The 57269-nt window shown below is 69.6% G+C and carries 50 protein-coding genes, 6 tRNA genes, 1 pseudogene and 1 riboswitch (2 of these 58 running past the window's edge); of the genes and pseudogenes, 26 read left to right on the top strand and 31 right to left on the bottom strand.

What is annotated here, in order from left to right; all coding sequences use genetic code 11:
* Window positions 1-658: the 5' portion of a zinc-dependent alcohol dehydrogenase family protein gene (locus tag ACFLIM_RS26120; RefSeq protein WP_393169731.1), read on the bottom strand. It extends 389 nt beyond the left edge of the window; 658 of the gene's 1047 nt are visible here — the first part of the coding sequence; its start codon is at window positions 656-658; the stop codon falls past the left edge of the window.
* Window positions 659-826: 168 nt separating this feature from the next.
* Here ACFLIM_RS26120 and ACFLIM_RS26115 point away from each other — a divergent pair, with 168 nt between their 5' ends.
* From ACFLIM_RS26115 to ACFLIM_RS26105, 3 genes are all read left to right on the top strand, one after another.
* Entirely contained in the window at window positions 827-1537 is a 711-nt protein-coding gene (locus tag ACFLIM_RS26115) for an SDR family oxidoreductase (protein WP_393169729.1), read from the top strand.
* 35 nt (window positions 1538-1572) lie between these two features.
* Window positions 1573-2970, top strand: coding sequence for a glutamate--cysteine ligase (locus ACFLIM_RS26110; RefSeq protein WP_393169727.1), 1398 nt, complete (start codon window positions 1573-1575; stop codon window positions 2968-2970).
* A 76-nt stretch (window positions 2971-3046) separates the two neighbouring features.
* On the top strand, window positions 3047-4060 hold the full coding sequence (locus ACFLIM_RS26105) for a hypothetical protein (RefSeq protein WP_393169725.1): 1014 nt from the start codon (window positions 3047-3049) through the stop codon (window positions 4058-4060).
* On the opposite strand, the gene ACFLIM_RS26100 is transcribed toward ACFLIM_RS26105, so the two are convergent.
* Window positions 4050-4766: a PaaX family transcriptional regulator C-terminal domain-containing protein gene (locus tag ACFLIM_RS26100; protein WP_393169723.1), complete on the bottom strand. Its 717-nt coding sequence runs from the start codon at window positions 4764-4766 to the stop codon at window positions 4050-4052. The genes ACFLIM_RS26105 and ACFLIM_RS26100 overlap by 11 nt on opposite strands.
* A gap of 31 nt (window positions 4767-4797) precedes the next feature.
* Here ACFLIM_RS26100 and ACFLIM_RS26095 point away from each other — a divergent pair, with 31 nt between their 5' ends.
* The 3 genes from ACFLIM_RS26095 (at window position 4798) to ligD (ending at window position 8603) form a co-directional block, all read left to right on the top strand.
* Window positions 4798-6495, top strand: a complete 1698-nt coding sequence (locus ACFLIM_RS26095) for an acyl-CoA dehydrogenase family protein (RefSeq protein WP_393169721.1) — start codon at window positions 4798-4800, stop codon at window positions 6493-6495.
* A gap of 117 nt (window positions 6496-6612) precedes the next feature.
* Window positions 6613-7362: a crotonase/enoyl-CoA hydratase family protein gene (locus ACFLIM_RS26090; RefSeq protein ID WP_393169719.1), complete on the top strand. Its 750-nt coding sequence runs from the start codon at window positions 6613-6615 to the stop codon at window positions 7360-7362.
* Between the two features lie 44 nt (window positions 7363-7406).
* On the top strand, window positions 7407-8603 hold the full coding sequence (gene ligD, locus ACFLIM_RS26085; protein WP_393169718.1) for a non-homologous end-joining DNA ligase: 1197 nt from the start codon (window positions 7407-7409) through the stop codon (window positions 8601-8603).
* Window positions 8604-8607: 4 nt separating this feature from the next.
* On the opposite strand, the gene ACFLIM_RS26080 is transcribed toward ligD, so the two are convergent.
* Together ACFLIM_RS26080 and ACFLIM_RS26075 are read right to left on the bottom strand one after the other, a co-directional pair.
* Window positions 8608-10038 (bottom strand): NAD(P)/FAD-dependent oxidoreductase, encoded by a 1431-nt coding sequence (locus ACFLIM_RS26080; protein ID WP_393169716.1) that lies wholly within the window; start codon window positions 10036-10038, stop codon window positions 8608-8610.
* 60 nt (window positions 10039-10098) lie between these two features.
* Window positions 10099-10992, bottom strand: a complete 894-nt coding sequence (locus ACFLIM_RS26075) for an SDR family oxidoreductase (RefSeq protein WP_393169714.1) — start codon at window positions 10990-10992, stop codon at window positions 10099-10101.
* An 87-nt stretch (window positions 10993-11079) separates the two neighbouring features.
* On the opposite strand from ACFLIM_RS26075, the gene ACFLIM_RS26070 reads away from it, so the two are divergent.
* Entirely contained in the window at window positions 11080-12846 is a 1767-nt protein-coding gene (locus ACFLIM_RS26070; RefSeq protein ID WP_393169713.1) for a thiamine pyrophosphate-dependent enzyme, read from the top strand.
* Here ACFLIM_RS26070 and ACFLIM_RS26065 read toward each other — a convergent pair.
* Entirely contained in the window at window positions 12815-13588 is a 774-nt protein-coding gene (locus ACFLIM_RS26065) for an IclR family transcriptional regulator (RefSeq protein ID WP_393169711.1), read from the bottom strand. The genes ACFLIM_RS26070 and ACFLIM_RS26065 overlap by 32 nt on opposite strands.
* Before the next feature lie 80 nt (window positions 13589-13668).
* Between ACFLIM_RS26065 and pobA the strand changes: the two genes are divergently transcribed.
* From pobA to ACFLIM_RS26045, 4 genes are read left to right on the top strand one after another with little or no spacing between them, the layout of a single operon-like run.
* Complete coding sequence (pobA, locus tag ACFLIM_RS26060; RefSeq protein ID WP_393169709.1) at window positions 13669-14835, top strand: 4-hydroxybenzoate 3-monooxygenase; 1167 nt, start codon at window positions 13669-13671, stop codon at window positions 14833-14835.
* The gene (locus tag ACFLIM_RS26055) at window positions 14832-16121 is read left to right on the top strand and encodes a lyase family protein (RefSeq protein ID WP_393169707.1); all 1290 of its coding nucleotides are present in this window, start codon (window positions 14832-14834) and stop codon (window positions 16119-16121) included. Before pobA ends, ACFLIM_RS26055 begins: the two co-directional genes overlap by 4 nt.
* The gene (gene pcaDC / locus ACFLIM_RS26050) at window positions 16118-17263 is read left to right on the top strand and encodes a bifunctional 3-oxoadipate enol-lactonase/4-carboxymuconolactone decarboxylase PcaDC (RefSeq protein ID WP_393169705.1); all 1146 of its coding nucleotides are present in this window, start codon (window positions 16118-16120) and stop codon (window positions 17261-17263) included. The genes ACFLIM_RS26055 and pcaDC overlap by 4 nt, the downstream gene beginning before the upstream one ends.
* Before the next feature lie 27 nt (window positions 17264-17290).
* Window positions 17291-17602 carry a DUF6401 family natural product biosynthesis protein gene (locus tag ACFLIM_RS26045; RefSeq protein ID WP_393169703.1) on the top strand — a complete coding sequence of 104 codons (312 nt, stop codon included), beginning with the start codon at window positions 17291-17293 and terminating at the stop codon, window positions 17600-17602.
* 89 nt (window positions 17603-17691) lie between these two features.
* Here ACFLIM_RS26045 and ACFLIM_RS26040 read toward each other — a convergent pair whose 3' ends face one another.
* Entirely contained in the window at window positions 17692-18477 is a 786-nt protein-coding gene (locus ACFLIM_RS26040; protein ID WP_393169777.1) for a mechanosensitive ion channel family protein, read from the bottom strand.
* 124 nt (window positions 18478-18601) lie between these two features.
* Here ACFLIM_RS26040 and ACFLIM_RS26035 point away from each other — a divergent pair, with 124 nt between their 5' ends.
* The gene (locus ACFLIM_RS26035) at window positions 18602-18982 is read left to right on the top strand and encodes a VOC family protein (protein ID WP_393169702.1); all 381 of its coding nucleotides are present in this window, start codon (window positions 18602-18604) and stop codon (window positions 18980-18982) included.
* 22 nt (window positions 18983-19004) lie between these two features.
* On the opposite strand, the gene ACFLIM_RS26030 is transcribed toward ACFLIM_RS26035, so the two are convergent.
* The 5 genes and pseudogenes from ACFLIM_RS26030 to ACFLIM_RS26010 form a co-directional block, all read right to left on the bottom strand.
* Complete coding sequence (locus ACFLIM_RS26030) at window positions 19005-19199, bottom strand: hypothetical protein (RefSeq protein WP_393169700.1); 195 nt, start codon at window positions 19197-19199, stop codon at window positions 19005-19007.
* Between the two features lie 53 nt (window positions 19200-19252).
* A pseudogene (locus tag ACFLIM_RS26025) lies at window positions 19253-19369 on the bottom strand (response regulator transcription factor); the annotation flags it as partial.
* Between the two features lie 52 nt (window positions 19370-19421).
* Window positions 19422-20240, bottom strand: coding sequence for a carbohydrate ABC transporter permease (locus ACFLIM_RS26020; RefSeq protein WP_393169698.1), 819 nt, complete (start codon window positions 20238-20240; stop codon window positions 19422-19424).
* On the bottom strand, window positions 20240-21172 hold the full coding sequence (locus ACFLIM_RS26015; RefSeq protein WP_393169696.1) for a carbohydrate ABC transporter permease: 933 nt from the start codon (window positions 21170-21172) through the stop codon (window positions 20240-20242). Before ACFLIM_RS26015 ends, ACFLIM_RS26020 begins: the two co-directional genes overlap by 1 nt.
* Window positions 21173-21174: 2 nt before the next feature.
* Window positions 21175-22473 carry an ABC transporter substrate-binding protein gene (locus ACFLIM_RS26010; RefSeq protein ID WP_393169694.1) on the bottom strand — a complete coding sequence of 433 codons (1299 nt, stop codon included), beginning with the start codon at window positions 22471-22473 and terminating at the stop codon, window positions 21175-21177.
* A 115-nt stretch (window positions 22474-22588) separates the two neighbouring features.
* Here ACFLIM_RS26010 and ACFLIM_RS26005 point away from each other — a divergent pair, with 115 nt between their 5' ends.
* Window positions 22589-23506, top strand: a complete 918-nt coding sequence (locus tag ACFLIM_RS26005) for a carbohydrate kinase family protein (RefSeq protein WP_393169693.1) — start codon at window positions 22589-22591, stop codon at window positions 23504-23506.
* The gene (gene melA, locus ACFLIM_RS26000; protein ID WP_393169691.1) at window positions 23503-24771 is read left to right on the top strand and encodes an alpha-glucosidase/alpha-galactosidase; all 1269 of its coding nucleotides are present in this window, start codon (window positions 23503-23505) and stop codon (window positions 24769-24771) included. The genes ACFLIM_RS26005 and melA overlap by 4 nt, the downstream gene beginning before the upstream one ends.
* Here the strand turns inward: melA and ACFLIM_RS25995 are convergent.
* The 4 genes from ACFLIM_RS25995 to ACFLIM_RS25980 form a co-directional block, all read right to left on the bottom strand.
* On the bottom strand, window positions 24768-25547 hold the full coding sequence (locus ACFLIM_RS25995) for a DeoR/GlpR family DNA-binding transcription regulator (protein ID WP_393169689.1): 780 nt from the start codon (window positions 25545-25547) through the stop codon (window positions 24768-24770). The genes melA and ACFLIM_RS25995 overlap by 4 nt on opposite strands.
* 8 nt (window positions 25548-25555) lie before the next feature.
* Window positions 25556-26854 carry a family 4 glycosyl hydrolase gene (locus ACFLIM_RS25990; protein WP_393169687.1) on the bottom strand — a complete coding sequence of 433 codons (1299 nt, stop codon included), beginning with the start codon at window positions 26852-26854 and terminating at the stop codon, window positions 25556-25558.
* A gap of 124 nt (window positions 26855-26978) precedes the next feature.
* On the bottom strand, window positions 26979-27644 hold the full coding sequence (locus tag ACFLIM_RS25985) for an SDR family oxidoreductase (RefSeq protein ID WP_393169686.1): 666 nt from the start codon (window positions 27642-27644) through the stop codon (window positions 26979-26981).
* A 178-nt stretch (window positions 27645-27822) separates the two neighbouring features.
* Complete coding sequence (locus tag ACFLIM_RS25980; protein WP_393169684.1) at window positions 27823-31395, bottom strand: S8 family serine peptidase; 3573 nt, start codon at window positions 31393-31395, stop codon at window positions 27823-27825.
* Between the two features lie 226 nt (window positions 31396-31621).
* Here ACFLIM_RS25980 and ACFLIM_RS25975 point away from each other — a divergent pair, with 226 nt between their 5' ends.
* Both ACFLIM_RS25975 and ACFLIM_RS25970 read left to right on the top strand, forming a co-directional pair.
* Window positions 31622-31819, top strand: coding sequence for an alpha/beta fold hydrolase (locus ACFLIM_RS25975; protein WP_393169682.1), 198 nt, complete (start codon window positions 31622-31624; stop codon window positions 31817-31819).
* A gap of 51 nt (window positions 31820-31870) precedes the next feature.
* Window positions 31871-32833 (top strand): helix-turn-helix domain-containing protein, encoded by a 963-nt coding sequence (locus ACFLIM_RS25970; RefSeq protein ID WP_393169680.1) that lies wholly within the window; start codon window positions 31871-31873, stop codon window positions 32831-32833.
* A gap of 48 nt (window positions 32834-32881) precedes the next feature.
* Here the strand turns inward: ACFLIM_RS25970 and ACFLIM_RS25965 are convergent, their stop codons facing one another.
* The 10 genes from ACFLIM_RS25965 to ACFLIM_RS25920 all read right to left on the bottom strand — a co-directional run bounded on the left by ACFLIM_RS25965 (window position 32882) and on the right by ACFLIM_RS25920 (window position 39460).
* Window positions 32882-33193, bottom strand: a complete 312-nt coding sequence (locus ACFLIM_RS25965; RefSeq protein WP_393169678.1) for a hypothetical protein — start codon at window positions 33191-33193, stop codon at window positions 32882-32884.
* Window positions 33194-33726: 533 nt separating this feature from the next.
* Window positions 33727-34056 carry a hypothetical protein gene (locus tag ACFLIM_RS25960; RefSeq protein WP_393169676.1) on the bottom strand — a complete coding sequence of 110 codons (330 nt, stop codon included), beginning with the start codon at window positions 34054-34056 and terminating at the stop codon, window positions 33727-33729.
* A 16-nt stretch (window positions 34057-34072) separates the two neighbouring features.
* Window positions 34073-34471 carry a hypothetical protein gene (locus ACFLIM_RS25955; RefSeq protein WP_393169674.1) on the bottom strand — a complete coding sequence of 133 codons (399 nt, stop codon included), beginning with the start codon at window positions 34469-34471 and terminating at the stop codon, window positions 34073-34075.
* Window positions 34472-34813: 342 nt separating this feature from the next.
* Window positions 34814-35695, bottom strand: coding sequence for a helix-turn-helix domain-containing protein (locus ACFLIM_RS25950; RefSeq protein WP_393169673.1), 882 nt, complete (start codon window positions 35693-35695; stop codon window positions 34814-34816).
* Window positions 35696-35723: 28 nt separating this feature from the next.
* Complete coding sequence (locus tag ACFLIM_RS25945; protein ID WP_393169671.1) at window positions 35724-36473, bottom strand: DUF6879 family protein; 750 nt, start codon at window positions 36471-36473, stop codon at window positions 35724-35726.
* A gap of 224 nt (window positions 36474-36697) precedes the next feature.
* Window positions 36698-36769 (bottom strand) — tRNA-Val (locus tag ACFLIM_RS25940).
* A 21-nt stretch (window positions 36770-36790) separates the two neighbouring features.
* Window positions 36791-36862 (bottom strand) — tRNA-Gly (locus tag ACFLIM_RS25935).
* A 49-nt stretch (window positions 36863-36911) separates the two neighbouring features.
* Window positions 36912-36982: transfer RNA gene (locus ACFLIM_RS25930), tRNA-Cys, on the bottom strand.
* A gap of 15 nt (window positions 36983-36997) precedes the next feature.
* A tRNA-Gly gene (locus tag ACFLIM_RS25925) sits at window positions 36998-37069 on the bottom strand.
* Between the two features lie 93 nt (window positions 37070-37162).
* On the bottom strand, window positions 37163-39460 hold the full coding sequence (locus ACFLIM_RS25920) for an N-acetylmuramoyl-L-alanine amidase (RefSeq protein WP_393169669.1): 2298 nt from the start codon (window positions 39458-39460) through the stop codon (window positions 37163-37165).
* Between the two features lie 341 nt (window positions 39461-39801).
* Between ACFLIM_RS25920 and ACFLIM_RS25915 the strand changes: the two genes are divergently transcribed.
* The 9 genes from ACFLIM_RS25915 (at window position 39802) to ACFLIM_RS25875 (ending at window position 48791) form a co-directional block, all read left to right on the top strand.
* Window positions 39802-40074, top strand: coding sequence for a hypothetical protein (locus ACFLIM_RS25915; RefSeq protein WP_393169667.1), 273 nt, complete (start codon window positions 39802-39804; stop codon window positions 40072-40074).
* Window positions 40075-40096: 22 nt separating this feature from the next.
* Entirely contained in the window at window positions 40097-41917 is a 1821-nt protein-coding gene (gene glmS / locus ACFLIM_RS25910; RefSeq protein WP_393169665.1) for a glutamine--fructose-6-phosphate transaminase (isomerizing), read from the top strand.
* Window positions 41918-41951: 34 nt separating this feature from the next.
* Window positions 41952-42755, top strand: a complete 804-nt coding sequence (locus ACFLIM_RS25905; RefSeq protein ID WP_393169662.1) for an SAM-dependent methyltransferase — start codon at window positions 41952-41954, stop codon at window positions 42753-42755.
* 113 nt (window positions 42756-42868) lie between these two features.
* Window positions 42869-43810 carry a tripartite tricarboxylate transporter substrate-binding protein gene (locus ACFLIM_RS25900; RefSeq protein WP_393169660.1) on the top strand — a complete coding sequence of 314 codons (942 nt, stop codon included), beginning with the start codon at window positions 42869-42871 and terminating at the stop codon, window positions 43808-43810.
* Between the two features lie 4 nt (window positions 43811-43814).
* A riboswitch (cobalamin riboswitch) is annotated at window positions 43815-44010 on the top strand.
* A gap of 109 nt (window positions 44011-44119) precedes the next feature.
* Window positions 44120-46276 (top strand): ribonucleoside-diphosphate reductase subunit alpha, encoded by a 2157-nt coding sequence (locus ACFLIM_RS25895; protein WP_393169658.1) that lies wholly within the window; start codon window positions 44120-44122, stop codon window positions 46274-46276.
* A 12-nt stretch (window positions 46277-46288) separates the two neighbouring features.
* Window positions 46289-47284, top strand: a complete 996-nt coding sequence (locus tag ACFLIM_RS25890; protein ID WP_393169656.1) for a ribonucleotide-diphosphate reductase subunit beta — start codon at window positions 46289-46291, stop codon at window positions 47282-47284.
* A gap of 17 nt (window positions 47285-47301) precedes the next feature.
* Entirely contained in the window at window positions 47302-48348 is a 1047-nt protein-coding gene (locus ACFLIM_RS25885) for a mechanosensitive ion channel family protein (protein WP_393169654.1), read from the top strand.
* Between the two features lie 175 nt (window positions 48349-48523).
* Window positions 48524-48600, top strand: a tRNA-Pro gene (locus tag ACFLIM_RS25880).
* A 117-nt stretch (window positions 48601-48717) separates the two neighbouring features.
* Window positions 48718-48791 (top strand) — tRNA-Leu (locus ACFLIM_RS25875).
* 315 nt (window positions 48792-49106) lie between these two features.
* Here the strand turns inward: ACFLIM_RS25875 and ACFLIM_RS25870 are convergent.
* From ACFLIM_RS25870 to ACFLIM_RS25850, 5 genes are all read right to left on the bottom strand, one after another.
* Window positions 49107-50000, bottom strand: a complete 894-nt coding sequence (locus ACFLIM_RS25870) for a metal ABC transporter permease (protein WP_393169652.1) — start codon at window positions 49998-50000, stop codon at window positions 49107-49109.
* Complete coding sequence (locus tag ACFLIM_RS25865) at window positions 49997-50842, bottom strand: metal ABC transporter ATP-binding protein (RefSeq protein ID WP_393169650.1); 846 nt, start codon at window positions 50840-50842, stop codon at window positions 49997-49999. Before ACFLIM_RS25865 ends, ACFLIM_RS25870 begins: the two co-directional genes overlap by 4 nt.
* Window positions 50839-51636 carry a metal ABC transporter solute-binding protein, Zn/Mn family gene (locus tag ACFLIM_RS25860; RefSeq protein WP_393169648.1) on the bottom strand — a complete coding sequence of 266 codons (798 nt, stop codon included), beginning with the start codon at window positions 51634-51636 and terminating at the stop codon, window positions 50839-50841. Before ACFLIM_RS25860 ends, ACFLIM_RS25865 begins: the two co-directional genes overlap by 4 nt.
* A 267-nt stretch (window positions 51637-51903) precedes the next feature.
* The gene (locus tag ACFLIM_RS25855; protein WP_393169646.1) at window positions 51904-52395 is read right to left on the bottom strand and encodes a TIGR03943 family putative permease subunit; all 492 of its coding nucleotides are present in this window, start codon (window positions 52393-52395) and stop codon (window positions 51904-51906) included.
* Window positions 52380-53456 carry a permease gene (locus ACFLIM_RS25850; protein WP_393169644.1) on the bottom strand — a complete coding sequence of 359 codons (1077 nt, stop codon included), beginning with the start codon at window positions 53454-53456 and terminating at the stop codon, window positions 52380-52382. Before ACFLIM_RS25850 ends, ACFLIM_RS25855 begins: the two co-directional genes overlap by 16 nt.
* A gap of 164 nt (window positions 53457-53620) precedes the next feature.
* Between ACFLIM_RS25850 and ACFLIM_RS25845 the strand changes: the two genes are divergently transcribed.
* Complete coding sequence (locus tag ACFLIM_RS25845) at window positions 53621-54763, top strand: CobW family GTP-binding protein (protein WP_393169642.1); 1143 nt, start codon at window positions 53621-53623, stop codon at window positions 54761-54763.
* A 107-nt stretch (window positions 54764-54870) separates the two neighbouring features.
* On the opposite strand, the gene ACFLIM_RS25840 is transcribed toward ACFLIM_RS25845, so the two are convergent.
* Window positions 54871-57269, bottom strand: partial view of a S8 family peptidase gene (locus ACFLIM_RS25840; protein ID WP_393169640.1) — the 3' portion only. 784 nt of this gene lie beyond the right edge of the window; only the last 2399 of its 3183 coding nucleotides appear in the window; the start codon falls outside the window, past its right edge; it ends in the stop codon at window positions 54871-54873.

Raw genomic sequence — 57269 nt, 5'->3', positions numbered from 1 at the left:
CGGCCGAGCCGTTGACGAAATGGGTGGCCCCCGCCTGCTCGGCCAGGTGCAGCGCGTCGGTGCTGATGTCCACGGCCACCACCCGGGCGCCGGCCGCCGTGGCGATCATCACGGCGGACAGGCCCACGCCGCCGCAGCCGTGCACCGCCACCCACTCGCCGGGGCGCACCTCGCCCACCTCGGACACGGCACGGAACGCGGTCGCGAACCGGCAGCCGAGCCCGGCCGCGGTGGCGTAGGCCATGTCCTCGGGGATCGCGATCAGGTTGACGTCGGCGTGGTCGATGGCCACGAATTCGGCGAACGACCCCCAATGGGTGAAGCCCGGCTGGGTCTGCCGCTCGCACACCTGCTGGTCGCCGGTGGCGCAGGACGTACAGGAGCCGCAGGCGCAGATGAACGGGACGGTCACGCGCGCTCCCGGCCGCCAGCCTCTCACGTCGGAGCCGACCGATTCGACCACGCCCGCCAGCTCGTGCCCGGGCACGTGGGGCAGGAGCTTGATGTCGGGGTCGTGCCCCTGCCAGCCGTGCCAGTCGGAACGGCACAGCCCCGTCGCCTCGACCCTGATCACCGCTCCGTGCGTGGCCGGGGAGGGGTCGGGCAGCTCTCGTACGTCGAGCTCGCCCCCGAAGATGTCAAACGCAACCGCTCGCATCTCATGAGCTTAGAGTCAATTGCCGCAGGTCGCGCAAGGCTTGGTGTGAGCGTGACCCGGGCTCGGTGGTGTACAGGACGATGACCGGCTCCGCGTGGGTGGTACCGCTGATCCCAGCCTTTCCAGGTCTCTCCCGAACCCCCTCGGACCTGCGCGAACGTTGCAGGTATGACGAAGACTGCCCTCATCACGGGCGCGAACAAGGGAATCGGCTACGAGATCGCCCGGCTGCTGGCCGAGCAGGGCGTCGCCACGATCGTGGGGGCGCGGGACGAGGAGCGCGGCCGGGCCGCCGGCGAGCGGCTCGGGCAGCCGTACGTGCGGATCGACGTGACCGACGAGGACAGCGTTGCTGCCGCCGCGAAGTGGGTCGAGCAGGAGTACGGCACGCTGGACATCCTGGTCAACAACGCGGGGATCGCGGGCGACCTGGCCCAGGCCGTGCCCAGCGCCACCCCGGCGCGGGCGCTCAGGGAGGTCTACGAGACGAACGTGTTCGGCGTCGTCACCGTGACCAACGCGATGTTGCCGCTGCTGCGCAGGTCGCCGGCCGGGCGGATCGTGAACATGTCGAGCGAGCTGGGCTCGCTGGGCATGGCGACGGACCCGGAGAGTCCCTTCGCCGACGCCAACTTCATCGCCTACAACTCCTCCAAGACCGCGCTCAACATGATCACCGTCTGCTACGCCAGGGAGTTGGCGGACACCGCGATCAAGATCAACGCCGCCAACCCCGGCTACTGCGCCACCGACCTCAACGGGCACTCCGGGTTCCGCACCGCCGAGCAGGGGGCGGCCATCGCGGTACGGCTGGCGAACCTGGACGCCGACGGCCCCACCGGCGCCTATCTGGAGGATGCCGGTGTCGTCCGCTGGTGATGTATCAAAGCTGGCGAATCGGACAGAAGGTGGTGATGGGACGAGATCTGGATAAAGAGCGATTTACCGAGGCGGAGTACGTCCGCTTCGGTGAGCGCCTCCACGAGCAGCTCGCCGTGCTGCGCGAGCTGCTCGATACCCCCGGCTTCGGCCAGGGCGCGGCCACGATCGGGGCCGAGCTGGAGCTGTTCCTGATCGACGGGCGGGGCAGGCCGCTGCCGCGCAACGACCAGGTGCGGGAGGCGCTGGACGACCCGCGAGTGGTGCTGGAGCTGGGCCGTTACAACATCGAGGTGAACCTCACCCCGACGCCGCTGGCGGGCCGGCCCTTCGAGCGGCTGAGCGGGGAGGTCCAGGAGACGATCATCAAGGTGGACGACGCGGTGGAGGGCGGGGGCGCGTTGCCCATCGGCATCCTGCCCACGCTCGACGCCGGGGACTTCACGGTGGGCGCGATGAGCGACCAGAACCGCTACCGGGCCATGAGCAGGGGCATCAGGCGGCTGCGGCTCGAACCGTTCCTGGTCAAGATCGAGGATCTGGAGTTGTCCGTGGAGGACGTGATCCTCGAGAGCGCCAACACCTCCTGGCAGGTGCACCTCCGAACGCCGCCCGAGCGGTTCGCCCGGTTGTTCAACGCCGCTCAGCTCGCCATCGGCCCCGTGCTGGCCGCGTGCGGGAACTCGCCGTTCTTCCTGGGCAGGCAGTTGTGGGAGGAGACGCGCATCGCGCTGATGGAGGAGGCCGTCGACGACCGGGACGTGCAGCGGCGCGAGCGCAGGGACGGGCGGGTCACGTTCGGCTCGGACTGGGTGCATGAGGGGGCGTACGAGCTGTTCGAGCGGTACGTGCGGGACTACGACCCCGTGGTGCCCGACCTGGCCGAGGGGGCGGAGCCGTACGAGCTGCCCGAGCTGCGGCTGCACCAGGGCACGATCTGGCAGTGGAACCGGCCCGTCTACGACCCGGCCGACGGCGGCCACCTGCGGATCGAGCTGCGGGCGCTGCCGGCCGGGCCCTCGTGCGCGGACATGGCGGCGAACACGGCGTTCCTGCTCGGGCTGACGTTGTCGCAGGCCGAGCGGGATCTGACCGGCTACCGGTTCGCGCAGGCGTACCAGAACTTCTACCGCGCGGCCATGCACGGGCTGGACGCCAAGTTGTCGTGGCCCGGCAGGGACGGCGAGTTCGAGGCCGCCGAGCTGGTGCTGGAGTTGCTGCCCGAGGCGCGGGAAGGGCTGCTGGGCGCCGGGGTGACGCCGAGCGACGCCGACCGGGCGCTGGGCGTGATCGGGCAGCGGACCCGGCTGCGCCGTACCGGGGCGGTGTGGCAGCGCGAGGCGCTGGCGCGGTTCGGCGGGGACAGGGGGCGGCTCGTGCGGCGCTACCGCGAGCTGGCGCTGTCGGGGACGCCGGTGCATTTGTGGCGCTGAATGCCAACCTGAGCTCTCCATGGTCCGTCAGACTGTAAAGGGACCGGAAAGTGAGGGAGATATGGCGGCAACGGGGATGGCTCCCACGGAAAAGGCGCGTTTCGCCTTGAGGCGGGCGACGGGTGGCCTGGCCGAAGGGGCGGCCAAACTGGCGGGGGAGATCGGCAGCACGGCCGTCGAAGCGCTGCTGGCGCAGGCCAACAGGGTCGCGGTGCGCAGGGGGGCGGCGGGCGCGCTGGGCTCGATGAAGCCGAAGCCCGCCGAGTGGTACGCCTTCGACGAGAAGGACGAGGACACCGCCGACTGGTATCCGCAGGGGCTGACCTGCGGGGAGGAGTCGGGCTCCATCGGGGTGCCGGCGTTCGTGGTGAGCTGGTATTTCAAGCCGGAAGCGGGCGAGCGGGGCGTCAGGGTGTCCTTTCTAAGCCCGCAAACTCTGAAATATCAGCATGCGCTGCTGGTCGAGGCGAAGCCGGATGGTTCGTACGGGCCGATCGACATCCACGCGGGCGGCATCGCCTGCCACGGCGACCTGCTGTACGTGGCCGACACCACCAGGGGCCTGCGGGTCTTCGACCTGAACAACCTGCTCGACCTGCGCACGGCCCAGAACGACCTGGGCGACGCCAAGCGGATCGGGCGGCACGAGGGCAAGTTCCACGCGTTCGGCTACCGGTACATGGTCCCGCAGACCGACTTCTGGCGGGTGGCGCAGGCGGGGCCGCGGTTCTCGTTCGTGTCGATCGACCGCAGCGGCGACACGCCTCGGCTGGTCACGGGCGAATACCGGGAGAACGACGCCGATGGCTGGGTGGCGCGCTGGGGGCTGGACCTGTCCGGGGGCGAGCCCGAGGACGCCTTCGTGACGGGGCACCCCAAGATCCAGGGGGCGATCTCGTGGGGCGGCAAGTGGTACCTGAGCCAGGCGGTCAACTCGACTGCCAACGGCAAGCTGCTCGTCTACACCGACGGCAAGCTGCAGACCAGGCCGTACCCGATCGGGCCGGAGGATCTTACGGTGCAGGGCGGCAAGTTGTGGAGCGTCACCGAGTTCAAGAACAAGCGGGTGATCTTCGGAGTCAGTCTTTGAGGTGCTGGTAGAGAACCTCGCGGTAGTGGCGGTCGAAGTCGTCGTAGCGGGCCCGCAACTCGGCGCCCGGCCAGTCGGCCGGTAGCAGTTCCGCCGGGAGCAGCGGGTCGGCCAGCAGGTGGCGCAGCACGGCCGCGGACACGAGGAAGCCCTCGGCCAGGCCGTTCGCGTGGTCGAGGGCCCGCTCCAGCCAGCGTGTCTCGGCCGCCCAGCGGTCGAGGTCCCACAGCAGGGGAGTGGGGTCGCCGTGCGGGCGGCCGTCGATCAGCGTGCACTGCGCGGTGACGATCTCCGGCCACGCGCGCACCAGGTTGGCCGGGCGCAGCCAGGTGCCCTCGCGCAGCTCGGCCAGGCGCAACGCGGTCATCGTGTGCCTGAGCGCGGCCCGGTCGGCGGGCGCGCGCCGCTCCGCGGTGACGACGGCCACCTCCCAGGTGCCGTCCCAGGGCTTGGTGTGCGGGTCGCGGCTCTCGTCCTGCCTGGCCTGGCGCTCGATGAGCCGCTCGGACAGCGCGTAGAAGCGGTCGCCCTGAACGAGGTCGCCCGCCGCCACCATGCGGGACAGGGCCACCCGGACCGTGCCCTCGGCGATGCCGAACAACGCGCCGATGCGCACCAGGTGGCGGGCCGACAGGCGCGGCGGGTGGCTGCCCAGCAGCGCGCTCAGCACGGCCGATCTGGCGCTGAGGTTGTTACGCTCTTCCATCGCGTGTCGAGTATATGTAACACTCGCGAGTATGGGGCGTTATCTCATCGAACCTTTCGACCACAGCGACCGTTACGCCACCGAGCGCTACCGGGGCGCGGCCGGGCGCAACTGGTGGAGCTGCGATCCCACGCTGCGCCTGCTCATGCGGCGCCACCTGGGCGCGGGATTCGCCTGGGCGGTGCCGTACCTGGACAAGCTGGGTGCGCTGATGGGCGGGCTCGTCGCCGAGTGCGCCGAGGAGACCGACCGTAACCCGCCGCGACTGGAGAAGTACGACAAGTGGGGCAGGGACGTCAGCGAGGTCGTCATGCCGGCGTCGTTCCAGGCCGCCAGGCGGGCGCTCATGGAGAACAACTTCACCTCGCCGTCGTTCGCGGAGGAGGCCCGTGCTCATGGGGCGAATCCGGCCGCGCTCGCCGCGGCCTGGACGTACCTGCTCGACCAGGCCGACATCGGGATGGGCTGCGCGCTCGGCACCGGCGGGGACATGGTGGTCTCCCTGGCGGAGAAGTACGCGCCGGAGGACGTACGCGAACGGGTGCGGGAGATCTTCGCCAACGGGTTCTACTCGGGTGAGGCCGCTCAGCTGTTCACCGAGCGGACGGGCGGGTCCGACCTGGCCGCGCTCGAAGCCGCGGCGGTCCCCGCTGGGGATTCGTGGTTGTTGTCGGGCTTCAAGTGGTTCGCGTCCAACGCCAACGGGTCGGCCTTCGTGGTGCTGGCCCGGCTGCCCGAGGGGGCCGTGGCGCCGTTCCTGGTGTTGTGGGAGCGGCGGGACGGCTCGCGCAACGGGGTGCGGATCAGGCGGCTCAAGGACAAGCTCGGCACCAGGTCCGTGGCGTCGGCCGAGGTCGAGTTCACCGAGGCGGAGGCGTTCCTGCTGGCCGGACAGGGATCCGGCTCCGGACTCGGGACGATGATGAAGCTCACCAACGCCTCCAGGCTCGGCGTGGCCATGATGGGCCTCGGCGTGGCCAGGCGGGCGCTGGTGGAGTCGATCTGCTACGCACTCGTACGCGAGTCGTTCGGGCGGCCGCTCATCGAGCAGCCGTTGATGCGCCGCAAGCTGAGCGAGCTGATCGTCGAGGTCGAGGCGACGCAGGCGATGGTGTTCGACGGGCTCGTGGGGACGCGGCTGCGGCTCGCGCCCGCCCTGGTCAAGCTGCGGGCCGCCAGGCTCGGCGTCACGGCGGCCAGCGACGCGATCGAGGTGCACGGTGGCAACGGCTACATCGAGCAGTGGCCGGTGGCCCGGCTGCTGCGCGACGCCCAGGTCAACCCGATCTGGGAGGGCGGGGACAACATCCTCTGCCTCGACGTGCGCCGGGCCATGCTCCGCGAGAACGCCCACGAGCCCTTCCTCGACCGCCTGACGGCCGCCGTCGACCAAGCTCCGTCCGGCGACGGGGCGACCGCGGATCTCGTACGCGGCCGGATCGACGACCTCCGCAAGGCGATCACCGCCTGGACGTCGCTGGACCCCGTGGTGGCGGAGGCGCGACTGTTCCCGCTGTCCCAGCTCATGGCCGACGTCTATGCGGCTGCCTTGCTGCTGGAGCAGGCGGGCTGGGAGCAGCGTGAACTCGGCACCGACCGCAAGGCCCTGGTGGCCCGGCTCTACGCCGACGCCCACCTCGTCGATCACGGTCCGCTCCGCGGAATCGACCGCCCGGCCGAGGACCTGGACCGCTTCGACGATCTCCTCGCGGGAGCTGTCACGCTCTGACCCCGTCTCGGCGTCCGTCGCTTCACCAGAGCGACAAGCTGGCCGGGCTCAGCGCATGAGCGTACGCTCGGCACGTTTCCCCGAGGAACACCCGCACGTTTCCCCGAGGAGGGCCGTATGACCGTACGCGTGGAGCGCGAGGGACCCGTCACCACCGTGGTGATCAGCAGGCCGGAGGTGCGCAACGCCGTCGATCGCAAGACCGCCGACGCGCTCACGGATGCGTTCCGTGACTTCGAGGGCTCCGACGCCGCCGTGGCGGTGTTGTGGGGCGAGGGCGGCACGTTCTGTGCCGGAGCCGACCTCAAGACGCTCGACAACCACGTCGGCGAGGAGGGCGACGGGCCGATGGGACCGACCAGGATTCGCCTGACCAAGCCGGTCGTCGCCGCCGTCGCCGGGCACGCCGTCGCGGGCGGGCTGGAGCTCGCCCTCTGGTGCGACCTGCGGGTGGCCGAGGAGGGAGCGGTGTTCGGGGTGTTCTGCCGCCGGTGGGGCGTGCCGCTCATCGACGGCGGCACGGTGCGGCTGCCCCGGCTCATCGGGGCGTCCAGGGCGATGGACATGATCCTCACCGGGCGGCCGGTCGGCGGGCGGGAGGCGTACAAGATGGGGCTGGCCAACCGGCTCGTCCCCACGGGCACCTCCCGGCAGCACGCCGAGGCGCTGGCCGGGGAGATCGCCCGATTCCCGCAGGCCTGCCTGCGCGGGGACCGGCTGTCCCTGCTGGAGCAGGACGGGTTGCCGGAGGAGGACGCGATGCGCAACGAGCTGCGCCACGGGCTCGTCTCGCTGCCGGACGCGGTCGGGGGCGCCGCGAGGTTCGCGGCCGGTGCCGGGCGGCACGGCGACTTCGGGCAGCCGTAGCCCGGTTTCGGAGGGCTGTCGGTGCCGCCGCGTATCGTGACCGTATGCCTGACATCGAGGTCGCCGGGCGCGAGGTGCGCGTCACGAGCCCGGACAAGGTGGTCTTCCCGCAGTCCGGGCACACCAAGCTCGACTTGATCCGGTTCTACCAGGCCGTGGGCGAAGGGGCGCTGCGGGGCGTGCACGGGCGGCCGATGGTGCTCAAGCGGTTCGTGCACGGCATCGAGCAGGAGGCGTTCTTCCAGAAGCGGGCCCCGGCCAAGCGGCCCGGCTGGATCGAGGTGGCCGAGCTGAAATACCGGTCCGGGCTCAGCGCGGAAGAGGTGGTGTGCACCGACCTGGCCCAGCTGCTCTGGGTGGTCAACCTCGGGTGCGTCGACCTCAACCCGCATCCGGTGCGCTCCGACGACCTCGCCAAGCCCGACGAGCTGCGCATCGACCTCGACCCGGTGCCGGGCGTCGAGTGGGCCGACGTGCTGAGGACGGCGCAGGTGGCGCGCGAGGTGCTGGCCGATCACGGGTTGGTCGCGTGGCCGAAGACGTCCGGGTCGCGCGGATTCCACGTGTACGCCCGGATCGAGCGGCGCTGGCCGTTCGCGAAGGTGCGCAAGGCGGCCGAGACGGTGGCCCGGGAGGTCGAGCGGCGGGCTCCCGAGCTGGCCACCAGCCGGTGGTGGAAGGAGGAGCGGCACGGGGTGTTCGTCGACTTCAACCAGAACGCCTACGACCGCACGGTGGCCTCCGCCTACTCCGTCCGCGCCGTGCCCGATGCCCGCGTGTCCACGCCGCTGATCTGGGACGAGGTGCCGGGTTGCCGGCCGGAGACGTTCACGATCGACACCGTGCCCAAGCGGCTGGCCGAGATCGGCGACCCGTGGGAGGACATGGACCTGCACGCGGGCTCGCTCGACGGGCTGCTGGCGCTGGCCGAGGAGCTCGGGCCGGCGCCCAAGCCGCCGAAGGGCAGCGGGCGCAGGCAGCAGACCATGCCCGTCATCGAGATCGCCAGGGCGGAGCACAAGGACGAGGCGATGGCGGGGTTCGAGCGGTGGAAGGCCCGCCATCCGGAGGTCGCGGCCAAGCTGGAGCCCGCTGACGTGCTGGTGGACGGGATGCGGGGGCGCAGCAGTGTGTGGTATCGCATCCGGGTCAACCTCCAGCACGTTCCGGAGGGGGAGCGGCCGGGGCAGGAGCCGCTGGAGGTCGACTACGACCCCTGGCACGGCGCCTCCCCCGGGTGAGTCGCTACCGGCCCGAGATCAGGTTCGCCAGGCGGGCGTAGGGCGACGTCGTGGTGCCGTGGTCGTTCTCGTGGCGGTCGGCGGCGCGGAACAGCGCGTAGATGAGCTGCACGCCGGCCCACCGCAACGGCTCCGGCTCCCACTGGCGCACCTGCCGGCCCACCCAGGGCAGCGCGGTCAGCTCGGTGTCCCGGCGCAGCACCAGGTCGCGCAGGGTACGCCCGGCCAGGTTCGTCGTGGTCACGCCGCTGCCCACGTAACCGCCCGCCCAGCCGAGGCCCGTCGTGTGATCCAGATGGACCGTCGAGCACCAGTCGCGCGGCACCCCCAGCACGCCGCACCACGCGTGCTTGATCCGCGCGTCCGCCGCGGCGGGGAACAACTTGACCAACATCCGCCACAGCAGCGCCACGGTCTGCGGCTGCGTGGCGCCCTGGACGTCGGTACGCGAGCCGTACCGGTAGGGAACCCCCCGCCCCCCGATCGCGATCCGGTCGTCGGCGGTGCGCTGCGCGTAGATGTACGCGTGCGCCTCGTCCCCGAGCAGCTCGTTGCCCGGCCACCCGATGTGCTTCCACACCTCAGGAGGCAGCGGCTCGGTGACGATCATGGAGCTGTTCATCGGCAGCCACTGGCGCTGCTGCCCGGCCAGCGAGGCGGTGAAGCCCTCGGTGGCGCGGATGACGTAGTCCGCCGAGACCGCCCCCCGCGGGGTGAGCGCCTTCGCCTGGCCGACGTCCCGCCGCGGCAGGATCGCGGTCACCGGCGTGTTCTCGAAGATGTCCACCCCCAGCCGGACCACCGCGGCGGCCAGGCCGACGGCCAGCTTGGCGGGCTGGATGCGGGCGCAGTGCGGCGAGTACGTGGCCTCCAGCGCCCCCGCCACCTGCACCCGCTCGCGCTGCTCGTCGCGGTCCATCAGCCGCAGGTCGGCCTCGCCGTACCCCCACGTACGCAGCTCCGCGAGCTCCGCGCGCAACCGCCGCCGCTGGGCCGGGCTGGTCGCGACGTGGATCAGGCCGCCTTTGTGGATGTCGGCGTCGATGGCCTCCTCGCGGGTCACCGCGATGACCTCGTCCACCGAGCGGAACATCGTGTGCTGCAGGTCGATCATCGCCTGCCGCCCGCGCGCCTTCGCGTGCCGCTGGCGCGACCCGGCGAACTCCGCGGACAACCACCCGCCGTTGCGCCCCGACGCCCCGAACCCGGCGAACTCCTTCTCCAGGATCGCGATCCGCAGCCCCGGTTCGGCCTTCTTCAGGTAGTACGCGGTCCACAGGCCGGTGTAGCCGCCGCCGACGATGGCCACGTCGTACGAGCGCGGCCCCGGCAGCGCCGCCCGCCGCTCGGGCTGGCCGATCTGCCGGTACCAGAAGGAGACGCCGCCATTGGCGAAGTCCTTGGTCAGCGGGATGCCGTTCTTCACTGAAGACATTCTGATGTAACCGACATAAGCCCATCAAGTGGGCTAAGTGTAATGAATGTGGTCACCGAGCTAGCTTCGTGTCGGGCGTTCGTAGCCCTCGTCGCCCCCGTATACGTGCAGGTCAGGGTCCAGCTCCGGCTGGTTGGCCGGGCTGGTGGGCGAGGCGGTGTGCTCGGTGGCGAAGTCGTCGGACGGCTCGGGCGGCGGCGGGAACAGGTAGTCGTGCCAGGTGATCTCGCCCTTCGGGGTGGCGTCCGTGAGGAGGTCCCCGGCGCGCTGGGCCGCGTACAGCCTGCCGGGGAAACGTACCGACACGCAGGGTCGGCGCAGGCCCCTGGCGCGCAGCCAGGTCTTGACCAGTTCCTCGGTGTCGATCACCTGCGGGCCGCCGAACTCGATGTCCGTGCCTGCGGGGCCGGCGGCGAGCAGCCCGGCGATCCTCGCGGCGACCTCCCTCGTGTGGACCGGCTGCCAGGGCACCGAGCGGTCCACGGGCAGCACCGGAAGGGACTCGAAGTCGCGCAGCCGCTGGTCGAGCCACTGGTGGAACGGGGTGGCGCGGAGGACCGTCCAGCCCGGGCCGCTCTCCGCGATCAGGCGCTCGGCCTCCAGCTTGTACTTGAGGTAGCCGGTCGCGGCACGGTCCGCCCCGACGACCGAGGTGAACAGCAGGTGCGGGACCCCCGCCTCGCGCAGGGCGGTGAGCAGCATGCGGGTCCCCGGCAGATCCACGGCGCCGCGCCCCTTGCGGCCGCTGGTGGCGAGGTGCACGACCGCGTCGGCGCCGCGCACGGCGTCCGGGACGCCACTGCCCGAGATGAGGTCGCCCCACATCCACTCGACCTCCCCGCCGCTCTCCCGCCTGGTACGGCTGAGCGCCCGCACTTCGAAACCCTCCCTGACCAGTACGGGCACCACGGCCCGGCCCAGCGTCCCCGTGGCTCCAGTGACCAGAATGCGCATGCCGGTCCCCTACCCTCGAATCCCCAGAAATGACAACGGATCTCGCGAACGTGTCTGCGGACGGCAGAGCGGGGTAGTGCGGCTCCTATGGCTCGAATCGCAGCGGAATCCCTGGTAGAACGGCTCGCGGAGTGGGGCGTCGACACCGTCTTCGGCCTGCCCGGCGACGGCATCAACGGCATCATGGAAGGGCTGCGGCGCCATCGTGACAGGGTGCGCTTCGTCCTCGTCCACCACGAGGAGGCGGCCGCCTTCATGGCCACCGGCTACGCCAAGGCCACCGGGCGGATCGGCGTGTGCCTGGCCACGTCGGGGCCCGGCGGCATCCACCTGCTCAACGGGCTCTACGACGCCAAGCTGGACCACGCGCCCGTGCTGGCGATCACGGGCATGCAGGAGACGTCCGTGCTCGGCACCGGCTACCAGCAGGAGGTCCACCTTGACCGGCTGTTCGCGGACGTGGCCGAGTACAACATGATGATCACCAACCCGTCGCAGCTGCCCTCACTGGTGGACCTGGCGATCAGGACCGCGTACGCGCGGCGCGGGGTCGCCCATCTCACGGTGCCCAACGACATCCAGGTGGCGGAGGCGGGGGCGGACCCGTACCAGCACGTGGCTCCGGCCAGGGTGCCCCAGACCATGCCCGTCTACCTGCAGCCGTCCGGGATCCCGCGGCAGGAGGACGTCGAATGGGCCGCCGAGGTGCTCAACCACGCCGAGCGCCCGGCCATGCTCGTCGGGCAGGGGGCGCTGCACGCCAGGCGGGAGGTGCTGGCCGTGGCCGAGGCCCTCGGCGCGCCCGTGGTCAAGACGCTGCCCGGAAAGGCGGTCGTGCCGGACGACTCGCCGTACACGACCGGGGGGATCGGGCTGCTCGGCACGCGGCCGAGCGAGGAGTTGATGGACGATACCGACGTGCTATTCATGGTGGGCACGAACTTCCCGTACTCCAAGTTCCTGCCGGAGCCGCGGGCGGCGCGGGTGGTGCAGTTCGAGGCGGAGCCGACCAGGGCGGGGGCGCGGATCGCGACCGACGTGCCGGTGGTGTGCGACGCGAAGGAGGGGCTGGAGGCGCTGCTGCCGCTGCTCTCCCGCCGGGACGGGAGCGCTCATCTGGCGAAATATCAGAAGATGATGGCGAAGTGGCGCTCCGATATGGAGGCACTGGAGAATCCGGACCGGGATCCCATCGCGCCGCAGTACGCGATGTCCGTCATCGATGATCTCGCGGCCGACGACGCCATCCTGACCTGCGACAGCGGCACCATCGCCACCTGGGCGGCCAGGCACTGGACGATCCGCGGCGGGCGCGAGTTCTACCTGTCGGGCACGCTGGCCTCGATGGCGCCGGGGCTCCCGTACGCCGTCGCCATGCAGCACGCCTTCCCCGAGCGCCAGGTCATCGCGTACGTCGGGGACGGCGGCTTCTCGATGCTGATGGCCGAGTTCCTGACGGCGGCCCAGCACCGGCTGCCGATCAAGGTGTTCGTCAACAACAACAACTCGCTCGGGCAGATCCTGTGGGAGCAGATGGTGCTCGGCTACCCGGAGCACGGGGTGCGCTACAACACTCCCGAACCCGACTACTCGGTCTGGGCCAGGGCATGCGGCGGGTTCGGGGCGAAGGTCACCAAGTCGGGCGACGTGGCCCCGGCGATCAGGCAGGCGCTCGCCCACGACGGGCCGGCGCTGGTGGACGTGGACGTGAACCCGAACGAGCCGCCCATGCCGGGCAAGGTCTCCTACGACCAGGCCAAGAGCTTCGCCCAGGCGTTCCTCAGGGGGCAGCCGCACAAGGTCGCGATCGCCACGACGCTGTTCAAGGACCGTATCCAGCGGCTGGGGGATTAGCGCACACCTTGGAGATCCCGGCCGTGGCGGTCAGCAGCGGCTCCACCAGCCGGGGCAGCTCGCGGGCGCGCCGGTAGGACACCACGACGCCCAGCGCCGCCACGGCCCGCCCGTCCACCAGGATCGGGGCCGCCGCCGAGCACGTGCCCAGCGTCATCTCCTCGTACGTCAGCGCGTACCCCTGTGCCCGCACCGCCGCCAGCTCCCTGGCCAGCCGGCCCGGCTCGGTGATCGTGTGGCCGGTCGGGCGTTCGAGCTTGCGGGCCAGGTACGACTTGACGAACCAGTCGGGCTCGTACGCCAGCAGTGCCTTGCCCACGCCCGTCGGGTGCATCGGCAGCCGGCCGCCGGTCCTGGACACGATCGGGACCGCCCGCCTGCTGTTCACCTTGTCCACGTACAGGACCTCGAGCCCGTCGCGGACCGCCAGATGCACGTTCTCACCCGTGGTGACGAACAGCTCCTGCAGCCACGGATGCGCCAGCTCCCGCAGCCTGCCGGGCGCGAGCTGGCCCAGCTCCCACAGCCGCAACCCCACCCGCAGGCGCCCGTCCGGCGCGCGGCTCAGCGCCTGCCACTCCTCCAGCTCGCCGACCAGCCGGTGCGCCGTGCTCAGCGGCAACCCGCTGCGCCTGGCCAGATCGGTCAGGGTCAGTTGCGGATGAGCCGCGTCGAACGCGCCCAGGATGGACAGCACCTTGGACGTCACCGAGCGTCCGGGTTCGCGAGATCCGCCTGCCATGGGGCCAATCCTGCACAGTTCTTCCGCTCAGTGGAAGGGACCTATCGGCTAATTCCCGCTTGAGGCAGGATGCTGCCCTCATGCGAACTCAAGTCGGGATCATCGGGGCGGGACCCGCCGGCCTGCTCCTGTCCCACTTGCTCCACCTGCGCGGCATCTCCTCCGTGGTGCTGGAAAAGCGCAGCCGCGACTACGTCGAGCGGCGGGTGCGGGCCGGGGTGCTGGAGCAGGGCACGGTGGACACGCTGGTCGAAGCGGGCGTCGGCGAGCGGATGCGGCGCGAGGGGCTGCCGCACCACGGCATCGAGCTCAGGTACGGCGGCGCGGGCCACCGCATCCCGTTCGAGAAGCTCGTCCCGGGCAGGTCCATCACCGTGTACGGCCAGCAGGAAGTGGTCAAGGACCTGATCGCGGCCCGGCTCGCGGCGGGCGGCGACGTGCGGTTCGAGGTCGAGGACGTGGCCGTCCACGGGCTGGAGTCTGGGCTCGAGTCTGGGCCGTACCTGACGTTCGGGGGCGAGCGGCTCGACTGCGACGTGATCGCCGGGTGCGACGGCTTCCACGGTGTGTCCAGGCCATCCATCCCCGAGGGCGTTCTGAGCGTCTTCGAGCGGGAGTATCCCTTCGCCTGGCTGGGCATCCTGGCCAAGGTGGCGCCGTCGTCGGAAGAGCTGATCTACACCAGGACCGAGCGCGGCTTCGCGCTGCACAGCATGCGCTCGCCCACCGTCAGCCGCTTCTACCTGCAGGTTCCGGCCGACGCCCGGGTGGAGGAGTGGCCGGACGAGCGGATCTGGGCCGAGCTCAAGGCCAGGCTGGAGAGCGTGCCCGGCTTCACGCTGGCCACCGGCGAGATCATCGAGAAGGGCGTCACGCCGATGCGGGCGTTCGTCGCGGAGCCCATGCAGTACGGCCGGCTCTACCTGGCCGGGGACGCCGCCCACATCGTGCCGCCCACCGGCGCCAAGGGGCTCAACCTGGCCGTGGCCGACGTCCGCGTCCTCACCGAGGCGCTGGCCGCCTTCTTCGAGCGCGGCTCGACCGAGCTGCTCGAGGGCTACTCCGAGGCGTGCCTGAAGCGGGTGTGGCGGGCGCAGCACTTCTCGTGGTGGATGACGACGCTGCTGCACACGTTCGAGGACGACGACCCGTACGCGCGCCGGCTGCAGCTGTCCTACCTGGACTACGTGACCTCCTCGGAGGCGGCGGCGACCACGCTGGCGGAGAACTACGTGGGTCTCCCGTGAGCGGTGACGGAGGGCTGCTCGCGCCGGTCTGGGCGGGCACCAGGGCGGAGGAGATCACCTCGGACGCGGCGTGGTTGCGGGCCATGCTGGAGGCCGAGGCGGCGCTCGCCCGCGCGCAGGCCCGCCTGGGGTTCATCCCGTCAGAGGCCGCCGTGGCCATCGACCGGACGGCCGCCGCGCTCGTCCTCGACCCCGCCGACCTGGCGAAACGGGCCAGGCAGTCGGCCAACCCGGTCGTCCCGCTGGTGTCGGACCTGCGGCGGGCCGTGCCCGGCGCGGCGGCGTCGGTGCACCGGGGGGCCACCAGCCAGGACATCCTTGACAGCGCCGCCATGCTCGTCGCCACCCGGGCGGTACGCGGCATCGTGGGCGATCTGAGCGGGATCATGCGGGATCTGGGCGAGCTGGCCGAGCGGCACCGGGGCACGGTGATGGCGGCGCGGACGCTGGGGCAGCAGGCGGTGCCGACCACGTTCGGGCTGAAGGCGGCGGGGTGGCTGGCGGGCCTCATGCGGGCCCGCGACCGGCTGCGCGAGCTGCGGCTGCCCGCCCAGCTCGGCGGCGCGGCCGGCACCCTGGCCGCCTTCGCCGAGCAGGACGCCGCTTCCGCCCTGCCGCTGGTGGAGCTGTTCGCCGAGGAGATCGGGCTGGCCGTGCCGGTGGCGCCGTGGCACGCGGAGCGCTCCGCCGTCACCGAGCTGGGCGCCGCGCTCGTAGGTACGGCCCGCGCGCTCGGCAAACCGGCCACCGACATCGTCCTGATGGCCCAGACCGAGGTCGGCGAGGTGGCCGAGTCGTCGGCCGGCGGTTCGTCCGCCATGCCGCAGAAACGGAACCCCGCCCTGTCCGTCCTGGTCCGGTCGGCCGCGCTCCAGGTGCCCGCGTACGCGCAGGTGCTCGGGCAGGTGGGGGAGCACGAGCGGGCGGCCGGGGCGTGGCAGGCGGAGTGGCTGCCCCTGCGCGAGGCGCTGCGCCTCACGGGCGGCGCGGCCGAGACCGCCGCCGAGCTGGTGACCGGGTTGCAGGTGTTCCCCGAGCGGATGCGGGCCAATGCCGAGCTGACCGGCGGCCGCCTGGTCGCCGAACGCCTCGCCGCCCACCTCGGACGCGAGGCACTGGCGCAGGCCCTGGCCGGAGACCGCCCGCTTCGGGAGGTTCTGGAGCAGACCGCGGCTGCGGAAGGACCGCTCAGAGCTCCCGGCGAGTTGCTCGATCCCGGGGCGTACCTGGGCGCGGCTCCGGAGCTCGTCGATCGCATTCTCGCCATCTACAGGGAGCAACCGTGAAACTCCACCACCGCATCGACGGCCCGGCCGACGCGCCGCTGCTGGTGCTCGGGCCCTCGCTCGGCACCACGATGGAGATCTGGCAGCCCCAGCTCCCCACCCTCACCGACTCCTGGCGTGTCCTCAGGTACGACCTGCCGGGCCACGGCGGTTCCGCACCCGCCGCGGCCGGGTTCACGATCGACGATCTGGCGCGGGCCGTACTGGATCTGGTCGAGACCGAGCGGTTCGCGGTCGGCGGGATCTCGCTCGGCGGCGCGATCGCCACCACGATCGCCACCCGCGCCCGCCACCGGGTCCGCAAACTGGTGTTGTGCTGCACGTCGGCCAAGTTCGGCGAGCCGGGACCCTGGCTGGGGCGGGCGGCGCTGGTGCGCGGCAAGGGGGTGGCGGCGCTGGTCCCGACGTTGAAGGCCCGCTGGTTCACCCCCGACTTCGACGGCCAGTGGGTGATGGACATGCTGGCGGAGGTGGACGCCAAGTCGTACGCCGCCTGTTGCGAGGCCATCGCCGCCTTCGACCTGACCCGCCGTCTGGGGGAGATCACCGCGCCCACCCTGGTGGTGGCCGGCTCCGAGGACCCGGCCACGCCGCTCGACCAGGCGCTCACGCTGGCCAACAACATCCCGGGGGCGTTCCTCACGGTGGTGCCGCGCGCCTCGCACCTGGCCAACGTGGAACGCCCGGACGCCGTGACCACCGCGATCGCCGGCCACCTGCTGAGCGACGACACCTCCGAGGGGTCTGGTGCGCCGAACGCGGACGAGCGGCTGGCGGCCGGGATGCGTACCAGGCGGGAGGTGCTCGGCGACGCGCACGTCGATCGGGCCGTCGCCGCCACCACCGACCTCACCCGCGACTTCCAGGAGTTCATCACCCGCTACGCCTGGGACGAGATCTGGAACCGGCCAGGGCTGGACCGGCGCACCCGCAGCTGCATCACCCTCACCGCACTCGTGGCCGGGGGGCACCTGGAGGAGCTCGCGATGCACGTGCGTGCGGCTTTACGCAACGGGCTCACGCGGGACGAGATCAAGGAGGTGCTGCTCCAGACGGCCGTCTACTGCGGGGTTCCGGCCGCCAACGCCGCCTTCGCGGTGGCCCGGCGCACGCTCGCCGACATCGATGCCGAAGGGCGCTGACCTTGGAGAATGCTTTAAGGTTGGCTGGTGGTCTTTGAGGAGGGATGGGCGGCTTCGCCCCTGCGGTGGCTGATGAACACGCTGGGCGACGCCCAGCTCGCCAGGATGGACCGCGACCCCGCGCTGGTGGCGGCGGTCGACCAGCACGCGGCGGTGCTGCGTGACGCGATCCCGTTAGACCGGGAGACGCTGGTCGACTACCTGCTGGGGTTCCTCGACGAGCTGCGGCACCGCGGCTGGGTCTTCAGCGGTGAGCCCGACCCGCCCGCGTTGCGGCTGACGGCGGTGTGCTGGCTGGCCCGCGAGCAGGGCTTCCTCGAAGACGGCCTCCCCGCCTGACGGCATGGGCTGAGCCGCACACCCGAGGCCGGGGCGGCCGCGTGACAGGGCCGGGAGGTCCGGCCCTGGTCACGGCGCTGAGCGCGAGGTCAGTCGGGTGGCAGGTCCGAGCGGTGCGCGCCGCCGCCCTCAGGGGTGGTGCGGATGGGCGCCGTCTCCTCGGCCATCGACCGGGCGTCCTCGCGCCCCCGCTGGTACGCCTCCGCATGTGCCCTGGCCTGCGGCGCCTCCTCCTCGATGCGTCCCAGCCAGCGTTCCCAGCGCTGCTGCATCGGCCGTACGAGCCCGCCGCCGAAGCCGATCGCCGCGATCGCCCCGAGGGTGGCGAGCACCGTGATCAGCACCGGAGTCGTGACGGTGGTGGCCACGCCGATCTGGTTGAGCGCGGCGATGATGCCCAGCGCCCAGATGAACACCGCCGCGGCGGCCGCCAGCCAGCGACCGTAGGACAACCCGCCGAGCATGCCGGCGAGGATGTCCCGGACGGCCTTGGCGATGGCGCCGGCCACCACGATGATCACGATGGCGACGATCGCCTTGGGCAGCCATTCCACCACGCCGTTCAGCAGCGTCGAGATCGGGTTCGGCCCGAAGACGCTGAAGGCTATCTGCAGGGTGACCAGCAAGATCGCATAGAAGACGATCCTGGCGAGCAGGCTGCTGGCGGTGTACCTGCTGTGTTCCAGCCAGCGCCGCACGCCGCTGCGCTCCACGACCCGTTCGAAGCCGACCCGGTCGAGCAACTTGTTGACGATCTTCTCCAGCGCCTTGGCCACGATCCAGCCGATGATGAGTATCACCAGCATCGCGATCAGCTTTGGAACGAACGTCGCTATCTGCCGCCAGGCGTCAGTTATGCCCTGGCCTATGTTGATGTCCACGGTTTCCTCCTCCGAGGAGCCAATGCAACGGCGCTACCCGTACTGAATCGGTATATGCACGCAGCGCCACCAAAAGCTCGCACATGGCGACATTTCACCGCGAGGTAGGGTGATCTTCGTGCATCGCAGCCGCGTCTACGCTCTCCTGATCGACACGCCCGCACCCGAGGCCGACCAGGCGGCGACCTTCTGGGCGGCGGCACTTGGAGCCACCGCGCGGCCGCTCCCGTCGGAGGAGCAGTTCATCTCGCTGCACGGAGCTCTTCCCGGGGTCATCGCGGCCGTTCAGGCGGTCGACGACAGCCCCCGGTTCCATCTCGACATCGAGACCGACGACGTGGAGGCCGAGGTCGCCCGGCTGGTCGCACTCGGCGCGGTCCAGGTGTCGCAGTGGCAGGAGTGCCGCACCCTGCGTGCTCCCGGCGGGCACCTGCTGTGCGTGTTGCCCGTGGAGACCGACCGGGAGACGTTCGAGGACGAGGCGAAGACCTGGCCATGATGCGTCCGCCTCCGTGGGACCCTTATGCCTCCTTCGCGGCCTTCAGGTGGGTGGCCGCGGCCTGTTCCAGGTGGGTGAGGTCGGAGGAGACGGTGGCGAAGGTGTAGCCCTCGGCCAGGCGCCGGGCGGCCTGCTCGCCCGACGCGTTGTGGATCCCGGCCGCGATCCCCGCGTTCGCGGCCGCCGTGCGGATCTTCTCCAGTGCCGCCTCGAACACGTCGGCGACCTCGGGGTCGTCCGGGAACCTGCCGCCCCGTTGTCGTGTAGGGCTCAGCCGCCCGGCTCGATCAGGCCCGACTCGTAGGCGACGATGACCGCCTGCACCCGGTCCCTCACCATCAGCTTGGCGAACACGTTGCTGACGTGCGTCTTCACCGTGTGCTCGCTCTGGCGGGGCTGGCCCCGCTGGGCCGGGTCGCCAGAACGAGGTCTCCCAGCGTCAGCCCTTGAGCCCGCTGAACGTCATGGTCGCCACGAACTGCCGCTGCGCCACCACGAAGGCGATGATGAGCGGCATCGTCGCCACCACGTTCCCCGCCATGAGCAGCGACCACTGCGTGTGCCTGGTGCCCTGGAAGTTGGCCAGCCCGAGCTGGATCGTGTACAGCTTGTCGTCGCTGATCGCGATCAGCGGCCAGATCAGGTCGTTCCACGAGCCCAGCAGGGTGAACACGGTGAGCGTCGCCAGGGCGGGCCTGGCCAGCGGCAACACCACCCGCCAGAACACCCCGAACGTCGAGCAGCCGTCGATGCGGGCCGCGTCCTCGAGTTCGGCGGGCAGCGACAGGAAGAACTGCCGCATCAGGAAGATCCCGAACGCCGACGCCAGCCACGGCACGAACGCCGCGGCCAGCGTGTCCACCAGACCGAGCCGGCTGAACATGATGTACGTCGGGATCATCAGCAACTGGGTCGGGATCATGATGGTCGCCAGGATCACCATGAACCCGGCCCCCCTGCCGAAGAACTTCAGCCGGGCGAAGCCGTACCCGGCCATCGAGCAGAGCAGCAGGTGCGAGACCACCGCGATCGCGGCCACGATGACCGTGTTCAGCAGCCAGCGCAGCGCCGACGACTCGGTGAACAGGCCGATGAAGCCGTCCAGCTGCAGCCGGCTCGGGATGAACCTGGGCGGGAACCTGTTGATGTCGCTGTCCGGCATGAACGCGGTCAGCACCATCTGCACCAGCGGCAGCGCGAACAGCAGGGCCACCGGCATCAGCAGCAGATGCCACGGGCTGAACGGCAGGCGTCTCATCAGAAGGCCTCGATCCTGCTGCGCCGGGAGTAGACGATCATCCCGACGGTGATGAGCATGGTCACGGCGAACAGCCCGTAGGCGACGGCCGAGCCGTAGCCGAACTTGGTGAGCTGGAAGGCCTGGGCGTAGACGTAGTACACGATCGTCTGGGTCGCGCCCAGCGGGCCGCCCCTGGTCGTGGTGAAGACCAGGTCGAACAGCTGCAACGCGGTGATCGTCTGCCAGATGGAGGTGAACACCGTGACGGGACCCAGCTGGGGCAGCGTGACGTGCCGGAACACCTGCCAGCGGTTCGCGCCGTCCATCCGCGCCGCCTCGACGACGTCCTTGGGGATGTCCTGCAGGGCGGCGAGGTACACGACCGTGGTGAACCCGACCTGGCCCCACAGCGCGATCAGGCAGATCACCAGCAGCGCCTGCGACTGGCTCTCCAGGAACTGCTGCTGCGGCAGGCCGAGCCCGCGCAGCGCGCTGTTGGCCGCGCCGTACTGGGGGTTGAAGACGAAGTTGGCGAGGATGCCGGTGGCCGCCGCCGACGACACGAACGGGATGAAGATGCACGTACGGTAGAAGCCGACCAGCCGGATCGGCCGGTTCAGCGCGACCGCGATGAGCATTCCGAGGAAGATCGACGACGGCACGAACACCACCGTGAAGAACAGCGTGTGCTCGACCGCCGAGATCAGGTCCGGGTCCTGGACCATGAGCTGGTAGTTCAGCCAGCCGATCGGTTTGGCCGGCGAGATCCCGTTCCACTTCTGCTGCGAGATGAGGAACGCCCAGACCGCCGGGAAGATCGACAGGCCGATGACGAGTGCGGTGGCCGGGCCCGCGAATCCCCAGCCGGTCAGGGTGCGGTTCAGCCACCGCACCCTGCCGGTCGGGAGTGCCACATGGCGCGGGCGCCGTCCGGCGAAGAGCAGCGACATCGTCAGCCGCCGGCCAGCGCCTGGGCCGACTTGGCGGCTGCCTGGTCCAGGGCGTCCTTGGGCGTGGCCGCACCCTGCAGCGCCTTGGCGATGGCCTCGCCGACGTGGGTGGACATCTCCACGTATCCGCTGACCGTGGGCCTGGCCTGCTTGGCGTTCGCCAGGTTGGCGACCAGCTTCTCCACACCGGGATAGGTCTTCACGTACTCCTGGTACGCGGGCAGCGACGTCTCCGAGGGGCGCAACGGCAGGTTGCCCTGGGCCAGGTTCCACTGGGCGTCGCCCTCGGCGGACGTCAGCCACTTGATCAGCTCGTACGACCAGTAGGCCTTGTTCGCGTCGCCGTTGTCGAACATGGCCCACAGGTCGGGCCCCGACACGGTCTGGTGGTCGCCGTTGGTGCCGGGCAGCATGGCCACCCCGTACTTGGTCTTCTTCTGCTTCAGTTGGAGCAGCTCCCACGGGCCCGAGATGATCATCCCGATCCGGCCGTCCTCGAACAGCGCCGGGTACCGCGCGTCGGTCTGGTCGAGGTAGACGCTCTTGTCGTCGATCGTCATCGCCCGCAGGAACTCCAGCGCGTCCACCCCCTGCTGGGAGTTGAACGCGGCCTTCTTCTGGTCGGGCGACAGGATCGCGCCGCCGCGCTGCCAGAGCAGCGGCCACAGGTGCCAGGTGGTGTCCTCCGTGCCGCTCACCGAGTAGGCGGTGCCGTAGACCTTCGCCGCCGGGTCAGTCAGCTTCTTCGCCGCAGCCCTGAAGTCGTCCCAGGACCACTCGTCGGTCGGGTACGGCACCTTCCTGGCGTCGAAGACCGACTTGTTGTAGAGCAGCGCGAGGTTATCCACGATCGCGGGGAAGCCGATGACCTGGCCGTTCGGCGTGACGGTGGCGCGGGCGGCGGCGGGGAACTCCTCCCACTTGACGGCCGGGTCCTTCACCTTGGCGGTGAGGTCCAGGGCCTTCCCCGACTCCTGGAGTTGCGACGCCCAACTCCCGAAAGCATAGGAAATATCGGGATAAACGCCGCTGGCGAAGCCCGCGGACAGCTTCTGCAAGAGATCGTCGGTGGTGGACGCGCCCGAGGAGACGTCAATGGTGACGTTGGGATGGGCCTGGGTGAACTTGGCCGCCAGCCCCTCCAGGATCTTCTCGGCGTCGGTGGTCTGGCCGGTCCACCAGGTGAGCGTCACCTTCGCCTGCGGGTCTGCCGTCCTGGCGCCCTGTTCCGGCGATCCTCCGCAGCCCGCGGCCGCCAGGACGATCGCCACGACCAGTGCTGTCGCGGTTCTTCTTCGCACGTGGATGCTCCTCCCGGATGTTGGAGCCAATCATGGTTACTTTCGAAGTCTTGTCAATAGCTTCGGAGAAACGCAAGGGTTGACAACCTTTCACAAATCCTGGGACTGTGCCGTGGTGTCCAGAACGACCTTCGATCTTCTTGTCGTGGGCGATGCCAACCCGGATGTGATCGTGTCGGGTTCGCCTCGCCATCCCGCCTTCGGCCAGCGTGAGCAGCTCGTGCCCGCGGCCGGCCTGGTGCTGGGCGGCTCGGGCGCGATCACCGCGTACGGCGCCGCCCGGCTGGGCCTGCGCACGGCGTTCGTGGGGCGGGTGGGGGACGATCCCGCGGGAGCCTTCGTCCTGGACTCTCTGCGGAGCGGGGGTGTGGACGTGTCCGGCTGCGCTGTCGATCCCGGCGATCCCACCGCGATGACGGTGGTGCTGGTGGACGGCGACGACCGGGCCATACTAACCGCCCCAGGCTGCCTGGACCGCCTCGGACCTGCGGATGTGCCGCCCGGGCTGATCGAGCGCGCCGCGCACGTGCACGTCTCGTCGTACTTCCTGCAGCCGCAGCTGGCCGCGGGCCTGCCCGGCCTGTTCGGCATGGCGCGGGCCGCGGGCGCCTCCACCTCGCTCGACACCAACGACGACCCGGCCGGCCGGTGGGCGGGGCTCGATGAGGTGCTCCCGGTCACCGACGTGCTGCTGCCCAACGAGGCCGAGGCCCTGGCCATCTCGGGGACCGCCGACCTGGGCCAGGCACTACGAGAGCTGGCCGCCAGAGGGCCGCTACCGGTCGTCAAGCGCGGTGAGCGCGGCGCGCTCGCCTTCGCCGACGGCGAGTTGGTCGAGGCGCCCGCCTGGCCCGCGACCGTGGTCGACGCCGTCGGCGCCGGCGACAGCTTCAACGCGGGCCTGCTCGCCGCGCTCCTGCGCGGCCTCCCGCTCCGGCGCAGCCTGGCCGTGGCCGTGGCCTGCGGCACCCTTTCCACCCGCGCCGCCGGGGGCACCGCGGCCCAGCCCACCTGGGAGGAAGCAATTTCATGAAGAAGATCGTGTTCGTCGGGGCGGGAAGCGTCGTCTTCACCCAAGGGCTGCTCGCCGACCTCGTCAAATTCCCGGAGCTGCGGGGCTCGCACATCGCCCTGCACGACATCGACGCCGAACGCCTCCAGGTGGCCGAGGCCGTCGCCCGCCGCATCACGGCCGGCGCGGTCACCGTCACCGCCCACCTCGACCGGCGCGAGGCGCTCGACGGGGCCGACTTCGTGATCAACATGATCCAGGTCGGCGGCTACGACGCCACGGTCACCGACTTCGAGATCCCCGCCAGGTACGGGCTGCGCCAGACGATCGCCGACACGATCGGCGTGGGGGGCGTGTTCCGCGCGCTGCGCACGTTCCCCGTGCTCGACGCGCTGGCCGCCGACATCGCCGCGGTGTGCCCCGACACGCTGCTGCTCAACTACACCAACCCGATGGCGATGAACGTCTGGTACCTGTCCGGCAAGGTCAGGAACGTGGTCGGGCTCTGCCACTCGGTCTACTGGACCATGCGCGGGCTGGCCGAGCTGGTGTCCGTGCCGTACGAGGAGATCTCGTACGTGGCGGCCGGCGTGAACCACCAGGCGTGGGTGCTGCGTTTCGAGCGCGACGGGGAAGACCTGTACCCGCGCCTCGACGCCGACGATCCCGAGTTGCGGCGGCGGGTGCGGGTGGACATGTACCGGCGGCTCGGCTACTACCCGACGGAGACGAGCGAGCACTCGGCCGAGTACGTCCCCTGGCTGATGCACCACGACGCCGAGCTCGACCGGCTGCGCATCCCGGTCGGGGAGTACCTCCGGGTCAGCGAGGAGAACCTGAACGAGTACAAGCGCACCCGCGACCTCGTACGGCACGGCGGCGAGCTCGACATCGCCGGGACCGACGAGTACGCCCCGCAGATCATCCACAGCATCGTCACCGGCACCCCGCGCGTCGTCTACGGCAACGTCGTCAACGACGGGCTGATCTCGAACCTGCCGCACGGCTGCGTGGTCGAGGTCCCCTGCGCGGTCGACGCCACCGGCGTCCGGCCCACCGCGGTCGGCGCCCTGCCCCCGCAGCTCGCGGCGCTGAACCGCAGCTACGTGAGCGTCAACGAGCTGACGGTACGCGCCGCGCTCGAAGGCAGGCCCGAGCACGTCAGGCACGCCCTGATGATCGACCCGAACACCGCCGCGTCGCTCCCGCTCGAGGACATCTGGCGGCTGGCCGACGACCTGACGCGCGCCCACGGCGACCTGCTCCCGGAGGCCCTGCGGCTCTAGCGGGCGATCTCGACCTCCAGCCCCTTGTCACGCAGCGAGGTGACGCATTCCGGATCGGCCGACTCGCCGGTGATCAGCAGGTCGATCTCGCCGATCGCGCAGATCGGCGCCATCTCCACCACGCCCAGCTTCGACGCGTCCGCGACCAGGATCTTCCTGGTCGCGGCCCGGAGCATGCGCTGCTTCATCTCCGCGTCGGGCAGGCTCACGTTGGTCACGCCGCCCACGGGGTCGACCCCGCCGCAGCCCAGGATGACGGTGTGGGCCCGGATGCCCTCCAGCAGCTTGCCGCCCAGCGGGTCGACCAGCGAGTGCTGCTGGCGCCGCAGGCTGCCGCCGGTCACCACGACCGACAGCCGGGGCAGCGCCGGCTCCAGCTCCAGCGCCGTACGCAGCCCGTTGGTGAACACGGTCACCTCGGTCAGGTCGGAGCGCGCGACCAGCTCCCTGGCCACGTAGGCGGTCGTCGTGCCCGCCCCCATCAGCACGCTCTCACCCGAGCTGACCAGGCGCGCCGCGACCTTCGCGATGAGCGACTTCTCCACCGCCGCCGTGCCCAGCGACAACTCGAATGACGGCTCGACGTGCTGCGCGGGCGCGGCCGACACCGCCCCGCCGCGCACCCGGCGTACCTTGCCCTGCTCCTCCAGCGCGTCCAGGTCCGCGCGGACCGTCACGCTGGACACCCCGAACGCCTCCGCCAGCTCCGCGACCCGCGCGAACTCCTGCTCGGTCAGCAGGGCCAGCATCCGGTCGCGCCGCACCTCGGTCGGCATCGACTCGATCATGTACGGACCGCCTGCGGCAGCAGGTCGCCGTGCGCCTCGATCAGCTCGTCGCAGAGTGCCTCGATGGCGGGCAGCGGCAACGTGGCCGCCGTGTTCGGGTCGAGCATCGCCGCGTGGTACACGTGCCCGCGGTCGCCGTCGAGCACCGCGCGCACGGTCAGCTCGACCACGTTCAGGAACGTCCGGTTGAGGGCGACCAGCTGGACGGGCAGGTCGCCGACGGCCCGCGGGCGCATCCCGTCGGCCCCGAACAGGGCCGGCACCTCCACGCAGCACCCTTCGGGCAGGTTGCCGATCAGGCCGTGGTTGGCCACGTTGACGTAGACCTCGTTCTCCTCGCCGGTCAGCAGCGCGAGGATCACCGCGGCCGCCGGCTCCTGGTGCTGCCATCTGATGAGCAGCGGGTGGCCCGCGGACAACGCGCGCCGGGTCTCCTCGTACAGGTGCAGGCTCTTGCCGACGCGGCGCAGGTATTCCTCGACCGGCACGCCCAGCCTGCTGGTCTCCTCGGCGTGCCGCATGATCCAGGGCACGTATTCCGCGGCGTGCTCGCTCGACTGCGTGGGGAAGTAGCCGAACTTCCGGTAGAGCTCCGCGCGTACGTGCCGCCTGAGCTGCGGATCGGACGCCAGCACGGCGTCGAGGTCGGGGTAGAGCGAGCGGCCCTCGGCCTCGAACCGCAACACGAACGACTGGTGGTTGAGCCCGGCGCTGAGGAAGGTCACCTCGTCCTGCCCGCGCCCGACCAGATCCGCCAGGTAGGCGTGCGTGTCGCAGACCGAGTGACACAGCCCGGCGAACCGCTCGAAACCCGTGGCCTCGTGCACCGCCCAGCCGGTCATCGCCATCGGGTCGCTGGTGCTCAGCAGCCAGGCGTCCGGGCATTCGACGGCCATCTCGGCGGCCAGCCGCACCAGCACCGGGATCGTGCGCAGGCCGCGGAAGACGCCGCCGATGCCGATCGTGTCGCCGATGGTCTGGCGCAGGCCGTACCTGTGGGGGATCTCGAAGTCGCGCAGGGTCGCCTCGAACCCGCCGACGTCGAGGTGGCTGACCACGAAGTCGGCGTTCCTGAGCGCCTGCCGCCGGTCGAAGACGCTGCGGATCTTCGCGTCCGCGCCCGCCTCGGCGTCGAGCGCGCGCACCAGCGTCTCCGTCGTCGCGAGCCGGCCGGGGTCGTCGTCGTTCAGCACGATCTCCAGCTCGCCGCGGAGCGGGGGCGCCAGCACGAGGGTGGACACGACGCGGCGCGTCAGCTCCACATCACCGACCCCGATGAAGACGATCCGCGCCATCCACGAAGTATTACACGCCCATGCGGTGCTCAGAGTTATCGGTTTCCAGAAGTTTCCCGGCAAGTATGAGCGTGGCCGGCACATGAGGCGACACCGTCCGCTGATTGCGCGGGAGCTCGTCCGCCTACCAGGGGAGCGGCCGGCCGTCGCGGAAGAAGCCGCCGGTCGGACCGTGGTCGGGGAGGGTGGCGGCCCAGACGATGCCCGACGCGCCCTCAGCGACCGGACGGCCGCCGGGGCCGCCCATGTCGGTGGCCACCCACCCGGGGCAGATGGCGTTGACCAGGATCCCGTCGCCGCGCAGTTCGGCGGCGAGCATCCGGGTCAGGGCGTTGAGCGCGACCTTGGTGGTGTTGTACGCCGGGGTGCCGCCCCCCATGCCGGCCAGCGAGGCGGCCTCGCTGGAGACGTTGACGATCCGCGGGTGCTCGCTGTTGCGCAGGAGCGGGAGCAGCGCCTGGATCAGGCGCCACGGGCCGTACAGGTTCGTCTCGGCGGCCTCGCGCACGACGTCCAGGTCGGCCGAGGAGGCCCGCTGCCAGGAGTCGTAGGCGATGGCCGCGTTGTTGACCAGGACGTCCAGCCGGCCGTAACGCTCACTGACGGCGGCGGCCACGCCGGCGATGTCGTCGCCGGAGGTGACGTCGAGCCGCAGCGACTCGACCCCGAGCTCCTTGGCCGCGGCCTCCGGGGAGCGGGCGGTGAGCAGGACGGTGTGGCCGAGCGCCGCCAGTTGCCGGCAGACCTCCCGGCCGATCCCGCGGTTGCCGCCGGTCACCAGCACGATCACGGAACTCATTCTGGCGCGGGGCTGCGGTTCACGTCCAATTGGACAAAATCTTCAAGACCGGGGCCGCCTTCACCGCAGGCGCCTCGTCGGCGGCACCAGATCGCAGCGGCCTTTCCGGATTCTGTCAATACGCCACTCAGGATGGGCCTCCGCGATACGGTGGAGGCCCATCTCAGGCTCAGCGCAGGCCGACGGCCCTGATCACCGTCTGGGTGACGGTGTTGCCGGCCGAGTCACCCGCACTTGCCCTCAGGGACACGAACGACGCCTTCTTCGGGGCGTCCAGCCGGCACCGCCCGTCGTGGCCGCACGTGGACCGCTGCCAGGTCTTCCCGTCGTCGTAGGACAGTTCCAGCGTGATCGGGCCGATCCGGCCGGCCCCGACGGCGTCGGGCAACGACGTGGCGGAGACGGTCAGTGCGGCGTTCCTCGCCACCTTGCCCGCGTCGTCGGTGGTGATGCCGTACTCGAGTTGCGGCAGCGGGAGGACCGCCTGGGCGTCGTCCGCCGGGGCCTTCGAGCTGAAGGCCCATTCCGTACGGGTGGTGGAGGAGTACGGGCTGACCGACGCGTCCCGGCTGTTCTGCACGACCAGCCGGTAGGGCAGCTTGCCGGTGCCCGGCGCGGTCCCGCCGACCACGGTGCCCGTCCCCTGCGCCAGTCGCGTCTCGCCCTGGTACAGGGTGAGGGTCTGCTGAGTGCGCTGGTAGTCCATGGACATGCCGACGTGGTCGGAGCCACCGTAGCCGGGGACGTCGAAACTCAGCCGGCTCCCGCTCCGGCTGGGCAGCTTGTAGTTGTCGTTCAGGTGGGGACGCTCGATCGGCTTGAACCACTCCTGGGACTGGGTGCTGCCGGGCCGGTAGGAGACCCTGGGCTCGATCTCGTAGATCAGCCCGTCGACGTAAGCCTCCTGTCCCCAGGTGTAGTCGCCGCCGGTGGAGACCCAGTCGACGCGTTGCCCGTTCACCGGCTCCCGCATCGTGGTGCCGATGCCCCAGTTGGAGTAGGAGGGCCAGTCGAAGCGGTACTCGCCGCCTCCCAGCGTCGGGTCCGGGCTGTCGAAGGTGACGTCCACCCGCGCCAGGTTCTTCGGGCCGCCCTGCACGACCAGGTCGGACGGGATCTCGTTGTGCCAGGTCCGCATGAGGTCGTAGACGTACGGGCTGACCGGCTGCGAGTCGACCCTGAGCGTGCTCCTGCCGTCGCGGACCTGCTGGATGAGCTTCTCGCCTTCGTCGGTGCTGAGCAGCGCGACGTCGATCGGGGCGGGAGTGAACGGATCGAGGCTGTACGGGCGGATCTGCCGTCCCGCCTGATCGTTCTCGACCAGCAGGAGCTTGGCGCCCGCCTGCGCGGCGGCCGTCGCCTGGTCGGCGTCGCCGACCGCGCTGTTGCGGCGTACCACCACGACCTTGCCCCGCGCGTCGAGCCCGGCGTAGTCCGCGCTCGCGCCGTCGCCCGCGAAGACGGCGGGCAGGTCGTAGTGGCCCTGGGGCAGCGGCGTGAGCCAGTCCTGCCGCAGCACGTCGGTGAAGTCGGTCGTGCGGGTGGAGACGCTCAGCGCGGGAAGTTCCTTGCGCCACCGGGCGGCCAGATAGAAGTCGCCGTGGGTCACCTTGGCCGCCGTGGGCTGGGCCCAGAGGCTGTCGTAGCTGGTCTGGGTCTCCATGTAGTCGCGCCAGGACGCGCCGCCCATCGAGCGGTCGTACTCCAGGCGCTGGTACGTCACCTCGGTCTTCTGCGGCGTGGTCATGTCGACCCGGCGGATCTTCGCGGCGTCGAGTGTGACGGTCGTGTCCCGGTCCATGTTGACGTCGGGGTCGCCGAGCAGCGCCATGCCCAGCGAATGCGGGCCGTGCACGCCTCGCACGTCCTTGAAGGACATCACCGAGTACACGTCGCCGGGCAGGTACACCTGGCCCGTGCCTGATTCGTCGATGATGAAGAACTGGGGGTCGTACTCACCCGACTTGAGGACCTCGACGACACCCCGCATGGGCTTGCCCTGTGCGTCCTTGAGGATCATGGTCAGCTTGTGCGCCACGTCGCCCAGTGACACGGCGGTGTGCGCCGCCAGGTTTCCGGCCGGGTCGGTCGCCAGGAGCTGGCCGCTGTAGCGGGCGTTCCCGGTCGCCGGGGAGCCGTCGATCGTGACGGTGACCTGGGCGGTGCCGTGCGCCGGCACGACGACCCGGTCCGCGGACAGCCGGAACACGCCCGCGGGCGCGTTCGGCGCCTCGACGGCCAAGCTGAGGGTGACCTCGGAGCCGGTGGTGTTGGTGTAGGTCACCGGGCGCTGGACCGCGCCGGAGCCGTCCGCCGTCACCTGTCCGGCGTAGGCGGTCGCCGAGGCGAAGACGCCCGCGTGCGCGGCCGCCGCGACGTCCAGCCGGCCGCTGCCGCCCTGGAACGCGTCGTACGCAGGGGTGCGCAGGGAACTACTGGTCAGCAGGTCCTTGAGCTGGCCGCCGGTCAGCTCCGGGTGGACGGCGGCCAGCAGGGCCGCGGCGCCCGCCACGTGCGGGGTGGCCATGGAGGTGCCGCTGAGCGTCTGGTAGGCGCCCTCGCCCTCGGGGGCGTACTGGGAACGCGCCGCGAGGACGTCGACGCCGGGGGCGGTGATCTCCGGCTTCAGCGCGCCGTCGCCGACCCGCGGGCCCTGGTTCGAGAAGAACGCCACGGAGTCCGTGGAGTCGACCGCGCCCACGGTCAGCGCCGCGTCCGCCGCTCCGGGGCCGCTGATGCTGTAAGGGGAGCCGGTGTTGCCCGCGGCGACCACGAACAGCGCCCCGGTCTGGGCACTGAGGCGGTTGACCGCCTCGCTCTGCGGGTCGGTGCCGTCCGACGGGGTGTCGGAGCCGAGGCTCATGTTGATGACCTTGGCGTGCTGGTCGATCGCCGCCCACTCCATTCCGGCCAGCACCCAGGAGTCCAGCCCGGAACCGGTGTCGGACAGCACCTTGCCGATGTGGAGTTCGGCGCCGGGTGCGACGCCCTTCTCCCGGCCGTCGGAGGCCGCACCGGTGCCCGCGATGGTGGACGCGACGTGCGTACCGTGGCCGTTGTGGTCCTCCACGTCCTCCTCCGGCACGAAGCTTTTCGTGGTGGCTAAGCGGCCGGCGAGGTCCGGGTGCCCGGTGTCCACGCCGGTGTCGAGCACGGCGACGGCCACGCCCTGCCCGGTGTCGCCGCCCGCCCACACCTGGGGGGCGCCGATCTGGGCCGTGGTGTCGGCGAGGTCGGCCTTGACGGTGCCATCCAGCCAGATCCGCGCGATGCCGCCGCCGAAGGCCGGCTTCGCACTCGCCCGGGCGGCCGGCGGGGCGGCGGTGACCGCGCTCCAGAAGTCCGCGGACCGGGCCCGGTCCTCGGTGACTGCGGCGCCCTGGATGCTGCTGAGGTCCCGTACCCGGGTGGCGCCCGGGGGCGGAGCGCTCGCGCGCAGGCCGTTCTGGGCGTACGAGACGATCAGCGGCAGCCGGTCGCGGTGCGCGTCGTCGTACCCGTCGGCGACGAGGTCACTGATGTTGAACAGCCGCCGGTCCAGGATGCCTTGGGCCACGTACGGGAGGACGGAGTCGGGGTAGACGTAGAGATCGCCCGCCGTCTCCATGACGCGGGCCTGGGCCGGCGATCCGCCGGGGCCGCTGACGACGACCGTGCCGCCGGACTGTCCCGGTTCGGGGGACTGGCGGGTGGTGACGACGTCCCCGGTGATCAGCGTGACCGAGTGACTGCCCGGGGGCACATCTGGGGAGGGGGTGTCTGCCAGAGCGGTGAGTGGACTGGACAGTGCGAGCACTAAAGCGCCGGCGATCGCCGGCACGCTCCAGCGTCGGTGTAGTTGCTTCAACGGTTTCCCTGCAATTGATCGACAGTTCGCGAGGATTGTCGCGAAACAGCCTTGCGGCACACCCGATGGGGGGCATGCCGGATTCTCGCAGCGAAGCCTGTCCTCGTGACCCGTCTTCATAGTGATCTTCGCCACGCCGCCGACGCCCTCGACGTTCGTCCTGCCTCGGCACGATCGCACGCTGCGACCGGACTGGATGCGCAAGATCGCAGGTGAACGGCTTGGCGTCGAGCCGGTCGAGGTCGACTGCGGCCATTTCCCGCATGTCTCGCGCCCCCATCGGCTGGCCGACATCCTTGAGCAATACCCGGTGGATTGACCTCATTCGCGACGGGCCACCGGCAACCCGCTGCCCGACGTCCAGGTGACCGTGACCGCGGCGGACACCGGCCTGCGGATCCCGCAGGGTGACCGTCCCGCCCCAACCGAAGGGCTCCCCTCCGTGCACGGTGACCGTCTCTTCGACGGCGGCGTCGAGCAGGAGGCCACGCAGGAGTCCGACGCCTGGCCCCAGCAGAACTGCCGGGCCGCGGCGGAGAAACAGCTCGGGTTCCGTAACGGAACCGGCGAAGCCACGTACAGGTCCCCGGTCGAGCCGGTGTCCGGTTGCTCCAGGAACGTGTCATCGCCGGGCCTGCGCCGAGGCGTGCAAGGCCATGGCGGCCATGCGGGCCTGAGAGCCCGCCCAGCCGGGTCCCGGCCGGCGCCTTTCCCGATCACCGCGAAAGGCGCCGGCCGGCTGCTCCGCCGCGATGTTCGCCTGGCGGGCGGCGACGACGGTGGGCGCTGCGCCCGGCTCTCCACGCATTATCAACAGATTCTCAACAACCGCGCGGTTAACGTCGCTGAATGGGAGGTACCGGAACGGAGGGACGAGATGAGCTCCTGGCGGCCACTGCGTGACAACGTGGGCTCGGAAATGCGGTTGCTCACCGTTGAATTGCGTACCCTAAAAGACCGGACGGGGTTGAGTCTCGAAGCCCTGGCGAAGAAAACTTCCTGCAGCACATCGTCGTGGAGTCGCTATTTGAACGGCCAGACACTTGCCCCGCGTGATCTGGTCGCCGCGCTCGGTGTATTTGCTGATGCGGATCAGCCGCGGCTAATGGCGCTGTGGGAACTGGCGGACTCCTGCTGGTATCAGCAGACCCCAGGCGAACAGAAGTGTGCTGATACCAACCCCGGCGTTTCTGATGGCGGCAGTTGGCGTCTTGTCGTGGTCGCCGGCGCGGTAGCGGCGGTGTTCATCGGGATAGCGGCATATTTCTGCCTACGGGGCAGGCACAGAGCAGGCATGACGCCGCATCACCCCCGAGTGCGACGCCATGCCTGATCCTTCACCGACAGGTCCCTCGGTCGGCGTCTGCCAAGGCACCCGGGGTCAGCAACTCACGGTCTTCTGGTAGAACCCGGTGTACCTGTGGGTGAAACTCCTGCCTGGCGACAAGCTCTTGCACGAGGAGTCGCGGCCGGCGCGGATGATCACCTTGGCGCGTACGTAATAGCGGCAGTTGTTGGTGACCTTGACCATCTTGGTGTATGAGATGATCCCCGTCTTGGTGTGCACGCAGCCAGGAAGGGCGGCCTGCGTGCTGATGGCCTCGACCGCGGCGGCCTGCGCAGGCGAGGCCGCGAGCAAGCCGATGCCTGCGACGGCGGCCGTGGCCAGCGCGGCGCGGATTCTGAATGACATATTCAGCCTTTCGTTCGGTGCTGACCCGCAAATCGTCACCGCGCGCCGACACCCTCCGCCAGAGGCCGCCGCCGATGCGGGACGTTCTGGGATGACCTGGCCGGCTACCTGCGCGGACACGAGCCTGCCCGGGACATTCCGGGTCGTGAATCGAAGAGAGCATGGAAAGCCGCCGAGGCTCATCGATGCGATCGGCCCTGCCCGGCAGTGGCTGGACATCCCCGTACCCACCCCGCCGAAGCGGGCAGGAACGGGTCTCGGCGTTCCTCGCTCCTGCGAGTTCGATGCCGTGGGCGTGTCTCATCCGTACGTCACCTTCGCAGGCCCGTACGTGAAATCGGAGATACGCGAGCACCGGGCCGCGCGGTCATGAAAGTGGCCCCCGCCAGTTGCCCAGTTTGGCGGGGGCCGGTTCCCTGGCGTCGGCGGCAGGGCCGTCATCCGGAACGGCATCACCAGGGACGGAAACGACCAGCCAGGGTGTGACCCTGCGGGGAAGGCGCACGGCCGGCCGTATACGGTTCGTGGGACGTCTAGGACGCCCGTCTCTCCTGCGCGCCTCTGGGCGTGGCGAGGTCGAGCAGGTATGCGCGCCATACCTCCTGTGCGCGGGCGCGCGCCTTTTCCTGTGCCTGCTCGCGCGGTTGTTCGCAGGAGACGCCGAACACCTCGCTCGGCAGGGTGATGCCGTTCCGGCCCACAAGGTGGATGTGCAAGCCGAACTCGTGCTTGCGGTCAACGAGGGAGAAGATTTGGCGCAGCCCGACCCAGCCGATCTCCCGGAAAAGGGACCCGGGTGAGCGCGCCCATTCGATCTCGGGCAGGTTGTCAGTGCGCTGCTGCGCACCCTTTTTCGTCGTCATGAGAGCTCCGGGGACCTCACACGACGCTCTCAGTGGAGAGCCATTTGCCGTGACTTCCCCCGATCTCGACAGGTGGCAACTTGTCGAAATGGCCCTTGCCTACCGCGTAGGTGAAGAGTTGCCAGTTGACCAGCGTCGTGATGATCGGCTTTGGCTGCTTGCGCGGCTCGTCGATGGTGAACATCACGAGGTTGCCGAATGTCTTCGGCTGGTATTCGTTGGTGCGCAACGCGTTCAGGAACCGCGCCCATGCCTCCGGGGACACTTCGGCAAAGTGTTCCGGGTTGGACAGCTCGCACACGTGGACGCTCTTGAAGCAGGCGAGTTGGCGCGCGGCGACGCAGTTGCCTTGGCTGTTGCCGGCGATGATCCATGGGCCGGTCTCGCGGACCTCTGACGCTGCGGTGTTCACCATGAGGGTGCCTCTCCGGCTGGGATGCGGCTTGTGTTGGGCCGCAGCTCCAGCACTCCGTTCGCTTCGGCTAGTTCGAGGTAGCGCGCAAACCCCAAGCCGCCGCCCGTGCGCTCGGCGCCGCCGCGTGCGAGCATCTGACCGAGGTACCCGGCACGCGTCCAGGTCCACGCCGGTGGCGGCTGGATGGGCGGACCGATCTCGTCAAGCTCTGCGGGCGTTGGGGGGATGTCTGACCATGCGGCACTGTCGTGCCGATGCGCGGGGGCCGTCTGTCCTGCGGGCATGCTTCGACCGTAGAAGCGAACGCTTACACAGCTCGAAAAGTTGCCCAAGTTTGCCCACTCACGGGGGCAAAGCCTCAGTCGCTTGGAGGATCAACCTCTCTGCCGACTGGCCGACAACGGCGAGAGGGAACAACCTCTCCCACGCGGACACGTACATGGCGATCTCGTCGGGCTGCACTATCGTCAGGTAGCCAGACACCAGTTCCACGTTCACCTGAGCAAACTCGGTCATCGTGAACGATTCCTCAGGCCACACGCCCCACCCGCTGACTGTACGGTCAGCGGTCCGAGGGATAACCGCGATCAACACCGAGGGCATCAACATCACCGCCAGCAGATGCCGGAGCTGCTCCGCATGAACGGCCGGAGGTGTGGTCCGATACCACAGCACGCTCTCTTCCAGCAGGAACACGAAGCGGGCGTCCGACCGGTGCAAGACGCGACGGCGCTCCATCCGCTCCGCAACCGCCCCGGCAACGTCGTCGACCTCGATGGCCTGCTCATGCTGGACGGCCTCCAAGGCCGCCATGGTGTAACCCTCCGTCTGGAGAAGGCCAGGGATGACCTTGTTCGAGTACACCCGCATCAGGCGCGCACGCTCGTACCGCTCCCTGACCGACTCCTGCGCACCCTTCAGTCCGCGTCGGTGGAGCTGCTTGTACGTGACCCACATTCCGGCCGCCGCGCGTAGCTCGGCCAGCAACTCCTCGGTGCGCCCCGGTGACACGTTGCAGGCTCGGCACCAGGCGCGCAGATCCTCGGGCGAGATCGGACGGGCGGCATGTTCGATCTTGGAGACCTTCGAGACGCCATGCCACCCCGCCAGCTCGGCCAGCTTGCGGCCGGTCAGACCAGCGTCCTCACGGATCTCGCGAAGTTGGTCGGCCAGGCGTTGCCGCGCGGCTTGGGCGCTGGAGGAGGGAGAGGGGGATGACGCCATGGTGGAGGATCTTGATATCCGATCTGAGCTACGTCGGTTGGTACTGCTGATGCGGGGTCGCCCGTTCCCAGATCTGCTCGAATATGGCGATGCACCGATTGACCAGGTCCGGATCATTGGTGAACTGATCTTCGTCGGTGTCTATTCCCGCGCCAGAGTTGAAATTGAAGCAGATCACTTTCCCGTCGAACATCCAGAAGTCCGTGCCGGGCAGCATCAGGTCGAACGCCTGGCGGCGCGGAAGCCAGCGTACTTCCTCCCCGGCTTCTACGTTTTCGTCGGTGATCATGTGTTCCCAGCGGATGTAGTCGCTGATCGGCTCGGACACTACCCGTGCGCGGCGTATGCGGACCCCGCGCCCCACTGCCTCGTGGACCGTGTCCGTCCAGCCATGTCGGTCGTAGCGGCCTGAACCGCCAGCGAGAAAGTCTTGGAACGCCGGATGGCTGGGGTCGTAGGTGTCGCGCGTCTCCAGGTGGACAGCCGAGTGACGGGCTCCGCGAATCATGTCTCTGATCGTCGTCGGCCCGTGTCCAACACGACCGGCCTCGAAGGTGCCCGCCACTGCTTCGGCGATGATCGGCCTCATTCTGCCCGGCTGCCGGACAACTGCCTCATCTGCTCCGATGGGACTGTGCTTCGCGATCTTGGCCAGCAGTGTCGGATCGGTGACGAGCTTTCCCTGAAAGAAGATCCTTTCCGTCTCGTCATCGACGAACACGGCACAGCACTTGTCGTCCGGCGAGTTGGGGTCCATGCCGACGAAGTGGAATGCCATCGCTTCACTCCTCGCTCGGGTTTGCCCGATGTTGCCCCGCAACTGCTGAGCCTGAACGCTGGCGGAGGGACAGTCAAGGGATGGTGTCCAGGATCGGATTCGAGGGGGTCAGCACAACGCCGGCACCGCTGACAACAGCCGTGATCGGCCCGGGAGAACAAGAAGCCCCAGGCTCTCGGCAGGTGCCGTGAGCTGGGGCTTGACTCCTGTTGACCAGGTCGGAGTGGACGATACTGGGATTGAACCAGTGACCTCTTCCGTGTCAGGGAAGCGCTCTCCCGCTGAGCTAATCGTCCGTATTGAGTTGGAGAACTCAGAGCGGAAGACGGGATTCGAACCCGCGACCCTCACCTTGGCAAGGTGATGCTCTACCACTGAGCCACTTCCGCATGGCGCCGCACTTACTGTAGCGGATCCCGAAGGGTCCACCGATCATCGAGGTGGAGACGGGATTTGAACCCGTGTAGACGGCTTTGCAGGCCGCTGCCTCGCCTCTCGGCCACTCCACCAGGAGTCTTGCTCCGAGCGGAAGACGGGATTCGAACCCGCGACCCTCACCTTGGCAAGGTGATGCTCTACCACTGAGCCACTTCCGCGTGAATCCCGGGCGCGACGTGCGCCGAGGCCACGGGAAAACCATATCGTCTCCGCGGAGTGCCCGTGCGCAGGGAGAGGTCCGTGGGGTTGATTCACCGGATCACGCGTACGTCCTTGGCCATCACGAACATCACCCGGTGCCCGAGCTGGATCTGGTGATAGTGAATCCGGCCGGTCGTGGTGACGTGTCTGGCGGGGTTGAAGGCTTTCGCGGAGTAGTAGGAGGCGGTGACCGTACCGCCCAGGGCGTAGGACTGGCCGGGGGCGATCTTGTACTTGAGCGGGGTCAAGGGCTGGGAGGAGGCGCTCGTGTACGCGGACTTCTCGGGGTACGCGCGGCCGTACACCTTGACCTTGGACGTCAGGGGAGTGACCAGCGGGCCTTTGGCCGGGATGGCGGTGGGGGCGGAGGCCGGGTTGTGGAACCAGGCCTTCTGGCCCAGATACCAGATGGCCGTCCAGTCGCCCTGTCTGGCCGCGACGGCGTAGCGCTGGCCGGTGGAGGCGCGGGCGCTGTGGTCGTACACGCTGTACGTGCTGGGTTTGCCCGGGTGTTTGCCCAGGTCGGTGACCAGGGGGGAGGTCTCGCTCGGCTCCTTGTGCAGCCAGACGGTGGCGGCGCCGTGCTCAGGGCAGGGCTGGGCGGGCTTGGTGGTCACGCAGCCGGTGAAGCGGGGGCGGTGGGTGTTGTACGGCGGGCGGATGATGATGGAATCACCGTTCTTGGCGGGCTTGAACGGCTTGCCCATGAGGTCGAAATAGTGGGCCCAGTCCCAGTACGGGCCGGGGTCCTCGTGCATTCCGGCGACCGTTTGGGGACTGGTGCCGGGTACGTTGTCGTGACCGAGGATGTGGGCGCGGTTAAGAGGGATGTCGTATTTGTCGGCCAGATATTTCACAAGTTTGGCTGATGAACGGTACATCGCCTCCGTGTACCAGGTGCCCCCTTTGGCCAGGTAGCCCTCGTGCTCGATGCCGATTGAACGCGTATTGATGTCCCAGTTGCCCGCATGCCAGGCGATGTCTCTCGTCGGTACGTGCTGGGCGACATGTCCGTCACGTGAGCGGATCGTGTAGTGCCAGCTCACGTATTTCGGGTTGCGGATCATGGCTGGGATGCCCTGGTAGGTGCCCTCGGTGTCGTGGATGACGATGTAGTCGACGGATCGGTCCCTGCTCAGACGGTCGTGGTTGCCGTAGTCCCGGTGCTTCTTCTTGCCGAAACGTTCGTGGGCGGCGGGCATCCATTCGCAGGCCAGGGAGTCGGGGCACTCCGCCTGCCCGCCGGGCGGCGATCCGAGTTCGCCGGTCGCTTCGAGTTGCCCCGCCTGCCCGCCCTCTCCGATGACGGAAAGCGGAGACTGCCCGTCGGTGTCTGTCTGGTCGTCCGTATGGGTCTCCTCGCCTGTGGCGGTCTGCGGGTCGTCGTTGGTCTGCTCATTGGTGGCGGGTGGTGCGTCGGTGTCGGTCTGCTCGTTCGGGATGGGCTGCGGGTCGGTGTCGGTCTGCTCGTTGGGGACCGGCTGTGCGTCGGTGTCGGTTTGCGTGTCGGTTTCGGCCCGCTCGCCGGCGGCGGTCCGCGAATCGGCCCGCGCCTGCTCGTCGGAGGCGCTCTCCGTGGGGGTGCCGGCGGCCGGCAGGTCTGGTACGGGGTCGAGCCGTACCAGGTGACCGTCGTCGGTACGGTGCTCCGCCCCTTCCCGCATCACCGAGAACACCTCGTCGGCGAACTCCCGCGAGGCGGCCGGGTCCTCGGTGCCCGAATAGCGGGCGATGGCCTCGTACCAGTCGGCGGGCTTGGCGCTGGGATGTTCCTGGTAGGAGGCGAGCAGGGCGGCGCCGGCTCTGATGTTCGCGGCGGGATCCTCCCGCAGCCGGGCGGGCGCGACGCCGATGAGGCGTCCGGCCTGGGGGAGCGTCGTCTGCTGGGGTGGCTGCGACATCCGCAGCGCCGAGGAGGGGGAGGGTGCGGTGAGCGGGCGGCGCATCGGGCGGGCGTCGTCGCCTCGCGCATCCCCCAGCGCGTCGCCGAGCACGACGCCGGTGGCCTCGCCTGCCATGTGGCCGGGCGTCGCTGCCTCGGCGGGGAACGCGTCCACCAGGTGCATCGGCCCGTAGCCCCCCGCCGTGCTCGGCTGCCCCGCGTTCGCGTCCCAGCGGGACTCCAGGTACGCGACCCCGAGCAGCACGCTCTCCGGCACCCCGTACTCACGAGCGGCGGCGGCGAAGTCGGCCTGACGTCCGGAAGCGCGCAGTGCGGTGAAGTCCGCCTGCATCGAAGCCGGGAAGGTGGAGCCGGCAGGTGTGGTGAGGGTCCCGGCGGCCAGGACGGCGGCGAGCCAGAGCTGCATGAACATCTCCCCATGGAACGTCACGATACGACTACTCACCGTAACCGTTCCCAGAAAGGGATGTGTCAGACGGGTCGGATGATACGCATGAGATCAGCAAGATCCTTGGCGAACTCGGCATCCCAGTCATCGGTCGCGAGATGCTCGGCCAGCCGCTGATGGGCAGGCGCGCCGATCTCACCCGGTTACTGGGCGACGACCATGCTCCAGGCCGCCGTCCTGACCGGCCTCGGCCTCGCCGCCGCGACCTTCGCCTGGCGGCGCTTCACCAAGGGCTGGGGCCGGGAAAGCCTCCGCTAGACCACGCCTAGAGTTAATTCCTGCCCGATATCGGGCAGGATGTTGGCGTGTCTCGTTCCAGAGCCGTAGTGTCCTCGTCTGTGTCGGCACGGCATCCGTTCGAAGATCTCATCACCCACCTCACCAGAACGAGCCCCCTGGGCCCGGGTGAGGCGGCCCGCGTGGTCGCCGACGTGCTGGCGTACTTCTCCGAGCCCGTCGAGGAGTTCGTCCGCCGCCGTCATGGCGAGCTGAAGTCGCGCGGCTTCACCAACGACGAGATCTTCCCCAGGATCGCCGGCGAATTACGCGGCCGCCCGGTCGCGGCGCCAGAGCTGTCCCTGCGGCAGCTTCGCAGGATCGTCTACGGATAATCGGATAAGAGGAGAGACCTCGATGTGCGGAATCGTGGCCTACGTAGGCCCCAAGGACGCCGCCCCCATCCTGTTGGAGGGCCTGCAGCGGCTGGAATACCGGGGCTACGACTCGGCCGGGGTCGTCGTATCCAACAAGGGGCTGAAGGTACGCAAGGTCAAGGGCCGGGTGGCCGATCTGGCCAAGGTCGTACCGGTGCGGTTCAAGGGCGGCCTCGGCATCGGGCACACCAGGTGGGCCACGCACGGCGTCCCCAGTGACGTGAACGCGCATCCGCACCTGTCGACCGACGACCGCATCGCCGTCGTGCACAACGGCATCATCGAGAACGCCGGCGACCTGCGCGCCAAGCTGGAGGCCGACGGCGTGCTGTTCGCCTCCGAGACCGACACCGAGGTGCTCGCGCACCTGATCGCCCGCGCCGCCGACGAGAACGACTCCCTGGAGGAGGCCGTCAGGAAGGCGCTCAAGAGCGTCGTCGGCACGTACGGCATCGCCGTGATCGACGCCGAGCGGCCCGGCGAGGTGGTCGTGGCGCGCAACGGCAGCCCGATCGTGCTCGGGATCGGCGAGAAGGAGATGTTCGCCGCGTCCGACGTGGCCGCCCTGGTCCGCTACACGCGCCAGGTCGTGCACCTGGAGGACGGCGAGCTGGCCGTGCTCAAGGCCGACGGCTTCCACACCTTCGCCAGCGACGCCCGCGAGACGGCCAAGGAGCCGCTGACCGTCGACTGGGACGCCGGGCACTACGACACCGGCGGCTACGAGCACTACCTGCTCAAGGAGATCTCCGAGCAGCCCGAGACGATCACCCGCACGATGAGCGGCCGGCTCGACGAGCGGTTCCACGTGGCCCACCTCGGCGGCCTGAACATGGACGCCCGCGAGACGCGAAGCTTCCGCCGGGTGAAGATCATCGGCTGCGGGTCCGCGTACTACTCGGGGCAGATCGGGGCGCAGCTCATCGAGGAGCTGGCGCGCATCCCGGCCGACGCCGAGCCCGCCAGCGAGTTCCGCTACCGCAACCCGGTCGTGGATCCGAACACGCTCTATGTCGCGATCAGCCAGTCGGGGGAGACGTACGACACGCTCGCCGCCGTACAGGAGCTCAAGCGCAAGGGCGGCCGGGTCATCGGCATCGTCAACGCGGTCGGCAGCGCCATCGCCCGCGAGGTGGACGGCGGCATCTACCTGCACGCGGGGCCGGAGGTCTCCGTGGCCTCGACCAAGGCGTTCACCTCGACCTCGCTGGCGTTCGCGCTGCTCGCGCTGCACCTGGGGCGGGTGCGCGACCTGTCGCCCGCCGACGGGCGGCGGGTCGTGGAGGGCCTGCGCAGGCTGCCCGGGCAGATCGAGGAGATCCTCGCCCAGGGCGACAAGATCGCCGAGCTGGCGCAGAAGTACGCCAAGCACCCGAGCATGATGTTCATCGGCAGGGTGCGCGGCTACCCGGTGGCCCGCGAGGGCGCGCAGAAGCTCAAGGAGATCTCGTACGTGCACGCCGAGGCCTATCCGGCCAGCGAGCTCAAGCACGGCCCCCTCGCGCTGATCGGCCCCGACATGCCGACGGTCGCGATCGTGCCCGACGACGAGCTGCTCGACAAGAACCTCACCACGCTCGGCGAGATCCGCGCCCGGGGCGGCCAGGTGCTCATGGTTGGCCACCGCGAGCCCGACGCCAAGCTGGCCGACGACGTGATCGTGATCCCCAGGAACGAGATCGAGCTCGACCCGATCCTGCTCACGATCCCGCTCCAGCTGCTCGCGTACCATGCCGCCGTGGCGCTCGGCCGCGACGTGGACAAGCCACGCAATCTTGCAAAGAGCGTAACGGTCGAATAATTAACGTAAATTCAGCCACAATCGCCTCAAGGTAGTGTTTTCTAGCTTGAGCCGACATAAATTCGATACTGTGCGGCAGTTCGACCATGAGAGGCCCAACCTCGCACGCATGTACGATTACATGCTCGGCGGGAGGGACAACTTCGCGGTCGACCGCCAGGCCACCGATCAGCTCGCCGAGCTGATCCCGGAGGCGGTCCCGCTGGCCCGCGCGAACCGGGCCTTCCTCCAGCGTGCCGTCCGCTACGTGGCCGCCGCCGGAGTGCGCCAATTCCTCGACCTGGGCAGCGGGTTGCCGACTCAGGGCAGCGCGCACGAGATGGCACCCGCCGCCCGGGTCGTCTACGTCGATCACGACCCGGTGGTGGGCGCGCACGCCAAGGTCCTGCTCGGACGTACGGGCAGGGCCGTGTTCGTCGAGGCCGACCTGCTCGATCCGGACGAGGTGCTGGCCCGGGTCGGCGGCTTCCTCGACCTGGACGAACCGGTCGGGGTGTTGCTGGTGTCGATCCTGCACTTCCTGCCCGACTCCGCCCAGCCGCAGCGCGCGGTGGCCGTCCTTCGCGAGAGGGTGGCGCCGGGCAGCTACCTGGCGATCACCCACGCCACCACGATGGGGCGGCTGGCGGAGGAGCGGGCCTCGGGCGCGCATCGCGGCTCGTCCACCGGCGGCGCCGACCGCACGCCCGCCGAGATCCGCGCGTTCTTCGGCGACTTCCCGCTGGAACCTCCGGGACTGGTGCAGGCCGTGGACTGGCGTCCCGACCGGCCCAAGCTGGTGGGCGACTGGTCGCTGCCGTCCTCCCTGATGGCGGGGGTCGGCAAGAAAGCCGGATGAATTCCGACTTTTCACGACTTTTCACGACTTTTCGTGATTATAGACCCCCATGTGTGGCTGCCCGTAATGTGTCAATAACCTGGAGTAGTAGGAAACTCCGGGAGGAGAGACACATGCGCCGTCGGCGGTTCTTCGCATGGGGGCTCGGCGTGGCTGCGTGCGCGGCCGGCTGCGGCACGGAGCACGTCAACGTGGGCGCACTGCGTACCCGATTCTCGATCAACCCGGGCGCGCAGCGCTGGGCGCGGGTCTGCCGGGCGTTCTCCGGCGCGGCCCGCGCGGCCGGGTACGAGACGGGCACGGGCACGAAGATCACGGTGACCGGCCTGCCCGCGCTGGCCGCCGCCGAGCTGAACAACGGCCAGACGCTGGCCGACACCGCCACCCCGCTGTCCAGGCTCACCGGCGACGTCGAGGTTGTCGTCGTGCCCGGCAACTCGCTGTTCAAGGACTTCGACGACTTCGGCGCCCACCTGCTCGCCCACCCCGGTCAGACGCTGCTGGCCGGAGGGCCGCAGGGCGAGCCCGACCACCTGCTGTTCGGCCTGATCGCCAAGGGGCTCGGCGCGGACACCCGGCAGGTCGACTACACCGGCTACCCCAGCAGCCAGGAGGCCGTCACCGCGCTGCTGTCCGGCAAGGCCGCGGCCGCCGCGGGACTGTTCTCCGACTGGCGCGCCAGCATCGGCGACGGCCGGGTCAGGGCGCTCGCGGTGTCCTCGGCCGCGCGGGTGCCGGACCTCGACGTGCCGACGCTGCTGGAGTCTGGCGTACGGGTCGACTTCGCGGACTGGGTGGCGGCCGTCGGGCCGGATGCCATGACGGACGACAGCCGCGAGGTGGCCATCCGCATGTGCGAGGAGGTGACCGGCTCGCCGGGCTGGCAGTCGGCCTGCCGGGCGAACGGGTGGATCTCGATCCCGCTCAGCGGGGACGACTTCGAGGCGTGGCTCGGCACCGAGGTCGAGCGCACCCGCGCCGTGCTGCGGGATCTCGGGCTGCTCGACACGACGAGAGCCACAAGATGCGGGATCGGTTGCGGAAACGGCCACTAGATGTAGGATCCTCGTCGTCGCTGGTTCGCCTCTTCGGAGGCGGAGCAAAAGGGAACCCGGTGCGATTCCGGGGCTGCCCCGCAGCGGTGAGCGGGAACGACCGCCGTCATTGAGCACTGGAGCGATCCGGGAAGCGACGGCCAGTAGGAGCGTCAAGCGCGCCCGCGAGCCCGAAGACCTGCCGGCGGCGCCGGGCCACGTGCCCGGCGAGAAGTGTCCAGGGCCTCGAGGGAGGGCCGGGGAGCCGGTGCGCGCCGCCGTGCTTTCGCGTGCCCTCACGGGGGATTCGCTCGCGAGGAGAGAGAGCACGTGACGCAGATCGTTGAGGTTGACCGCCGCCTGGCCATCGAGGAAGCCGCCGCCCGGGTGATCACCGACCCGGCCAACTCCCGGGTCGCCGCCCGGCTGCTGGCCGAGGAGATCGCCGACGAGGCCGCGGGGCACGGAGTCCGCTCGTTCTCCGAGTCCATCGCCGCCACCCACGCCGCCGGGCTGATCCAGGACGGGCTGGCGGAGTTCGTCGCCGCGCACGCCGCCGAGTTGGACGCGTTGGTCGCCGCGGAGGCGGACGGCAGATTTGAATATTTCGGCTTGCGTACTGTTTATGATCGTTACCTGTTGCGCCATCCCGAGACGCGGGCGGTGCTGGAGCGGCCGCAACACTTCTTCCTGCGCGTGGCCTGCGGGTTGTCGGAGTCGGTCGCCGAGGCCGCCGAGCTCTACGCGCTGATGTCCACGCTGTCCTACCTGCCCAGCTCGCCCACGTTGTTCAACGCGGGCGCGCGCCGGCCGCAGCTCTCGTCGTGCTTCCTGCTCGACTCGCCGCGCGACGAGCTGGAGTCGATCTACGACAGGTACGGGCAGGTGGCGCGGTTGTCCAAGTACGCGGGCGGCATCGGCATCGCCTGGACCCGGGTGCGCTCGCGGGGATCCCTGATCAGGGGCACGAACGGCCACTCCAACGGCATCGTGCCCTGGCTGCGTACGCTCGACTCCTCGGTGGCGGCGGTCAACCAGGGCGGGCGGCGCAAGGGCGCGGCCTGCGTCTACCTGGAGACCTGGCACGCCGACGTCGAGGAGTTCCTGGAGCTGCGCGACAACACCGGCGAAGACGCCCGCCGCACCCACAACCTGAACCTGGCGAACTGGGTGCCGGACGAGTTCATGCGCCGGGTGGAGGCGGACGAGCTCTGGTCGCTGTTCGACCCGAAGGAGGTGCCCGACCTCACGGACCTGTACGGGGACGCGTTCACGGCCGCGTACCGGGCTTATGAGGCTTCGGGGCGATTTAGCCGCCAAATTCCCGCCAGGACCTTGTACGGCCGGATGATGCGCACGCTGGCGCAGACCGGGAACGGCTGGATGACGTTCAAGGACGCCGCCAACCGCGCCTCCAACCAGACCGCCCGCCCCGAGAACGTCATCCACCTGTCGAACCTCTGCACCGAGATCCTCGAGGTCACCAGCGACGGGGAGACCGCGGTCTGCAACCTCGGCTCGATCAACCTGGCGGCGCACCTCACGGGCGCCGACGTCGACTGGGAGCGGCTGCGCGGCACCGTCCGTACCGCCGTGCGCTTCCTGGACCGGACCATCGACCTCGGCTTCTACCCGACGCCCGAGGCCGAGGCGGCCAACAAGCGCTGGCGGCCGATCGGGCTGGGCGTGATGGGCCTGGCCGACGTGTTCTTCACGCTGCGACTGCCGTTCGACTCGCCGCGGGCGCTGGAGTTGTCCACGCGCATCGCCGAGGAGATCGCCCTGGTCGCCTACGACACCTCGGCCGACCTGGCCGCCGAGCGCGGCCGGCACCCGTCGTACGCCGACACGCGGGCGGCCGGGGGAGTGCTGCACCCGGACCACTACGTCGCGACGTCGCCGCGCTGGGACGCCGTCCGGGACAAGATCGCCGCGACCGGCCTGCGGAACTCGCTCATGATCGCCATCGCCCCGACCGCCACGATCGCCTCCATCGCCGGCTGCTACGAGTGCATCGAGCCGCAGGTGTCCAACGTGTTCAAGCGCGAGACGTTGTCGGGCGAGTTCCTGCAGGTCAACCGCTATCTGGTGGCCGACCTGCAGGCGCGCGGGCTGTGGACGCAGCGGATGCGGGACGACATCAAGCGCGCCGACGGCTCGATCCAGTCGATCCCCGGCATCCCGGACGACCTCAAGGTGCTCTACCGCACAGCCTGGGAGTTGCCGCAGAAGGCGCTGATCGACCTGGCCGCCGCCCGCCAGCCGTACATCGACCAGTCGCAGTCCCTGAACCTCTTCATGGCCGCCCCCACCATCGGCAAGCTCTCGTCGATGTACGCGTACGCGTGGAAGCAGGGCCTGAAGACCACCTACTACCTGCGCTCCCGCCCGGCCACCAGGATCGCCCAGACCACCGTCGCGGCTCCGGTCGAGGCGGCGGTGGCCTGCTCGCTGGAGAACCCGGAGATCTGCGAAGCCTGCCAGTAAGGAAACGTTCTGATGTTGCTCGACCCCGGCATGGACCTCACCCTGCGCCCCATGCGCTATCCGGACTTCTACGACCGCTACCGCGCCGCCATCCGCAACACGTGGACGGTCGAGGAGGTGGACCTGCACAACGACCTCGCCGACCTGGCCAGGATGACGCCCCAGGAACGGCACCTGATCAACCGCCTGGTCGCCTTCTTCGCCACCGGCGACTCCATCGTGGCCAACAACCTGGTGCTCAACCTCTACCAGCACGTCAACGCCCCCGAGGCGCGCCTCTACCTGAGCAGGCAACTGTTCGAGGAGGCGGTGCACGTGCAGTTCTATTTGACATTGCTGGACACGTACCTCCCCGATCCCGACGAGCGGGTCAAGGCGTTCGCCGCGATCGAGCACATCCCCTCGATCCGCGACAAGGCGGAGTTCTGCTTCCGGTGGATCGACTCGATCGGGAGCCTGCGCCGGCTGGAGACGGCCGGCCAGCGCCGCCAGTTCCTGCTGAACGTGATCTGCTTCGCCGCCTGCATCGAGGGCCTGTTCTTCTACGGGGCCTTCGCGTACGTGTACTGGTTCCGCTCCCGCGGCCTGCTCGGCGGCCTGGCCACCGGGACGAACTGGGTGTTCCGCGACGAGTCCATGCACATGGAGTTCGCGTTCAGCGTGGTGGACACGGTCAGGGCCGAGGAGCCCACGCTGTTCGACGACGAACTGGGCAAGCAAGTCACCCGCATGCTGGAGGAGGCCGTGGCCGCCGAGCTGGCCTTCGCCGCGGACCTGTGCGGCGACGGCATGCCGGGCATGGGGGTCGCGCAGATGCGCCAGTACCTGGAGTACGTCGCCGACCAGCGGCTGGCCAGGCTGGGCCTGCCCAGCAGGTACGGCTCGGCGAACCCATTCGCGTTCATGGAGTTGCAGGATGTGCAGGAGCTGGCCAATTTCTTCGAACGTCGGGTTTCGGCTTACCAAGTGGCAGTTGAGGGCAATGTGACCTTTGACGAGTCTTTCTAGACATTGGGGGCAAAAGCGTGCAGTCTCCGGCGGGCTGGCTGATTCTCGCGGTCTCGATGATCGGCTCGATCCTCCTGGTTGAGCTGGCTCGGCGGGTGCTGAACAGGGTCGGGCGCAGATTCGCGCTCGCCCGGCACCTGGTGGAGCACTGCACGTGGCCCGCGTTCACGGTGGCCGCCGTGGTGGCGTTCAACCTGGTGTTCGGGCCGGGGAGTTTCGGCGACTCGCCGGCCGAGCGCGGCATGGCGGCCACGGTCGAGCGGGTGCTCGGCCTGGTGACGATCGGCACGGTCACGTGGTTGATCATCCAGGCCACGTTCGCGCTGACGGACGTCGTACTCGATCGGCTGGTGCTGATCGAGGGCGATCGCAACCGCCGGGCGCGGCGGATCATGACACAGATCGCGCTGGTCCGCCGCATCGCCGCCGCGGTCATCATCGTGATCGCGCTCGGCGCCATGCTCTTCTCCTTCGAGCAGGTACGGGCGCTCGGGGCGGGGCTGCTCGCCTCGGCGGGCATCGCGGGCGCCGTCGTCGGCATCGCCGCCCAGCCGACCATCGGCAACGCGCTCGCCGGGCTCCAACTCGCCTTCAGCGACGCGCTCCGCCTCGACGACGTGGTCGTGGTCGAGAAGGAATGGGGCCGGATCGAGGAGCTGACCCTCACCTATGTGGTGCTCCGGCTGTGGGACGAACGCCGCCTCGTCCTGCCGGTTTCCTATTTCACCCAGAACCCGTTCGAGAACTGGACCCGGCACGGCAGCCGGGTGCTCGCCGTCGTCTTCCTGCGCGTGGACTGGACGGTGCCGGTGCAGAAACTACGCGAGGCACTGTACGAGTTCCTGCAGGGCAACCCCTTGTGGGACCAGAAGGACTGGACGCTGCAGGTCACCGACGTGCTGCCGAACGGGCTGGTCGAACTGCGCGCCCTGATGAGCGCCGCAGACTCGCCGTCCTCCTGGGACCTCAAGTGCGACGTACGCGAGTTCCTGGTGAACTACGTCAGGGACAACTTCCCGGACGCCCTGCCCCGCTTCCGCGTCGAGACCCCGGATGTTAAATAGGTGGCAGGCGTGCTGATCACGGGTTTACCGTAGAGATTGTCCAGCGACGAAGAGAAAGGCGGCGAAGTGAGTCTCCCCCGACTGCTCCCCGAGCCGCTGCTTTCCGGATAATCCCGTACGGGATTTCGCGGAAAGCCGTCTCGGACATATCCGAGGCGGCTTGTTTCATTCATGACCGAGTGTGGGGCAGTTTGGTTCAGCCCGCCTGCCTTGGGAGCAGGAGCACCGCAGGTTCGAATCCTGCCACTCGGACGACGGCCCTGAAAGAAAAGGGCCGCGGGCCACGGCCTGGCCGACGGGAATGGCGCCCCCCGGCCGGACCAGGCCCTCGCCCCGGGCACGGCCCACGCCAGCCAGGCCCGGGGCCCAGCCGCTCTGGCCCAACCGGCAGAGGCGCCGTCTTCAGGAGGCGGAGGTTCAGGGTTCGAATCCCTGGAGCGGCACACAGAATAGGGTGAACTTTCGGTGCACCCTCTGCGAGGGACCCAGAACTAGGAACGCATCAATGTACCTTCTGAGCAGGGCGGTCTCCCGGCTCAGAGATCAGCGTCAAGTCGGCAGGCGAAGATCGAGGCCGTCCGTCGCCTTCCGCCGCGGCGGTCAGGGGCCGCAGCGCGCTCAACGGGCGGGCGGTGATCGTGGTGACTGCTACTACCGATTCCGCCGGTCTTGCAAGATCGCGACCAGGTTCGGGGGGACATCCGACGGATGGCAATCCGGCACTTTTCATGATCGAAGTACGACGTCTCCGGTGCTCTTCACGCCGTCGCCGCCGACCTCTCACTCCAGCCGCCGCGGGTGCGCAGGGCGCCGATGGCGCGGCAGGCCAGGTAGAAGGTGAAGGAGATGGTGGTGACGTAGGGGCTGATCGGGATGCTGCTGCCCAGGGCCAGCAGGATGCCGCCGACCATGGACGTGACCGCGAAGGCGACGCTGAGCAGCGGCACCAGACGGGGTGAGGCGGTGACGCGCATGGCGGCTGCGGCCGGGGTGACGACCAACGCGAGCACCAGCAGCGCCCCGACGACCTGGATGGCGACGGAGACGGCGAGTGCCAGGATGACCGTGAAGATCGGCGAGAGTGCGCGTACCGGAACGCCGCGTGCGGCGGCGACGTCGGGGTCGGTGCTGGCGAAGGTGAGGGGACGCCACACGATGGCGAGCGCGACCAGCGCGACGGCGCTGGTGCCGATCAGCCAGGTCATCTGCGGCGTGTCCACGGCGACGATCTGCCCGGTGAGCAGGCCGAACTTGTTGGCCGCGCGGCCCTTGTACAGCGCCAGGAACAGCACGCCCAGCCCCAGGCCGAACGGCATCAGGACGCCGATGGCCGAGTTGCGGTCGGCGGCTCGCACACCTAGGGCGCCGATGACCAGGGCCGCGAGGATCGACCCGGCCAGCGACCCGGCGGCGACGCTGACCCCGGCCAGCAACGCGGCTGAGGCGCCGGCGAATGACAGCTCGGCGATGCCGTGCACGGCGAAGGCCAGGTCCCGCATCATCACCACGACGCTGATGAGACCACCCACCACGCCCAGCACGGCTCCGGCGATGAGCGAGTTGGTGACCAGTGCCAGCAGTTCGCCGTAGTTGTCGTAGTTGAAGATCTGGCTCCAGATCCCGGGGTCGTCGGCGACCAGGTGGACGATCACGGCGTCTCACCGCCGTGGTCATCGGAGCCGGGGGCGCCGACCACCACGAATCTGCCCTGCGCCCGGATCACCTCAACCGGGCTGCCGTACAGCTCCGACAGTACGGCCGAGGTCATGACCTCCTCGGGTGGTCCGATCCGGAAGCGTCCTTCGGCCAGGTAGAGCACCCGGTCGACGTACTGCAGGATCGGATTGATCTCGTGGGTGACGAACACCACCGCGGTGCCGTGTTCCCGTCGCCGCCGGTCCACCAGGGCGGCGACGGCCCGTTGGTGGTTGAGGTCCAGCGAAAGCAGCGGTTCGTCGCACAGCAGCAGGATCGGGTCGGTGGCCAGGGCCTGGGCGACGCGCACGCGTTGCTGCTCGCCGCCCGACAGTAGTCCCAGCGGCAGGTCGGCGTATGCCGCCGCGCCCACGGCGGCCAGCAATTCCTCCACGCGCCGGCGGACGCGCCCGCCTGCGAGTGGCAGGCCCCAGCGGTGCCCGTCGATGCCCAGCCGTACGAGGTCACGCGCCCGCAGCGGGGTGTGCGCGGCCACTGACCGGTGCTGGGGGATGTACCCGATCAGGTCGCTTCCCCTGCGCGGCGGCCGGCCGTCGATCAGCAATGTGCCCGCCGACAGTGGCTGCTGTCCGAGCAGGACGCGGAGCAGGCTGGTCTTGCCTGAGCCGTTCGGGCCGAGCACCGCGACGAACTCCCCGCCCCGCAGATCGAGATCGAGGTCGCGCCACAGGACGCGACGGCCGTATGCCAGCGTCGCGTCTCTGAGGCTGAGGACGGTTTTGCCGGAGACGTCGTCGTGTCCGGGTTCGACGTCGGTCACGGCGGTGTACTCGGTCACCGGCCCAGAGCCTGGGTGAGGGCGTCGAGGTTGCCGGTCATCCAGCCGATGTAGTCCTTGCCGGCGGGCAGGGTCTCGGTGACCGGTACGACCGGAATGCCGTTGTCGGCGGCGGCCTGCTGGACCTTCTCGGTCTGCGGCCCCGCGGTCTGCTCGTTGTAGACCAGCGCCTGGACCTTCTTGCCGCTGAACAGGGCGAGCGTCTCGGCCAGGACCTTGGGGGAGACGTCGTCGCCCTCCTCGATCGCCTCGGCGAACTCCTCGGGCGTGGCGTTGACCAGCCCGCAGGCCTCCAGCAGGTAGCCCGGGACCGGTTCGGTGATCGCCACGGCCGTGCCCTTGGCTGTCTCGGCGGTGCTCGCCTCCCGGTCCTGGAGGGTCTTGAGCTTCTGCTTGAAGGCGTCGGCGTTGGTGGTGAAGGTGGCCGCGTTCGCGGCGTCGGCCTTGCCCAGCGCGGTGGAGATCTGGTCGGCCAGTTTGGCCATCGAGGGGAAGTCGTACCACATGTGCTCGTTCAGTTCGCCGCTGGCCGGGGCGGTCCTGCCGGAGATGGTGACGGCATTGAGGAGCTGGGCCGAGGGGTTGTTCGCGGCCTTGAGCATGGTGTCGATGAAGTCGTCGTAGCCGCCGCCGTTCTCGATGACCACCTTGGCCTTGGACAGCGCGAGCTGGTTTTGCGTGTTGGCCTCGTAGGAGTGCGGGTCCTGCTCGGGGTCGGTGATGATCGAGGTCACCTGGACCTTGTCGCCGCCGATCTGCTGGGCGATGTCGCCGTACACATTGGTCGAGGCCACCACCGTGACCGGCGCGGCCGATGCCGGGGCGGCGGTGCCGCTGACGGCGGTTGGGGTCGAAGGGGAAGATGAAGATCCACAAGCCGCCAGGGCCACAGAAGCAGCCAGGCCGGCTAGGAACAACATTGAAGGACGGCGCAGGGGAGGGCGCATACCGACCACCTAGAATGATAACGATTTTCAAGGTAATGTAGCACTGTTCCCGGAAGCTGCGCCCGAATCCTGATATTTCACCGACATCGTGTGACCGTGTTGGCTGCTGTTCAGCTACTCGTACGGCTCGGCTGGCCGAGCGATCGGATCGACGTCAGAAGCGGCCATCTCCGGCGGCGTATACGTGTGCGCTCGCTGTCCCTTCCGCGGGATCCAGGTGCCGGTGACTCGCACCCAGGTATCCGTCTTGGGGGCGGAGACTCCTTTCACTGCGACCTTCATCGTCAGGGCATCGGCAGCACAACAGCCGATCCGCATACGCGTGAGGTACCACTCGTTCCTCCGAGCGGAGGGCACCACGAAACCGGTCAGGCGGACGGTCTTGCCCACCAGCGATCCGCTGGGGTCCTCCCAGGCCAGAGTGGCGAATTCGCCCATGCTCAGCTCATTGACGCGACCGCTCTTCAGCGGAGTGGTGTACGCGTCGACGACGGTCGGCGGAGGCAGGTGAGGGGCCTGCTCTTCTTGCCGGACGGCGAACGAGCCGAGGGCCGGCGGGGCGACCAGGAAGATCACGAAGACCGGGACCGTCAGCAACCACGCCACCCGGCTCCTTTCCCCGTGTTCGTGGCCGGGGGAGTGGGCTTGCACGGTGGCGAAGGGTTCGCGTCCGAGTAGCCGCCGATCGCCAGGGTCAGCGTGAGCGGCACGAAGCGCCAGGTGAAGGCGCGCCCGAAGGTGCCCGCTTGGAGCGCGATGAGCTTCAGGTCCACCATCGGACCGACCACCAGGAACGCCAGCTTGGCCGTCGGGGAGAACGCCGTGAGCGAGGCGGCCACGAACGCGTCGGCCTCCGAGCAGATCGACAGCAGCACCGCCAACAGGGCCAGCACCAGCACGGACACCACCGGTACCCCCGCCGCCGTGGTGAGCCACGTACGGGGGATCACCACGTTCAGGGTCGCCGCGGCCAGGGCGCCGACCACCAGGAATCCGCCGGCGTGCATCAGGTCGTGGCGCATAGCGTCCAGAAAGGCGTTCACCTTGCTCTGGCCGGCCTCGGCCGTACGGCGAGGTGCCGGCAGCCACTCGCCGCGCCCGAACCGCGCCCAGATCCAGCCGGCCAGCACCGCCACCGCCAGCGAGGCGGCGAACCGCGCGACCACCATCGACGGGTCGTTGGGGAAGGCCACCGCGGTGGCCACCAGTACCACCGGGTTGATCGCCGGCGAGGCCAGCAGGAACGCCAGCGCCGCTGGCGGCGCCACGCCCCGGGCCATCAGCCCCGAGGCCACCGGCACGGATGCGCACTCGCACCCGGGCAACACCGCCCCGGCCACCCCGGCGATGGGCACCGCCGCAAAGGTACGCCGGGGCAGCGCCCTGGTCCAGAACGACGCGGGCACGAACGCCGTGATGGCCGCCGACAGCGCCACCCCGAACACCAGGAACGGCAGCGCCTGCACGCACACCGCCACGAACACGGTCGCCCACGTCTGCAGCGCCGGAGCCGTCAGGTAGGGCGCCAGCACGAACCGGCCCACCACCAGCAAGGCCACCAGAACGATGAACGCCCACGGCAGCCGGATCCCATGGGAGTCGGTGGTGGCATGCGGCGGGAAGCGGTTCTCCTGGCCCGGCAGATCTGTCGTGCTCGGCTGCGTCATCGCCCTCCCCGCCTGGTGCGAGCTCGTGCTGGTACGCGGCAGCAGAGTAGCGGTTCATCTCGCAGGGGTAGGCGCACTTTGGCTTGATTTCGTCGCTGCTGGATGGTTCGGTATGCAATGCTAGCGATAACCATTTTCACTCTGCGAGATTGAGGGGAGGTCGCGTGCCCACTCCCGTCGTCCTGGTCGCGGGCCTGCACGCTGACGCCCGAACGGCTGCCGTGGATCGGCTGCTCGCCGAGCATCCCGGATCCGTTGCGATCCGGCACGACCTGCGGACGGCCGCCCGGGGCCACGTCCGGCGCATCGTCCGCGACGCGTCGGGAGTGCTTGACGGCGCCGACGTCTGGCTCGCGCACGGTTGCGTTCCCTGTGCCGTTCGCGAGGATCTGTTCCTCCAGCTCGTACGGCTGGCGCCCACCGCCACGCTGCTGGTGGTAGACCTGTGGGACTCGGCAGAACCCCGCGCTGTCGCCGAGACGATCGATGCCGACAAGGGCCAAAGCTCCCTGTGCCTCACCGCTGTGATCACCGCGCTGGACGCCTGGCACATGCCGATCGACATCACCCGCGGCGATCGACTGCCCCGGTCAGGTCTGCCTGGGGCGGGCGATGAGCGTCATGTGGCGGAGGTCCTGGTGCGGCAGATCGAGTACGCCACGGCCCTCGTCCTGGTGGGCGGCGACGCGGAGGACGCGGAGCTGTCGGCGGCGGTGCTCGGCCACCTGGCCCCCTGCACGCCGGTCCACCTGATGAGCGACGGCCTGCCACAGGTGAGCGGCCCGGCGTTGTGCACACGGGAGTTGGCCGAGCGCATCGATCCCGCCACGGCGCTGCTGCCGTGTGAGTCCCGCACCGGAGAGGTCACCACGGTCGTCTGGCACCGGCTGCGTCCCTTGCACCCGCTGCGCCTGTTCCACGCGACCGAACGGCTGGCGGCCTGGTCGGTGCGCAGCCGGGGCCGGTTCTGGCTGGCCAGCCGTCATGACCGGCTGCTCGGGTGGGACGCGGTGGCCGGCGAGGTCTCCGTACGAGACGTGGGAACCTGGCTGGCCGCGCTGCCGGAGACGGCCTGGGACACGCACTCACCGGCCCGCCGGGCGGCAGCGGCCCTCGACTGGAACCCGATCGTCGGCGACCGCGTTCAGCACCTGATCTTCATCGGTCCCGATCTCGACCGCGAGCGCATCCACACGCTGCTCGACTCGTGCCTGCTCACCCGGGAGGAGGCCCTGGCCGGTTCGGACGTGTGGAGCGGGTACGACGATCCGTTCGCCCTCGTACTCGATGGGGGGCAAGTCGCATGAACGAGCTGACACCGGAGGAGATGGCGGCGGTCTTCGACGCGACCGCCGCCTGATTCATGTCGCTGTACGGTCAGGGTGAGCCTGTGCGCGATCCTGGTGAAGTGCGCCTACGGCTGTTTACCCATGTCATAGGCGCGGATGATGGTCTGTTCTACGGTGTTGCCGCGATCGTCTTCCGCCATGGCCCGCAGGGAGATGGCGCCCGGGTTGGCCGGATGCCGCGGGGGGATGATGTGTCCGCCGTGGATGGGGGCATTGGCCCAGGTCTTTCCGTCGTCGAAGGACATCTCGGCTCTGAGTTCGTGCAGTCGGCCGTATCCGTCGTCGGGTAGGTGCCGTACCGAGATCTGGATGGCTGCGCTGCCGGTGGCGGTGTCAGGCGGGGGCGAGAATTGGATGACCGGTAGTGGGAGCCGCATTTCGTCCGCGTTGGTGGGCCGGCTTGATGTGAAGGTCCACGCGGCGCTGACCTTGGTGCTCGTGCTTGTCGCGTCGGGCCGGGTGCCTTCGGTGGTCAGGCGGTAGGTGCCCTTCTCGGTCGGCACCGTGAAGGTGCCCGCTCCGGGGGTGGGGAGTTCTCCCACGGTCTTGCCGTCCCGGGTGAGGGTGGTCGTGCCGGCCGGTGTGGGCCAGGTCTCGGCGATGTTGCCCGCGCCGTCGCCGAACAGCGAGGCGTTGAGTGTGATCGTGTCGCCCTTTCGAGTGAGCCCGTAGGTGGTGACGTCGCGGTTCAGGCCGTAACCGGCCGGCTCGGCGATGGCGGGGCCGTATATGCCGGAGTTGAGGCGCTCGTGGTAGTCGCGGCCGGGCCGGTAGGTCCGGGGCTCGGTGTTGACCAGCGCCTGGTAGCCCCCTTCGGGGTTCAGCTCCGTGATGCCCCACTGCCAGCGGACGTCGTCGGTGTTCACGTATTCGGTGACGGAGTACGGCAGGGGCCGTTCCTGTCCCGTGGCGGTGATCCCCCAGTAGCCGTTCGGCGAGTAGGCCCAGACCGCGGGAGACCCGGTCGTACCGGGCTGGCGTGCCCCGTAGTCCACCTGCACCCGGGCGAGCTCGTGTTTGCTGACTCGGCGGGTGAGGCCGGTGAAGAAGGTGCCCGTCCGGCTCCAGGCCAGGTGGTAGCGGGAGTGCCGTCCCTTGTTATCGGTCCTGCTCCACGCGGCGTTGATCTGAGCGTCGAGGCTGCCCGTGGAGACCTTCGGGCCGAGGTGGCCGACGTAGACGCCGGACAGGTCGTCGGTCCAGCCTGCCGACTTGATCGTGCCTTTGCCCGCGACGCGCTCGTAGTTGATGATCGTGCCGTCGAAGGTGGCGTCGGCGTCGGGTGGGGTGATCTGCACCTGCTCGGCCTGGCGCGCGTCCAGAGCGATCGTCATCTCACCGTCGAGCGACAACTCCGGATACAGCAGTTTTGTCGCGTCCCTCCCTCCGGTGGAGCGGGGGGTGTCGATGTCGGTGGCGATGAAGTACCGCCCCGCGGGCAGCCGCAAGGTGGCGACCCCGTCTTCCGGCCGGGCAAAGCGCCACTCGCCGTCGTCGAGGCCGTCGACGATGGTGTTCGCCTGGCTCGGCGCGTTCCCGGCCCGGTCGGAGTACTTCAAGGTCAGTTCGTAGGTCGCCGCCTCGCGGGTGACCATCAGCGTCGTACGTACCGAGCTCTCCGAAGAGGTGGCGATCAGTGTTCCCGAGAAGATCCCGTCGGCGGAGCCTGCCCGTGGATCCGCGGTGACGGAGACCGCCGCCTCGCCCCCGGCGGGCACGGTCACGGCGTTGGGCTCGACCTTCAGCATCCCGGCGGGCGCGACGTCTCCGCTCTGCGCTCGAATGTCGGCAGCGAGGTTCAGCGTGACCTCGCTCGCGCCGTTGTTGCGGTAGGTGACGGTCTTGGTGACCGGCTGGTCGTCGTCGTGCGGCCACGCATGGATGCCGAAGTCGAGGGTGGTGGGCTGGGCGACGACGTCCAGGGTCGTCGCGGCGGCCACGTCGACCCGCCCCGCCCCCTGCTGGAACGGCGTCACAGCGGCGTTGGGCTTGGCCGAGCCGGCCAGGAGCGCCTTCAGCCGGTCTCCTGGCCAGTCGGGATGCTGCTGGGCCAGGATCGCCGCCGCGCCTGCCACGTGCGGGGTGGCCATCGAGGTGCCGTTGAGCGCCACGTAGCCGTCTCCGGCGGGTGTGCCGATGGTGCCTTCCGCGGCCTTGGCCGCGACGATGCCGACGCCGGGGGCGGTGAGGTCGGGTTTGACGGCGTTGTCCTGGACGCGCGGCCCGCTGCTGGAGAAGGGGGCGATGGTGTCGTCGCGGTCGACCGCGCCGACGGTGAGCGCGGCGTCCGCTGAACCGGGGGAGTTGATCGTCCCGGCGCCCGCGGTGTTCCCGGCCGCGACGACGAACAGCGTGCCGTGCTGCGCGGAGAGGGTGTTGACGGCCTCTTCCAGCGGGTCGATCTCGGCGGAGTCCGGTGCGCCCAGGCTCAGGTTGACCACCTTGGCACCTTGGTCCACCGCCC

Origin of the sequence: Nonomuraea marmarensis, assembly GCF_043197025.1 — a bacterium.
Classification (GTDB): domain Bacteria; phylum Actinomycetota; class Actinomycetes; order Streptosporangiales; family Streptosporangiaceae; genus Nonomuraea; species Nonomuraea marmarensis.
The sequence above is the reverse complement of the archived record's forward strand: the minus strand, read 5'-3'. Positions and strand labels throughout refer to the sequence as shown.

Coding starts and splice junctions, on each gene's coding strand:
- ACFLIM_RS26115 (WP_393169729.1), top strand. CDS start 827: ATGACGAAGACTGCCCTCATCACGGGCGCGAACAAGGGAATCGGCTAC.
- ACFLIM_RS26110 (WP_393169727.1), top strand. CDS start 1,573: ATGGGACGAGATCTGGATAAAGAGCGATTTACCGAGGCGGAGTACGTC.
- ACFLIM_RS26105 (WP_393169725.1), top strand. CDS start 3,047: ATGGCTCCCACGGAAAAGGCGCGTTTCGCCTTGAGGCGGGCGACGGGT.
- ACFLIM_RS26100 (WP_393169723.1), bottom strand. CDS start 4,766: ATGGAAGAGCGTAACAACCTCAGCGCCAGATCGGCCGTGCTGAGCGCG.
- ACFLIM_RS26095 (WP_393169721.1), top strand. CDS start 4,798: ATGGGGCGTTATCTCATCGAACCTTTCGACCACAGCGACCGTTACGCC.
- ACFLIM_RS26090 (WP_393169719.1), top strand. CDS start 6,613: ATGACCGTACGCGTGGAGCGCGAGGGACCCGTCACCACCGTGGTGATC.
- ligD (WP_393169718.1), top strand. CDS start 7,407: ATGCCTGACATCGAGGTCGCCGGGCGCGAGGTGCGCGTCACGAGCCCG.
- ACFLIM_RS26080 (WP_393169716.1), bottom strand. CDS start 10,038: ATGTCTTCAGTGAAGAACGGCATCCCGCTGACCAAGGACTTCGCCAAT.
- ACFLIM_RS26075 (WP_393169714.1), bottom strand. CDS start 10,992: ATGCGCATTCTGGTCACTGGAGCCACGGGGACGCTGGGCCGGGCCGTG.
- ACFLIM_RS26070 (WP_393169713.1), top strand. CDS start 11,080: ATGGCTCGAATCGCAGCGGAATCCCTGGTAGAACGGCTCGCGGAGTGG.
- ACFLIM_RS26065 (WP_393169711.1), bottom strand. CDS start 13,588: ATGGCAGGCGGATCTCGCGAACCCGGACGCTCGGTGACGTCCAAGGTG.
- pobA (WP_393169709.1), top strand. CDS start 13,669: ATGCGAACTCAAGTCGGGATCATCGGGGCGGGACCCGCCGGCCTGCTC.
- ACFLIM_RS26020 (WP_393169698.1), bottom strand. CDS start 20,240: ATGAGACGCCTGCCGTTCAGCCCGTGGCATCTGCTGCTGATGCCGGTG.
- ACFLIM_RS26015 (WP_393169696.1), bottom strand. CDS start 21,172: ATGTCGCTGCTCTTCGCCGGACGGCGCCCGCGCCATGTGGCACTCCCG.
- melA (WP_393169691.1), top strand. CDS start 23,503: ATGAAGAAGATCGTGTTCGTCGGGGCGGGAAGCGTCGTCTTCACCCAA.
- ACFLIM_RS25995 (WP_393169689.1), bottom strand. CDS start 25,547: ATGCCGACCGAGGTGCGGCGCGACCGGATGCTGGCCCTGCTGACCGAG.
- ACFLIM_RS25990 (WP_393169687.1), bottom strand. CDS start 26,854: ATGGCGCGGATCGTCTTCATCGGGGTCGGTGATGTGGAGCTGACGCGC.
- ACFLIM_RS25965 (WP_393169678.1), bottom strand. CDS start 33,193: ATGTCATTCAGAATCCGCGCCGCGCTGGCCACGGCCGCCGTCGCAGGC.
- ACFLIM_RS25960 (WP_393169676.1), bottom strand. CDS start 34,056: ATGACGACGAAAAAGGGTGCGCAGCAGCGCACTGACAACCTGCCCGAG.
- ACFLIM_RS25955 (WP_393169674.1), bottom strand. CDS start 34,471: ATGGTGAACACCGCAGCGTCAGAGGTCCGCGAGACCGGCCCATGGATC.
- ACFLIM_RS25950 (WP_393169673.1), bottom strand. CDS start 35,695: ATGGCGTCATCCCCCTCTCCCTCCTCCAGCGCCCAAGCCGCGCGGCAA.
- ACFLIM_RS25945 (WP_393169671.1), bottom strand. CDS start 36,473: ATGGCATTCCACTTCGTCGGCATGGACCCCAACTCGCCGGACGACAAG.
- glmS (WP_393169665.1), top strand. CDS start 40,097: ATGTGCGGAATCGTGGCCTACGTAGGCCCCAAGGACGCCGCCCCCATC.
- ACFLIM_RS25900 (WP_393169660.1), top strand. CDS start 42,869: ATGCGCCGTCGGCGGTTCTTCGCATGGGGGCTCGGCGTGGCTGCGTGC.
- ACFLIM_RS25890 (WP_393169656.1), top strand. CDS start 46,289: ATGTTGCTCGACCCCGGCATGGACCTCACCCTGCGCCCCATGCGCTAT.
- ACFLIM_RS25850 (WP_393169644.1), bottom strand. CDS start 53,456: ATGACGCAGCCGAGCACGACAGATCTGCCGGGCCAGGAGAACCGCTTC.